This window comes from Nonomuraea sp. NPDC052116 (genome assembly GCF_040680035.1).
GTDB lineage: Bacteria > Actinomycetota > Actinomycetes > Streptosporangiales > Streptosporangiaceae > Nonomuraea > Nonomuraea angiospora_A.
In genome coordinates, this window is sequence record NZ_JBFAWA010000001.1 from 1 (window position 1) to 56,529 (window position 56,529).

Annotated in this window: 49 protein-coding genes, 6 tRNA genes, 1 pseudogene and 1 riboswitch (1 of these 57 only partly in view); of the genes and pseudogenes, 27 read left to right on the plus strand and 29 right to left on the minus strand. The window is 70.0% G+C overall.

Features of this window, described 5'->3' with window-relative positions; translation table 11 throughout:
* The coding region (locus AB0L65_RS00005; protein ID WP_364239000.1) for a DUF4097 family beta strand repeat-containing protein at positions 1 to 524 on the minus strand (524 nt) is incomplete at its 3' end.
* Positions 525 to 690: 166 nt separating this feature from the next.
* Here AB0L65_RS00005 and AB0L65_RS00010 point away from each other — a divergent pair.
* Together AB0L65_RS00010 and AB0L65_RS00015 are read left to right on the plus strand one after the other, a co-directional pair.
* Positions 691 to 906: a hypothetical protein gene (locus tag AB0L65_RS00010; protein ID WP_364239001.1), complete on the plus strand. Its 216-nt coding sequence runs from the start codon at positions 691 to 693 to the stop codon at positions 904 to 906.
* A gap of 68 nt (positions 907 to 974) precedes the next feature.
* Positions 975 to 1,211: pseudogene (locus tag AB0L65_RS00015) on the plus strand (cytochrome P450); the annotation flags it as partial.
* 58 nt (positions 1,212 to 1,269) lie between these two features.
* Here the strand turns inward: AB0L65_RS00015 and AB0L65_RS00020 are convergent.
* Complete coding sequence (locus AB0L65_RS00020) at positions 1,270 to 2,265, minus strand: PaaX family transcriptional regulator C-terminal domain-containing protein (protein WP_364239002.1); 996 nt, start codon at positions 2,263 to 2,265, stop codon at positions 1,270 to 1,272.
* A 332-nt stretch (positions 2,266 to 2,597) separates the two neighbouring features.
* Between AB0L65_RS00020 and AB0L65_RS00025 the strand changes: the two genes are divergently transcribed.
* Entirely contained in the window at positions 2,598 to 3,581 is a 984-nt protein-coding gene (locus tag AB0L65_RS00025; protein ID WP_364239003.1) for a cellulose-binding domain-containing protein, read from the plus strand.
* A gap of 57 nt (positions 3,582 to 3,638) precedes the next feature.
* On the opposite strand, the gene AB0L65_RS00030 is transcribed toward AB0L65_RS00025, so the two are convergent.
* Entirely contained in the window at positions 3,639 to 4,313 is a 675-nt protein-coding gene (locus AB0L65_RS00030; protein WP_364239004.1) for a DedA family protein, read from the minus strand.
* 123 nt (positions 4,314 to 4,436) lie between these two features.
* The gene (locus AB0L65_RS00035) at positions 4,437 to 5,066 is read right to left on the minus strand and encodes a helix-turn-helix domain-containing protein (RefSeq protein WP_364239005.1); all 630 of its coding nucleotides are present in this window, start codon (positions 5,064 to 5,066) and stop codon (positions 4,437 to 4,439) included.
* A gap of 100 nt (positions 5,067 to 5,166) precedes the next feature.
* On the opposite strand from AB0L65_RS00035, the gene AB0L65_RS00040 reads away from it, so the two are divergent.
* The 5 genes from AB0L65_RS00040 to AB0L65_RS00060 all read left to right on the plus strand — a co-directional run bounded on the left by AB0L65_RS00040 (position 5,167) and on the right by AB0L65_RS00060 (position 10,396).
* A complete protein-coding gene (locus tag AB0L65_RS00040; protein ID WP_350722003.1) occupies positions 5,167 to 5,364 on the plus strand; it encodes a ferredoxin in 198 nt (65 codons plus the stop codon).
* A complete protein-coding gene (locus AB0L65_RS00045) occupies positions 5,361 to 6,557 on the plus strand; it encodes an FAD-dependent oxidoreductase (RefSeq protein ID WP_364239006.1) in 1,197 nt (398 codons plus the stop codon). The genes AB0L65_RS00040 and AB0L65_RS00045 overlap by 4 nt, the downstream gene beginning before the upstream one ends.
* A gap of 17 nt (positions 6,558 to 6,574) precedes the next feature.
* A complete protein-coding gene (locus AB0L65_RS00050; protein WP_364239007.1) occupies positions 6,575 to 7,792 on the plus strand; it encodes a cytochrome P450 in 1,218 nt (405 codons plus the stop codon).
* Positions 7,793 to 7,806: 14 nt separating this feature from the next.
* Positions 7,807 to 8,763: an SDR family NAD(P)-dependent oxidoreductase gene (locus AB0L65_RS00055; RefSeq protein WP_364239008.1), complete on the plus strand. Its 957-nt coding sequence runs from the start codon at positions 7,807 to 7,809 to the stop codon at positions 8,761 to 8,763.
* A gap of 175 nt (positions 8,764 to 8,938) precedes the next feature.
* Positions 8,939 to 10,396, plus strand: coding sequence for an MFS transporter (locus AB0L65_RS00060; protein WP_364239009.1), 1,458 nt, complete (start codon positions 8,939 to 8,941; stop codon positions 10,394 to 10,396).
* A 110-nt stretch (positions 10,397 to 10,506) separates the two neighbouring features.
* Here the strand turns inward: AB0L65_RS00060 and AB0L65_RS00065 are convergent, their stop codons facing one another.
* Entirely contained in the window at positions 10,507 to 11,514 is a 1,008-nt protein-coding gene (locus AB0L65_RS00065) for a helix-turn-helix domain-containing protein (RefSeq protein ID WP_364239010.1), read from the minus strand.
* A 113-nt stretch (positions 11,515 to 11,627) separates the two neighbouring features.
* Here AB0L65_RS00065 and AB0L65_RS00070 point away from each other — a divergent pair, with 113 nt between their 5' ends.
* Positions 11,628 to 14,615: a BTAD domain-containing putative transcriptional regulator gene (locus AB0L65_RS00070; protein ID WP_364239011.1), complete on the plus strand. Its 2,988-nt coding sequence runs from the start codon at positions 11,628 to 11,630 to the stop codon at positions 14,613 to 14,615.
* A 59-nt stretch (positions 14,616 to 14,674) separates the two neighbouring features.
* Here AB0L65_RS00070 and AB0L65_RS00075 read toward each other — a convergent pair whose 3' ends face one another.
* Complete coding sequence (locus AB0L65_RS00075; protein ID WP_364239012.1) at positions 14,675 to 15,895, minus strand: MFS transporter; 1,221 nt, start codon at positions 15,893 to 15,895, stop codon at positions 14,675 to 14,677.
* 153 nt (positions 15,896 to 16,048) lie between these two features.
* Between AB0L65_RS00075 and AB0L65_RS00080 the strand changes: the two genes are divergently transcribed.
* Positions 16,049 to 16,237, plus strand: coding sequence for a hypothetical protein (locus AB0L65_RS00080; RefSeq protein WP_364239013.1), 189 nt, complete (start codon positions 16,049 to 16,051; stop codon positions 16,235 to 16,237).
* Between the two features lie 683 nt (positions 16,238 to 16,920).
* On the opposite strand, the gene AB0L65_RS00085 is transcribed toward AB0L65_RS00080, so the two are convergent.
* Positions 16,921 to 17,574 carry a TetR/AcrR family transcriptional regulator C-terminal domain-containing protein gene (locus AB0L65_RS00085; RefSeq protein ID WP_364239014.1) on the minus strand — a complete coding sequence of 218 codons (654 nt, stop codon included), beginning with the start codon at positions 17,572 to 17,574 and terminating at the stop codon, positions 16,921 to 16,923.
* Positions 17,571 to 18,464, minus strand: a complete 894-nt coding sequence (locus AB0L65_RS00090; protein ID WP_364239015.1) for an alpha/beta hydrolase — start codon at positions 18,462 to 18,464, stop codon at positions 17,571 to 17,573. The genes AB0L65_RS00085 and AB0L65_RS00090 overlap by 4 nt, the downstream gene beginning before the upstream one ends.
* A 229-nt stretch (positions 18,465 to 18,693) precedes the next feature.
* Between AB0L65_RS00090 and AB0L65_RS00095 the strand changes: the two genes are divergently transcribed.
* Positions 18,694 to 19,821: a suppressor of fused domain protein gene (locus AB0L65_RS00095; protein ID WP_364239016.1), complete on the plus strand. Its 1,128-nt coding sequence runs from the start codon at positions 18,694 to 18,696 to the stop codon at positions 19,819 to 19,821.
* Positions 19,822 to 19,911: 90 nt separating this feature from the next.
* Here the strand turns inward: AB0L65_RS00095 and AB0L65_RS00100 are convergent, their stop codons facing one another.
* The 3 genes from AB0L65_RS00100 to AB0L65_RS00110 form a co-directional block, all read right to left on the minus strand.
* Positions 19,912 to 22,536, minus strand: coding sequence for a BTAD domain-containing putative transcriptional regulator (locus tag AB0L65_RS00100; RefSeq protein ID WP_364239017.1), 2,625 nt, complete (start codon positions 22,534 to 22,536; stop codon positions 19,912 to 19,914).
* A 154-nt stretch (positions 22,537 to 22,690) separates the two neighbouring features.
* Positions 22,691 to 24,076, minus strand: a complete 1,386-nt coding sequence (locus AB0L65_RS00105; RefSeq protein ID WP_364239018.1) for a glycoside hydrolase family 6 protein — start codon at positions 24,074 to 24,076, stop codon at positions 22,691 to 22,693.
* 28 nt (positions 24,077 to 24,104) lie between these two features.
* On the minus strand, positions 24,105 to 26,294 hold the full coding sequence (locus AB0L65_RS00110) for a glycoside hydrolase family 9 protein (RefSeq protein WP_364239019.1): 2,190 nt from the start codon (positions 26,292 to 26,294) through the stop codon (positions 24,105 to 24,107).
* A gap of 294 nt (positions 26,295 to 26,588) precedes the next feature.
* Here AB0L65_RS00110 and AB0L65_RS00115 point away from each other — a divergent pair, with 294 nt between their 5' ends.
* From AB0L65_RS00115 to AB0L65_RS00145, 7 genes are all read left to right on the plus strand, one after another.
* Positions 26,589 to 27,872, plus strand: coding sequence for an extracellular solute-binding protein (locus AB0L65_RS00115; RefSeq protein ID WP_364239020.1), 1,284 nt, complete (start codon positions 26,589 to 26,591; stop codon positions 27,870 to 27,872).
* The gene (locus AB0L65_RS00120) at positions 27,859 to 28,797 is read left to right on the plus strand and encodes a sugar ABC transporter permease (protein ID WP_364239021.1); all 939 of its coding nucleotides are present in this window, start codon (positions 27,859 to 27,861) and stop codon (positions 28,795 to 28,797) included. Before AB0L65_RS00115 ends, AB0L65_RS00120 begins: the two co-directional genes overlap by 14 nt.
* Positions 28,798 to 28,799: 2 nt before the next feature.
* The gene (locus AB0L65_RS00125; RefSeq protein WP_364239022.1) at positions 28,800 to 29,621 is read left to right on the plus strand and encodes a carbohydrate ABC transporter permease; all 822 of its coding nucleotides are present in this window, start codon (positions 28,800 to 28,802) and stop codon (positions 29,619 to 29,621) included.
* A complete protein-coding gene (locus AB0L65_RS00130) occupies positions 29,618 to 30,952 on the plus strand; it encodes a GH1 family beta-glucosidase (RefSeq protein ID WP_364239023.1) in 1,335 nt (444 codons plus the stop codon). The genes AB0L65_RS00125 and AB0L65_RS00130 overlap by 4 nt, the downstream gene beginning before the upstream one ends.
* Positions 30,949 to 31,941, plus strand: coding sequence for a LacI family DNA-binding transcriptional regulator (locus AB0L65_RS00135; protein ID WP_364239024.1), 993 nt, complete (start codon positions 30,949 to 30,951; stop codon positions 31,939 to 31,941). The genes AB0L65_RS00130 and AB0L65_RS00135 overlap by 4 nt, the downstream gene beginning before the upstream one ends.
* Positions 31,938 to 32,900, plus strand: a complete 963-nt coding sequence (locus AB0L65_RS00140) for an aldo/keto reductase family protein (protein ID WP_364239025.1) — start codon at positions 31,938 to 31,940, stop codon at positions 32,898 to 32,900. The genes AB0L65_RS00135 and AB0L65_RS00140 overlap by 4 nt, the downstream gene beginning before the upstream one ends.
* A gap of 82 nt (positions 32,901 to 32,982) precedes the next feature.
* The gene (locus AB0L65_RS00145) at positions 32,983 to 33,984 is read left to right on the plus strand and encodes a LacI family DNA-binding transcriptional regulator (RefSeq protein WP_364239026.1); all 1,002 of its coding nucleotides are present in this window, start codon (positions 32,983 to 32,985) and stop codon (positions 33,982 to 33,984) included.
* 121 nt (positions 33,985 to 34,105) lie between these two features.
* Here AB0L65_RS00145 and AB0L65_RS00150 read toward each other — a convergent pair whose 3' ends face one another.
* On the minus strand, positions 34,106 to 34,303 hold the full coding sequence (locus AB0L65_RS00150; protein WP_364239027.1) for a hypothetical protein: 198 nt from the start codon (positions 34,301 to 34,303) through the stop codon (positions 34,106 to 34,108).
* Positions 34,304 to 34,679: 376 nt separating this feature from the next.
* Between AB0L65_RS00150 and AB0L65_RS00155 the strand changes: the two genes are divergently transcribed.
* The gene (locus AB0L65_RS00155) at positions 34,680 to 36,005 is read left to right on the plus strand and encodes a hypothetical protein (protein ID WP_364239028.1); all 1,326 of its coding nucleotides are present in this window, start codon (positions 34,680 to 34,682) and stop codon (positions 36,003 to 36,005) included.
* A 311-nt stretch (positions 36,006 to 36,316) separates the two neighbouring features.
* Here the strand turns inward: AB0L65_RS00155 and AB0L65_RS00160 are convergent, their stop codons facing one another.
* From AB0L65_RS00160 to AB0L65_RS00215, 12 genes are all read right to left on the minus strand, one after another.
* Complete coding sequence (locus AB0L65_RS00160; RefSeq protein WP_364239029.1) at positions 36,317 to 36,523, minus strand: hypothetical protein; 207 nt, start codon at positions 36,521 to 36,523, stop codon at positions 36,317 to 36,319.
* Between the two features lie 83 nt (positions 36,524 to 36,606).
* A tRNA-Leu gene (locus tag AB0L65_RS00165) sits at positions 36,607 to 36,680 on the minus strand.
* Between the two features lie 116 nt (positions 36,681 to 36,796).
* A tRNA-Pro gene (locus AB0L65_RS00170) sits at positions 36,797 to 36,872 on the minus strand.
* Positions 36,873 to 37,041: 169 nt separating this feature from the next.
* A complete protein-coding gene (locus tag AB0L65_RS00175) occupies positions 37,042 to 38,058 on the minus strand; it encodes a mechanosensitive ion channel domain-containing protein (protein WP_364239030.1) in 1,017 nt (338 codons plus the stop codon).
* A 56-nt stretch (positions 38,059 to 38,114) separates the two neighbouring features.
* Entirely contained in the window at positions 38,115 to 39,110 is a 996-nt protein-coding gene (locus tag AB0L65_RS00180; RefSeq protein ID WP_350722044.1) for a ribonucleotide-diphosphate reductase subunit beta, read from the minus strand.
* Positions 39,111 to 39,120: 10 nt separating this feature from the next.
* Positions 39,121 to 41,289, minus strand: coding sequence for a ribonucleoside-diphosphate reductase subunit alpha (locus AB0L65_RS00185; RefSeq protein ID WP_364239031.1), 2,169 nt, complete (start codon positions 41,287 to 41,289; stop codon positions 39,121 to 39,123).
* A 124-nt stretch (positions 41,290 to 41,413) separates the two neighbouring features.
* Positions 41,414 to 41,609: riboswitch (cobalamin riboswitch) on the minus strand.
* Positions 41,610 to 41,613: 4 nt separating this feature from the next.
* Positions 41,614 to 42,561 (minus strand): tripartite tricarboxylate transporter substrate-binding protein, encoded by a 948-nt coding sequence (locus tag AB0L65_RS00190; protein ID WP_364239032.1) that lies wholly within the window; start codon positions 42,559 to 42,561, stop codon positions 41,614 to 41,616.
* A 76-nt stretch (positions 42,562 to 42,637) separates the two neighbouring features.
* Positions 42,638 to 43,408: an SAM-dependent methyltransferase gene (locus tag AB0L65_RS00195; RefSeq protein ID WP_364239033.1), complete on the minus strand. Its 771-nt coding sequence runs from the start codon at positions 43,406 to 43,408 to the stop codon at positions 42,638 to 42,640.
* Between the two features lie 58 nt (positions 43,409 to 43,466).
* Positions 43,467 to 45,287, minus strand: a complete 1,821-nt coding sequence (gene glmS, locus AB0L65_RS00200; protein ID WP_350722052.1) for a glutamine--fructose-6-phosphate transaminase (isomerizing) — start codon at positions 45,285 to 45,287, stop codon at positions 43,467 to 43,469.
* A 13-nt stretch (positions 45,288 to 45,300) separates the two neighbouring features.
* The gene (locus AB0L65_RS00205; RefSeq protein WP_350722054.1) at positions 45,301 to 45,588 is read right to left on the minus strand and encodes a hypothetical protein; all 288 of its coding nucleotides are present in this window, start codon (positions 45,586 to 45,588) and stop codon (positions 45,301 to 45,303) included.
* Positions 45,589 to 45,656: 68 nt separating this feature from the next.
* Positions 45,657 to 46,403, minus strand: a complete 747-nt coding sequence (locus AB0L65_RS00210) for an ABC transporter permease (RefSeq protein WP_364239034.1) — start codon at positions 46,401 to 46,403, stop codon at positions 45,657 to 45,659.
* Positions 46,393 to 47,226 (minus strand): ABC transporter ATP-binding protein, encoded by an 834-nt coding sequence (locus AB0L65_RS00215; RefSeq protein WP_364239035.1) that lies wholly within the window; start codon positions 47,224 to 47,226, stop codon positions 46,393 to 46,395. Before AB0L65_RS00215 ends, AB0L65_RS00210 begins: the two co-directional genes overlap by 11 nt.
* Positions 47,227 to 47,284: 58 nt before the next feature.
* Between AB0L65_RS00215 and AB0L65_RS00220 the strand changes: the two genes are divergently transcribed.
* The 7 genes from AB0L65_RS00220 to AB0L65_RS00250 all read left to right on the plus strand — a co-directional run bounded on the left by AB0L65_RS00220 (position 47,285) and on the right by AB0L65_RS00250 (position 51,668).
* Entirely contained in the window at positions 47,285 to 47,893 is a 609-nt protein-coding gene (locus AB0L65_RS00220) for a TetR/AcrR family transcriptional regulator (protein ID WP_364239036.1), read from the plus strand.
* A 64-nt stretch (positions 47,894 to 47,957) separates the two neighbouring features.
* A complete protein-coding gene (locus AB0L65_RS00225) occupies positions 47,958 to 50,198 on the plus strand; it encodes an N-acetylmuramoyl-L-alanine amidase (protein WP_364239037.1) in 2,241 nt (746 codons plus the stop codon).
* Positions 50,199 to 50,289: 91 nt separating this feature from the next.
* Positions 50,290 to 50,361: transfer RNA gene (locus AB0L65_RS00230), tRNA-Gly, on the plus strand.
* Between the two features lie 16 nt (positions 50,362 to 50,377).
* Positions 50,378 to 50,448: transfer RNA gene (locus tag AB0L65_RS00235), tRNA-Cys, on the plus strand.
* A 49-nt stretch (positions 50,449 to 50,497) separates the two neighbouring features.
* Positions 50,498 to 50,569, plus strand: a tRNA-Gly gene (locus AB0L65_RS00240).
* 22 nt (positions 50,570 to 50,591) lie between these two features.
* A tRNA-Val gene (locus AB0L65_RS00245) sits at positions 50,592 to 50,666 on the plus strand.
* Positions 50,667 to 50,885: 219 nt separating this feature from the next.
* Positions 50,886 to 51,668 (plus strand): DUF899 domain-containing protein, encoded by a 783-nt coding sequence (locus AB0L65_RS00250; RefSeq protein WP_364239038.1) that lies wholly within the window; start codon positions 50,886 to 50,888, stop codon positions 51,666 to 51,668.
* 340 nt (positions 51,669 to 52,008) lie between these two features.
* Here the strand turns inward: AB0L65_RS00250 and AB0L65_RS00255 are convergent, their stop codons facing one another.
* Positions 52,009 to 52,809 (minus strand): class I SAM-dependent methyltransferase, encoded by an 801-nt coding sequence (locus AB0L65_RS00255; RefSeq protein ID WP_364239039.1) that lies wholly within the window; start codon positions 52,807 to 52,809, stop codon positions 52,009 to 52,011.
* A 360-nt stretch (positions 52,810 to 53,169) separates the two neighbouring features.
* Positions 53,170 to 53,544, minus strand: coding sequence for a VOC family protein (locus AB0L65_RS00260; RefSeq protein ID WP_364239040.1), 375 nt, complete (start codon positions 53,542 to 53,544; stop codon positions 53,170 to 53,172).
* A 127-nt stretch (positions 53,545 to 53,671) separates the two neighbouring features.
* Here AB0L65_RS00260 and AB0L65_RS00265 point away from each other — a divergent pair, with 127 nt between their 5' ends.
* Positions 53,672 to 54,490 carry a hypothetical protein gene (locus tag AB0L65_RS00265; protein ID WP_364239041.1) on the plus strand — a complete coding sequence of 273 codons (819 nt, stop codon included), beginning with the start codon at positions 53,672 to 53,674 and terminating at the stop codon, positions 54,488 to 54,490.
* Positions 54,491 to 54,521: 31 nt separating this feature from the next.
* On the opposite strand, the gene AB0L65_RS00270 is transcribed toward AB0L65_RS00265, so the two are convergent.
* The 3 genes in view from AB0L65_RS00270 to AB0L65_RS00280 are tightly spaced (at most 27 nt apart) and all read right to left on the minus strand, a layout consistent with a single transcriptional unit that may run on beyond the window.
* On the minus strand, positions 54,522 to 54,833 hold the full coding sequence (locus AB0L65_RS00270; protein ID WP_364239042.1) for a DUF6401 family natural product biosynthesis protein: 312 nt from the start codon (positions 54,831 to 54,833) through the stop codon (positions 54,522 to 54,524).
* A 27-nt stretch (positions 54,834 to 54,860) separates the two neighbouring features.
* Positions 54,861 to 55,982, minus strand: a complete 1,122-nt coding sequence (gene pcaC, locus AB0L65_RS00275; RefSeq protein ID WP_364239043.1) for a 4-carboxymuconolactone decarboxylase — start codon at positions 55,980 to 55,982, stop codon at positions 54,861 to 54,863.
* Positions 55,979 to 56,529, minus strand: partial view of a lyase family protein gene (locus AB0L65_RS00280; protein ID WP_364239044.1) — the final stretch only. The gene runs 715 nt beyond the window's last position; the window shows 551 of its 1,266 coding nt (coding positions 716-1,266); the start codon falls outside the window, past its right edge; it ends in the stop codon at positions 55,979 to 55,981. The genes pcaC and AB0L65_RS00280 overlap by 4 nt, the downstream gene beginning before the upstream one ends.

Sequence of the window (56,529 nt, forward strand, 5' to 3'; positions counted from 1 at the left end):
GCGATCGCGATGTCGCCGGACTGGGTGCGGAGCACGACCTTGCCGCCGCCGGCCTCGGCGATGCGGATGTCACCCCGTGCGGTGCTGATCTCCGCGGGACCGCCCAGCCGGCCGACCTCGACGTCGCCGTCGGTCGCGGTCAGGCGCAGGCTCGCGGTCTCCTCGAGCGTGATCTGGCGGTACGCGCCGTCGAAGGCGACGTCACCGAGGCGGCCGACGGTCCGGAGTTCGGCGGCGGACGTCTTCGCCTCGATGTGGGAGCCGGCGGGCAGCTTGACGGTCACGTCGATGGATCCGGACGGGCCGAGGTACTGGTTCTTCACCGCGGCGGTCTCGATCCGCAGGACACCGTCGGCGTAGGCGACCGTGGTCTCCTCGGCCGCCTTCACATCGCGGCTCTTGGCGGGGTTCGTGGGCTGGACCTCGACCGTGGTGTCGGCCTGGTCGGCGGCGATGAACTGGACGCGTCCCGCGGGGATGTTCAGGACGGCGGCGATCGGGGCGGGGGTGTCGAACTTCTGCATCGTGTGCTCCTTGTGCGGTGTTCTTTCGATGCCCCTACGATCGCCGACCGCTCTGATACGGGGCTGTCGCCGTCCTGACGCTGCCGCTGACATCCGGCGGGCCTCTCGCGTTCGTTCAGGGCGAGGCCGGAGGAACTTCGAGAGGGTCAAAATCGTCATCTCTAACATGGGCGACAAGGAACATGACAATCGGTTCCGGCACCTGCCGGAGCGGCCGGACCCGGCGACGTGGCAGTCAGGCCGGGACGAAGGGCCGTTGCCGCAGGCGATCGCCGAGCCGGCGGACGTGAAGGACACCGGCCTGCGCTGGGTGGCGCCCGAGCTCGAAGCGGCACGGCAGATCAGCGACGCGATCGTACGCCGCCGCGGTTCCCGCGACTGAGCGGAACACTCGCCAGGTCAACCGAGCACACCGAACACGGCCGCACCCGGCAGCGGCCTTTCGTGACCCGCTTCCCCGCCCCCGACCGCTTCGACGTCACCCGCCAGGCCACCCAGCAACTGGGCTTCAGTCACGGCATCCACCAGTGCCTGGGCCAGCAGCTGGCCCGGCTGGAGATGCGGCTGGCCTATCCGGCGCTGCTGCGGCGCTTCCCCGGGCTGCGACTGGCCGTACCCGCGAAGGAGGTGCCGCTACGGCCTCGGGCCGCCATGTACGGCGTGGCCGCCCTGCCGGTCACCTGGTAGTGGCGTCCGCCGACAGCCTCCTCCGGCGCCGCGACTGACCCGCGGCGCCGGACGAGGTTCATCCCGGCCGTCCGCTGATGCGTTCCCACTCACGCATCCCGTCCGGCTCCCACCTCCCGTGTTGCCGCCGGAAGAGCTTCGCGGCGCGAGCGCCGCTCCACTGGGGAGGCAGCAGCTTGGCGGGCAGCGCGGGATCGACCAGCGCAAGCCGGCGCCAGGCGTGCACCAGTTGTGTCAGCCTGACCAGCGGATCGTTGGACAGCGGCCGCGTGAATTCAGCAAGGAACGCCTCATACTGCCGCGCGACCTCGTCAAGGTCCCACGCCTGGCGGACAAGCGTCGACACCTCACCGCCGGCGAGGTACTCCGACAGGAAGACCTGCGCCTCCTCGCGAACCCCCGCCTCGTCAAGGACGAACTCGGCCTCGCCGACCCGGTCGGTGTGCGTGCTGACCCACACCCCCGGCGCCGGGTTGCCGAACCCCGCCCATCGCAGTCGCGTGCGCAGCAGGTGGCGTCCGGCCCGGTTCGTCTCCGCGGCTCGGGCCAACACCACCAGCCACCGGCCGTCCCACTCCGGCTGAGTCGCGGTGAAGCCGAAGATCCGCTCGGCGCCCAGGTTGAGGAACTGCGTGAACGCCGGGCTGAGGTGCCACCACGTGTATCGCCCTTCACGTTCGGGCGTGAGCCAGCCGTCCGCGGAGGCACGCGCGAGAGCCTGCCGGCAGGCTTCCTCCTTCACGCCGAAGCGGCCCAGCGCATCGACGAACGCCGAAGTGGGCGCCGGCAGCCCCGTCGGCCTCACATGATTGCCGAGAACCGTGATCAACAGTCCCCGCACTCCGCCCGTGCCTGCGGCGTACCGGCGGGACAGGACGAACCTCTCCTCGGCGGCGTCCTCGAACGGGCCGGCCGGCGTCGTTTCGTCCTGAGGCTCAGACATGCCGGTGCCGTGGATCAGCCGTGCGGCTGCGGGCGACGTCAGAGCGCATGGGCGGATTGTAGTGCGGTCGGCCACTCGATCATCGATTGGCCGCACCTGGTAGGGGACCATCCTGAAGATCGCGCCGGCACCACCGTGGAACTTTCATCGCCACAGCTTCGCGACCAGGCCGCCACCAGCCGAATTGCCCTGGATGTTTGACGGAGACATTGACCACCGTCGCGTAAGTGTCTTACGTTCGTCCGCGAACGGCAGGCGTCGACGGAGGCAGGGATGACTTCGATCGCGGGCAGGCTAGCCGCTGCCGCAGGTGCCACGCCGATCTCGAGCCACCCGTGGCGCGTGCGGAGTCCGCCGATGACAGATCGCTCCCGCGCCGTAATTGTTGACGCCCACCTGTGATCGCAAGCCCACCACGGAAGTACGCAGTTGAGGGAGAAGCGATGCACCTATCTCGGTTACGTCTCTTCGTCGCCGTCATCGTCTCGGTCGCGGCGATCGCCGCTGTCAGCGGGGTTGTGACCAGCGCGCATGCCGCGACCGGTTGCCGCGTCACCTACTCGGTGGCCTCTCAGTGGACGGGAGGTTTCACCGCCAACGTGAGCCTGACCAACCTGGGTGATCCCATCACCGGCTGGACGCTGACCTGGTCGTTCGGCGCCGGCCAGCAGGTGACCCAGGCATGGAGCGCCACGGTCGCCCAGAGCGGTGCGCAGGTGACCGCTCGCAACGCCGGATGGAACGGCAACCTCGCCACCGACGGCAATGCGAGCTTCGGTTTCAACGGCTCGTGGAACAACAGCAGCAACCCCGTACCGTCCGTCTTCGCCCTCAACGGCGTGACCTGCACCGGCGGCACGGGCGAACCGACGCCGACGGTCACCCCGACCGGCCCTCAGCAAGCCAACTCGATGGGCTTCATCGGCTGCTCCATGGCGGAGAACGTCGCCCAGGGATACGTCGCGGTCGGCGGCAAGCGCATGTGGGGCCCGTACGGGACGGGCGGTCTGGTCGTGCAGTCGTGGACCGACCCCAACTCCAGCGCCTGGCAGAAGTTCGACCAGCAGGTGAGCAGGTTCGGCAGGCCGACGGCCGTGTGGGTGCAGATCTGCGTGTTCAACGCCAACGCGACCTATGACGAGGTGAAGCGGCTCATCGCCAACGCGCGCCAGCACGCCGCCTCCGGCGCCAAGATCTACATCACCGGTCAGCCGCTCTACGATCCCGGCCAGACATGTTTCCTGGCAGGCGCCAACGGTCCGCAGCTGACGGACGATCTCGCCAGGCAGGCGGCCGCCGACCCGACGCAGAACGTGACCTACTCCGGGACGTTCCGGCTCAAGACCAATGAGGTCGCCGACGGCTGCCACGCCAACACGGCAGGCCAGCAGTCGCTCGGCAGGCAGGCCCAGGCGTTCTGGGGATAGCCGACGAGCCAGGTCACCCACTCGTATATGCAGGCGCGAGGGCGGATTCGGCGACCTTCAGCGCCTCGCCTCAAGGTCGGGCCCTGGGTCCTCCGGGCCGCTGGACGCCGTGGTCATCGCGGACGTCTTCGCGCGGGCGTCCTTGCGGAGCTTGCGGATCACGATGACCACGGCGACCACCAGGAGCACTCCGCCCAGGATGATGAGCATCAGGTTGTCGGCGTTCTTCAGGCCTGCGGCGACCGCGATGCCGACCAGCAAGGGCATGGCCGTCGAGCAGGCGGCGCCTGCGGCCACCGGTGGCAGGAATGTGCGGTAGGGCATGTGCGCCGCTCCGGCGACGGCGGGTACGAAGCTGCGGACGAGCGGTATCAGCCGGCCGGTGAACACGGCCTGGCGACCGTGTCTTCGGAGCAGGGCCGAGGCTCTGTCCCAGCCGTCCCCGCCGTACCTGCGGATGAGCTTGGTATTACGCAACGAAGGGCCGACGCGGCGGCCGAGCTCGAACCCGATCACGTTGCCGACCAGGGCGCCGACCGTGACCACCGCCCACATGAGCAGAAACTCCGGCACCGAGTTGATGGTGGCCGCCGCGATCAGCAGCGCCGCCTCCCCCGGAAGCAGGAACCCGACGCCGATGATGGCTTCTCCCAGCGCGATCGCTCCTGCTCCCGCCAGCATCGCGGGCTCGGGCAACGACTGCAACCACTCAAGCACATTGAAGAACGCCATGACCGGCACCTCTCAGATGGATCTCTCCGGAATCAACTGGCAGCATGCTGACAATTATTTAAGCGCACATCAGGGTTCACCCTGATATCAACCCCGACATTGACTACCGACAGAGAGGGAGAGTCAGCCGAACAGGCTGCCCGCGCGTGGCTTCTTCACCACGGGCGCGGCCGGGGGCTGGACGGTCGCCGTGGCAGGCGAGAGGCCGTCGAGGACGAAGCCCAGGTAGCGGCGCCAGCCCTCGGTCTCGGGGTCCATCGTCCAGAGCACGCTGGTGAGCATGGCCATGATCCGGCCCAGGTCCTCCGGGACGAGGTCGGCCCGGAGCAGGCGGGCCTGCTGGGCCCGGCGCATGAGCACGATCATGGCCTCGAAGAACGCGGTGGAAAGGTCGGGCGTGAGGGAGTCGGCGCTCTTGGCGGCGGCGAGCGTGCTCATCTCGCGGGTCACCATGGCGAGCGCGGCCTCGATCAACGCGGTCAGACCGTCCCGTGGATCCTCGTCGTCGAGCGCTCGCTCGATCGCCGGCATGAGTTCCTCGGCCACCCGCTGATCGAGAACGGCCTTGATCAGGTCGCCCCGGCGCGGGAAGTGGCGGTAGAGCGTCCGGATGCCCACCCCGGCGCGGCGGGCGATCTCCTCGAGCGACACCTCAGGGCCGTCGTCGGCGAAGGCCGCGTGAGCAGCCCGCACGATGCGTTCGACGTTGCGCGCGGCGTCGGCCCGCAGGTGCCGCTCAGTCTCTGTGGCCATCAGCAGAGCATACCAACTGGCAGGTTGCTGCCAGTTGTGCTAGCTTCTGCCCCACGAGGGGAACTGGCATCACACTGCCAATTGTTCGGGGAGGAGTCCGATGAAGGTGAACGTGGCCGCCGACAAGTGCGTCGCCGCAGGTCAGTGCGTGCTGCTCGCGCCGGACGTGTTCGACCAGCGGGACGAGGACGGCGTCGTCGTGCTGCTGGACGAGACGCCCGGCCCGGAGTCGCACGACGCGGTCCGGGAGTCGGCCATGGTGTGCCCCGCCGCGGCCATCCACCTGGCGGAGTCATGAACCGGGTGGTGATCGTCGGGGCCTCGGCCGGCGGGCTGGCGGCGGCGGAGTCGTTGCGTCGGATGGGATTCGCGGGCGTGATCACGCTCGTCGGTGACGAGCCCCGGCCGCCCTACGACCGGCCGCCGCTGTCCAAGCAACTGCTGACCGGGCAGTGGGCGCCGGCCAAGCTCGCGCTGCGTCCGGCTGCCGACCTCGACGCGCTGGGGCTGGAGCTGCGGCTGGGCCTGCCGGCGACCGGGCTGGACCCGGGCCGGAAACAGGTGACGCTGGCCGACGAGACCCGCGTCCCTTACGACGCTGTGATCATCGCGACCGGCGTCCGTGCTCGCCGCCTCCCCGGCACCGACGGTCTGGCCGGAGTGCACACGCTGCGCACCCTGCCGGACGCGCTGGCGCTGAAGGAAAGACTCCGGCCGGGACGGCACCTGGTGATCGCCGGCGCCGGGTTCGTCGGCGCCGAGGTGGCCGCCACCGCCCGCGCTCTCGGGGTCCGGGTGACGTTGCTGGAAGCGGGGCCGGTGCCGCTGGGCCAGGCCGTCGGCGAGGAGGCCGGACGGTTCCTGACCCGGCTGCACCACGACCACGGCGTTGCCGTGCACACAGAGGCCGTGGTCACCGAGATCCTCAGCGCCGAGGGCACGGTGACCGGCGTGCGTCTGTCCGATGCGACCGTCCTGCCGGCCGACGACGTGCTGGTGGCCATCGGCTCGGTGCCCAATACCGAATGGCTGGCAGGCAGCGGCCTGACCGTCGACGACGGACTGGCATGCGACCAGTTCTGCTCAGCCGCGGAGAACGTGTACGGAGCCGGTGACGTGGCCCGCTGGCACAACCCGCTGTTCGGCACCGCGATGCGGATCGAGCACCGCACCAACGCCGCCGAGCAGGGTATGGCCGTCGCCCGCAACATCCTCGGCGAACCCCGCCCGTTCGCCCCCGTCCCGTACTTCTGGTCCGACCAGTACGACGTCAAGATCCAGGCCTACGGCCACCTGCGCGACCATGACGAGGCACTCGTCATGGACAGTGACCTCTCCCGGCGGCAGTTCCTCGTCGCCTATCGCAGAGGCGAGCGCGTCGCCGGCGTGCTCGCCGTCGGCAAATCGCCCAAGATCCTGCGCGCCTGGCGCTCCCTCATCGCGGCCGGCGGCCCGTGGACCGCCGCTCTCACCAGCCCGACCGCCGCATGACCCAACAGGAGGTTTCCATGAGCACCGCGACCGATACCGACGCCGCGGACCTTCCGATCTTCCCTGGCGATCGCGAAGCCCGCTGCCCGTTCAACCCACCCGCCGAGTACACGCGCTGGCGCGAGGAGGAGGGCCTGCGCCGGGTGAACTGGAACGGTCACACCGTATGGGCGGTGAGCCGGTACGAGGACATCAAAACCGCCATGGCCCACCCGGCGATCAGCGCGGAGGTCCTCGGTGTGCTGCAGGGCCACGGGAAGCACGAGGGCCCCAACGCGCCGGAGACCTTCCCGAGAATGGACGACCCGGAGCACGCGCGGCTGCGCCGCATGCTCACCAAGGACTTCACGGTCAAACGGGTCAACGCGATGCGCCCGGACATCGAGGCGATGGCGAACGAGTTCATCGACGCGATGGTGGAGAAAGGACAGCCGGGTGATCTCGTCCAGGACTACGCGCTGCCCATCCCGTCGCTGGTGATCTCGCTGCTGCTCGGGGTGCCGTACACCGACCACGACTTCTTCCAGGGCGTCACCGGCAAGCTGATGAACATGAACACCCCGCCCGAGGAGAAGCTGAAGGCCTCCCGGGAGTTCTTCGGCTACATGATGGAGCTGGTGGCCCGCAAGGAACGCGAGCCGGGCGATGACCTGATGAGCCGGGTGATCCGCGAGCACGTACAGACCGGGGAGCTGCGCCGGGAGACCGCGGCGATGAACGGGGTCATCCTGCTCAACGCCGGCCACGAGACCACCGCCAACATGATCGCGCTGGGCACGGTCGCGTTGCTGCAGAATCCGGACAAGGCAGCCGTGCTCCGCGACACAGACGACCAGAACGTGATCGCGAACGCCGTCGAGGAACTGTTGCGCTACCTCACGATCGTGCACAGCCTCATCGCCCGGATCGCCAAGGAGGACGTCGAGATCGGTGGCACGCTCGTCCGGGCCGGCGAAGGACTGATCATGAACCTGCCGGCGGGCAACTGGGATCCCGCGTTCACCGACCGGCCGGAGATCCTCGACCTCGACCGCCCGGCACGTGGCCACATCGCCTTCGGCTACGGCGTGCACCAGTGCATCGGTCAGACCCTTGCCCGCGCCGAACTCCAGATCGCGCTGCCCACCCTGCTGCGCCGGCTTCCCGGCCTTCGCCTCGCCGTCCCGATCGAGGAGATCCGCTTCCGCAACGACATGAGCATCTACGGCGTCCACGCGCTGCCCGTCGAGTGGTGAGGAGGAGGCGCGACATGACCGAACTCACCTTCGACGGCAGGACCGCCGTCGTCACCGGTGCCGGCGGCGGGCTCGGCCGGGAGTACGCGTTGCTGCTGGCCGCCCGTGGCGCGAAAGTCGTGGTCAACGACATCGGCGGCTCGGTGACCGGCGACGGCCGCGACGTCGGTCCGGCCGAGACCGTCGCCGCCGAGATCCGCGCCCGCGGCGGCGACGCGATCGCGGACACCGGCGACGTGGCGACGCCGGACGGCGGCGCGGCACTCGTCCGCACCGCGCTCGACACGTACGGCAGGGTCGACATCCTCGTCAACAACGCGGGCATCCTGCGGGACGCGCTGCTGGAGGACACGACTCCCGACGTGCTGGACCCGGTCCTCGACGTGCACGTCAAGGCTCTGTTCCAGGTGACCCGGCCGACGTGGAAGGTCATGCGAGAGCAAGGTTACGGCCGGGTCGTCAACACCACCTCGGCGGCCGGACTGCTCGGCAGCCCGCACAAGAGCAACTACGGCACCGCCAAGGCGGGAGTGGCCGGCTTCACCCGCGTCCTCGCCGTCGAGGGCGCCGAGCACGGCATCAAGGTCAACGCCATCGCCCCCATCGCCGCCACCCGCATGCTCGTCAATCATCTCGGCGAAGGCTCCCGGCTCGACCCCGCGAACATGGCCATGGTCAACGCCGTCCTCGGCAGGCTCGATCCCGCGCTGGTGGCGCCGGTGGTGGCGTTCCTCGCGCACGAGGACTGCCCGGTCACCGGCGAGATCTACACCGCGGGCGCCGGGCAGGTCGCTCGCTTCTTCATCGGCAGGACGCCCGGCTACCACCACCCGGAACTGTCCGTCGAGGACGTCCGGGACCACCTCGCCGAGATCCGCGACGAGACCGGCTACACCGTCCCGGCCGGTCCCGGCGAGGAGATCGCGCAGTTGCTACGGGTCGTCACCCAACAGGGCCTCGTGCCCGAGTAGCGACACCCTTCCGATCCTCGGCGCGTTCGCGTCACCTGACCTTCCGCCCGCGCCGACGGCCCCGACCACGCGAGGGTGCGGCGCATGCTCACCGGCGACAGCATGATCCTGCTGGTCGCCGGGCACGAGATGTCCGCCTACGGCGTCCACGGACTCCCCGTCACCTGGTGAGGCGATGCGTACCGACGTAACCCTTGGGGAGGAGCCGACTCCCGTGCTCCCCCGGCGCACGAGACCCACGCTCGTGCTCACGTTCCTGGCACTGGCCGGAGTGGTGTTCGCGATGCTGCAGTCGCTCGTCGCTCCGGCCCTGCCCGTCATCGCGGGCGAGTTGTCCGTGTCAACGGCGGACATCAGCTGGCTCGTGACCGCCTACCTCCTGGCCGCCGCGATCGCGACCCCGGTCGCGGGCCGGCTCGGCGACATGTTCGGCCGCCGCCGGGTGCTGCTCATCGTCCTCGGCGTGCTCGCCGCCGGCACTCTGGTCGCCGCGCTGGCCGAGACTCTCGCTGTCCTGGTGGCCGGCCGGGTACTGCAAGGGGCCGGGGGCGCGATCCTGCCGCTGGCGTTCGGCATCGTCCGGGACACGCTGCCGCCCAAACGGGTCGGCATCGCCGTCGGTCTGCTGTCAGCGCTGCTCGGCACGGGCGGTGGCCTCGGCACGGTGCTGGCGGGACCGATCGTCGCCACCCTGAACTGGCACTGGCTGTTCTGGTTGCCGCTGATGCTGATCGGTCTCACCATGGCGGGGGTCGCGTTCGGTGTCCCGGCATTCCCCGTCCGCGCTCCGGGCCGCATCGACGTGCCGGGCGTGCTGCTGCTGTCCGCCGGTCTGGTCTGCCTGCTGCTGGCGCTCAGCAAGGGCGGCGGCTGGGGCTGGGCGAGCGGCCTGACGCTGGGCCTGTTCGGCGGGGCCGCCGTGACCCTGGCCGCCTGGGTCGCGGTCGAGCTGCGAGTCCGCGTCCCGTTGGTGGACATGCGCATGTTCGCCGGCCGGGGCGTGTGGACGACCAACCTCGCGGGCACCGCCTTCGGCGTCGTGACGTTCGGCTCGTTCCTCCTCGTGCCGCTGCTGCTCCAACTGCCCACCTCGACCGGCTACGGCCTCGGCAAGTCCGTCAGCGAAGCCGGCCTGTTCCTCCTGCCCGCGACCGTGGCGATGGTGGTGTTCGCGCCGCTGTCCGGTGCCCTGAACCGCCGCTTCGGCGCCAAGCTCCCACTGGTGACGGGCATCCTCATGGCGACGTCCTCGTTCGCGCTGCTCGCCGTCGCTCACGACGCGGCGTGGCACATTCTCACCGCGGTCACCCTCATGGGCATCGGTATCGGTCTGGCGTCCGCCGCCATGACCAACGCGATCCTCGCCACCGTCCCGCCGTCCCAGACCAGCGTCGCCACCAGCATCAACACCCTCGCCCGCACCATCGGCGGCAGCCTCGGCACCGCCGTCCTCGCCGCGGTCCTCTCCGCGAACACCTCCCAGGGCATCCCCACCGAGGCCGGGTTCACCGTCAGCTTCTGGATCTGCTCGGGCGTGCTCGTCCTCGCGGTCCTCGCCGCCCTCGCGCTTCCCACTCGCCGGCATCGCGACAGCCCTGGACCTCGATCAGAGACATCCGTCGAATCGATGTGACAACAAGGACGCGAACGGCGCGGTGGAGATGTTCGCATGGAGATGGCTGACCCGGACTGGCCGATCACGTCCGCAGTGGTACGGCGGCGATGCCGCCGCCGGAGCCGATCTCACGCGGGCCTGCCGGCCGTGGCGCCCGCCAGCAGGGCCGCGCCCAAGGGGGTGATGGTGTGGAGGACCTGGGCGCCCGTCCTCCGGCTGACGATCAGGCCCGCCTCACGCAACACCTTGGTGTGCTGGCTCACGCCGGAGGCGTGGATCCGCTGGCGCCGAGCGAGCTCGCCGGTCGTCGCTCCGTCGACGGTGGCACGGAGGATGGCGGCGCGGGTGGGACCCAGCAGCCGGGCGACAGGAGCACCGGACGTCGGCAACTCCTTCGTCGCCGCCGACGGCTGAACCCGCTGGATCGGATAGACCAGCACCTGCGGCAGTTCGGGATCCGCCAACGGCACGGGCGCCCCCCAGCAGAAGTACGAGGGGATCAGCACCACCCCTCGTCCCCCGAGATGCACGTCCCGGTCCACCGGATGATCCATCGACAGCACGGGCGGCTCCCAGCGCATGATCGGCCGGAAACCGGCCAGCATGCCGCCGGCCCCGCCGTCCAGGAACGCGCGTCCGCGTACCGCCCGGTCGGCATCCACCATGCTGTGGATGTCGGGCCAGTACGGGGCGATGGCCGTGTCGAAGTAGGTGTGCAGTCCGTGCCGCAGGTCGTGGAAGGCATCCCGACGGCCGTCGGCCAGTCCCCAGGCCCATGACGGCGTACCCGTCCTGCCCGCCAGCTTGTCCAGCTCCCGGCGGAGCAGTCGCCGTGGTGTGCTCAGTACGGCGTCCACTCCCGCGTCCAGCCCGAGAACGCCGTCAGGCGGGGTGAGGAAGTCGGGGAAGTAGGAGGAGGTGCTGGGGAAGAGCGGCGCGAGGACCCGTCGCACCGCGGCCGTGCCGCCCGTCCTGGCCAGATCGTGCCGGGTACGGCTCCGCCAGACGGCGAACGCGCTTCCGCCCCTGCGCCCCATCAGGCGGTACATGCTCAGCGCGATCTCCCACAGGGGATCCGCCGTCGTGGCGATCCGCGTCCGCGCAAGGTCCTCACTCGTGAAATGGATCCGCAACATTCGACTTCGCTGTTCACGCAGGGCTTTTCAGTCATGACTGCAGAGCGTGGACACGTGTCACACCCACGAACATGATTATTGACAAACGGGGTGAAAATCGTAAAGGGCCATCCATGACCGTGCGGTTCCATGTTCTCGGGCAGATCGAGGTGACCGTGCACGGGGACGTGGTGGATCTGGGCTTACGCCAGCGCGATTCGCTCGCGCTGCTGCTGCTTCGTGCCAACCGCACGGTCACCGTGGACCAGCTGGTCGAGGTGTCCTTCGCCGATCCGGTGCCCGAGTCGGCCTGGCGGCAGGTCCGGAACACCGTGGGACGGCTGCGCAGGACCTTGGCCGCGGCCGGCTGCCCCAGCGTGATCAGGACCAGGCCGGGCGGCTATCTGCTCGAGACCGGACCGGAAACCCTTGACCTGCTCGAATACGCCGGCCACGTCGAGGCGGGCCGCCGCGCCGCCGCCGAGGGCCGGCATGCGCAGGCTGTCACGTCCCTGCGGGCGGGGCTGGCGCTGTGGCGGGGTCCCCTCCTTTCCGGCATCGACGCCACCGTCCTGGAGGCGGAGAAGACCGGCATGGAGGAGGCCCGCCTGGCCGTTCTGGAGGAGTGCCTGGAGCTGGAGTTGCGCCTCGGCCGGCACCGCGAGCTGCTGTCTGAGCTGGCCACGCTGACCGGCGAGCACCCCATGCGCGAGCGGATGTGGGAGCTGCGCATGCTGGCCCTCTACCGGTGCGGCGCCAAGGCCGACGCGCTGGCGCTCTACCAGGCCGCCCGCCGAACCTTCGTGGAGGAGCTCGGACTCGAGCCCGAGCCACGCCTGGCGCGGTTGGAGCAGGCCATTCTCACCGGTGATCCCTCGCTCGACCTCGACCGGGAGCCCGATCGCCCCCGCCCTGGTCAGTTGCCGCCCGACGTACCGGACTTCACCGGGCGGGATCGGGCTGCGGCCGAGTTGGAGGCGGCGCTGCGGCCGGAGGCCGGGCCCGCGGTGGCCGTCCTGATCGTCACGGGCAAGGCCGGGGTGGGCAAGACCACACTGGCCTTGCACATCGCGCACCGCGTGCGGGCGCGGTTTCCGGACGGCCAGCTGTTCGCCCGGCTGCGTGCCGTACAGGATCGGCGGGTGGTGCCCGGGGAGGTTCTCGCGCAGTTCCTGCGCGCGCTGGGTGAGCCGGTGCAGGACCTTCCCGCCGACGTGCACGAGCGTGCGGCCAGGTTCAGGGAACTCCTGTCGGAGCGGCGCGTCCTGGTCGTGCTGGACGACGCCGTCGACGAGGCGCAGGTGCGGCTCCTGCTCCCGGGCGGCGCGGGCTGCGCCGTGCTGGTGACCAGCAGATCGAGGCTGTGCGCCCTGCCCAGCACCGGCCGCGTGGAGCTCGGAGAGCTCGAAGCCGCCCAGTCCGTACGGTTCCTCGCCAAGGTCACGGGCGCTCACCGTCTGCGGACCGAACCGCAGGCCACGGACGAACTCGTGCGGCTGTGCGGGAACCTGCCCCTGGCGCTCAGGATCGCCGGTGCCCGGCTCGCCGGCCGGCCGCACTGGCGGATCGGTCACATGGTGGAGCGGCTCAGCGACGAGCGGCGGCGGCTCGACGAACTCGCGCACGGCGACCTGGAGGTGCGCAGCAGCATCGCGCTGTCGGCTGAAGGGCTCGACCCGGCCGCGCTCCGACTACTCTCGGGACTCGCGCTGACCGACACCCCGGACCTGCCCGGCTGGACCGCGCTCGCCGCGAACGGGTCGCCCGACCTCGTCGACAGCCTGGTCGACAGCCTGGTCGACGCCCAGCTCCTGCAGGTCGCCGGGCCCATGCGGTACCGCTTCCACGACCTGGTCCGCCTGTACGCCCGTGAGCTCGGCGAGCCCGAGGCCGTCCCCCGCGTGCTCGCCGGCTGGCTGGCGCTGGTCGAACGGGCACATCGCGCGGTCTACGGCGGCGACTACGCGGTCCTGCACGGCACCGCCGCCCGATGGCAACCACCGGGCCAGGACATCGTGGACACCGAACCCCTGGCCTGGTACGAAACCGAACGCCCGAACATCGTCGCCGCCGTCCGCCAAGCCGCCGCACTCGGGCACGACGAACTGTGCTGGGACCTGGCGGTCAGCGCGGCGTCGCTGTTCCAGACCCGCGGACACTACGACGAATGGGAGGAAACACACCGCGTCGCGCTCGCCGCCACCCGCGCGGCCGCCAACACCCGCGGCTCCGCCGCCCTGCTCACCGGGATCGGCCTGCTGGAGGCGTACCGGCACCGCTACGGATCGGCCGCCGCCGCCGTCGAGGAGGCCCTGGAGCTCTTCGAAAGCTGCGGCGACCGGCATGGCTGGGGCCTGGCGAACGGGGTGGCCGCGTTCACCGCAGGCATGCGAGGCCTGTACGCCGAGGCCGTCGAGCAGTGCGAGCGCGCCCTCCACGCGGTACGCCAGGTCGGCGACGCCGGGGCGGAGATCCTCGTGCTGCGCCTGCTGGGCCAGCTCCTGCTGGACGTCGGCCACCTCGACTCCGCCCGCCCGTACCTGGACAAGGCCCTTGCCGCGAGCCGGGCCGTCGACCCGCACATCCATCCAGAAGTCGCCTACCGGATCGGCGAGCTGCTCCTCGCCTCAGGACGGCTGGAGGAGGCGGAGCAGGCGTTCACCGACCTGCTCGCCACCGTCATCGGCCTCGGCGACCAGCGGGGCGAGGCTTTCGCCCGCTACGGCCTGGGCTGTCTGCACATCGAGCGGGATCGTCTCGCCGCTGGTGAGGAATACCTCCATCAGGCGATCGAGCTGGCCGGTGCCGTCGACGAGCCTTTGGCGGAGGCCAAGGCGTGGCTGGCGCTCGGCGCGGCGAGCAGGTTGCGCCGTGACCACGAAGGGGCGCTGCACAGGTTCGGCCAGGCCGAGCGGCTCGCACGGGCCATCGACTCGCCGATCTGGCAGGCCCGCGCCCTGCACCAGGTGGCCGAGGTGCACGACGAGCGTGGCTGTGAGCCGTCGGCCGCCGCGGCCCGTTCCCGGCTACGCGATCTCATCGCCGCCGTCGGGGGCGTCGCCCCCGACATCGAAGCGGGGGTCCCCGCCCGGCGGGTCCATCGGACCCGCCGGGCGGACTGAGCGGACTCACTACCCCTCGACCGGCGCGTGCCAGTCCGTTGCGGGTCTGAACTCCATGATCACTCCTCCTTTCCTGCGTACTCGTAGGTGTACCGGGTCGCCCGCCGCCAGGCGACGCCGGCAGGAACGGCGGCCAGCACTCCGATCGCCGCGAACGTCGCGATGCTCGCCGCAGGTCCAACCGCCTCGGCGAGCAGGCCGGAGCCCAGGATCCCGAGGCCTTGCGCGGCGAACAGCCCCGACGCCGCGATTCCGACCGCTTGACCGCGGTACTCGACCGCGACCGCCAGGACGAACGTCGCGTTGGCGACCACCTGGTAGGCGGCGAAGACCCCGGACAGCACGAGCAGCACCAGCGACAGCCAGACCGGCGGCGCGAACACCATCGCCAGCAGAGGCACACCGGTGAGCACCGTCAACGGGCCCAGCAACCGGGACCGGAGCTCGGCCGGGACCAGGCGGGTGAGCAGCAGGCCGCCTGCTGCCGAGCCGACCGACTCGGCGGCCAGGAACAGGCCGGCGGCCACCGTTCCCGCGCCGATCTGACCCGCGTACGGGACCGCGAGGCCGAGCGGCGCGACGTAGAAGCCGTAGGTCCAGGCCAGCGACACCAGCGCGCGTAGCTTGCGGTCGCGCCGGACGAGCCGCATCCCTGCCCGGGCCGAGCCCAGCATCGTCGCGTCCCGCCTGCTCGCGGGGCGCGGCCGGAGGCCGAATCGGAACAGCAGCGCGGAGACGGCGAACGTACCCGCGTCCACCAGCAGCGCCATGTGCGGCCCAGCCGCGCTCACCAGCACACCGCCGAGGGCGAATCCGCCGAAGTAGGAGATCTGCGCGGCCGTGGACATCACCGCGAGCCCCATCGTGTAGCGATCGCCGGTGAGCATGACCGACATGTTCGCCGACCGCGCGGCGCGCGCCGGCGCGTTCGCCGCCTGCACCAGGAACACGAGCAGCCACAGCACGGGCAACGGCACACCGGGGATCGCGGCGGCGGCGATGAGCGCGGCCCGGACGAGGTCGCACGCCACCATCACCTCCCGTCGCGGGTACCGGTCCGCGAGCCCGCTCAGCAGCGGGCCGCCGAGCAACTCGGGCACGTACGTGAGCGCGACGCTGATCGCGGTGAACACCGGCGAGCCGGTGTCGGCGTAGACGAGGATGGCGAGAGCCAGCCGCGCGACCTGATCGCCCGCGGTCGAGAGGCTCTGGGCCGCCAGCAGCGCGCGGAACTCCCGCACCGCGAACACTTCACGAAAACCCGGCGGACGCTGTCCCATGTTCGCCTGCCCCCAAACGCCGATGCGCTCCGAGCGGCAGCATCGCCCGCCGCTGTCATATCGGCGTCATAACCCTGCGGCTATGACGCGGCTATGACGCCTCCCGACGACTCTGGGCGGCAATCCAGATCCGCTACAGACAGGGGGATAAAAATGCGAATCGTCACCGGAATTGTCGCCGCCGCCGTGGGTGTCGCGCTGCTGATCGGCCCGACGGCTCAGGCCACGTCCGCGGCCTCGGACAGGGGCGGGCTCGGCGGCAGCAGCGGGCTCGGTCCGAGCAGCGGAATCGGCGGGGGCAAGGGGTACAGCCGGAGCAACGCGGGCAGGTTCGGCGGCTAGTCAGTGCTCCATCGTGCGGCCCGTTGTGAGTGGCCGGGGACGGGCAGCCATCCCGCTCCCACGACGCAGGGATCCCAGCGGGCCGCACAAGTAGCCCGGTAACCGGCGGTGCCGGGGAGCCCGCCTGGTCACGCCTCGGAAGCTGAGCCCGCCCTCGGGCGGGCGTCCTGGACGGGCGGTGGCCACCTGCCCGTTCCGGCCGCGCGCAGCGCCCGGGATCCGAGTCTCGGCCTGCCTGCGCGGAGCGGACCGTGTCGACCATGACGTCCGCCCCTGGCTCCGACGCATGGGCTCCAGCCACTGCCGATTTGGTAGCCGTTGCCGTAAGGGGCGGTGGGGGAGGCTTTGAAGTTGTTGCCGTAATAGCGGTCCCGTCTGATTTGATCGCGAGAATGTCGGCGAAGCCGTCGCCGCTCACGTCCGGGATCCTGGTCTTGTCGTCGGGGATGACAGGCGACACGTAGCCCATGAGCCGCGAGTTCTCCCGCAGGCCGATCCGGTCGGGGATGTTGCCCTCGACGGTGGTGACGACTCCGCCGGCGATGGTCCCCGTGCGCCATGACCCACGTCCTCTGACCGACCTGGGTCGGCATCGGTGGTGCCTTACAAGGACCCGGCTCGGTGACCACGGTCAGCACGCGCGCTGCCGAGCGGCCCCACCGGTGATCTTGCTGGTTTCCTGGTCAGTCGGCGGAGTGCTGGAAGCCGCGCAGTATCGCGGTGACCCCCATCTCGAAGTGGTCGTCGAGGGTGGTGGCGTCGGCGGCTTCGGCGAGCACGTTGTAGTCGGGACTGCCGGGCCGCGGTTTGCGGCTGCGCCGCTCCGCGCCGAGCCGGGTCACGGCGATGGCCAGGGCGTGGCCGATGGTGAACTCGCGCAGGCAGCGGGCTATGCGCAGGGCCTGCGCCGGGGCGATGCCGTCGGCATGGAGTTTGGTGAGCATCTTGACGCCGGTGTCGATGGAGACGGGCGAGCGCACCGGCCGGGTCGCGAACACCTGCACGGCGTGGGGGTGGCGCAGGAGGGTGTCGCGCAGTCGCAGGCAGTATTCGCGCGCCAGGTCCTGCCAGGGGCCGTCCCAGGGCAGGGTGTCGACATCGATCTCGGTGAACAGCGCCTCGGCGACGCCGTCGAAGAGCGCCTCCTGGTCGTCGTAGTAGCGATAGACGGCCATCGGGTCGAAACCGACCGCGGTGCCGAGCTTGCGCATGGAGAACTTGCGCAGGCCGTGGGCGTCGATGAGGGCGAGTGCGGCGACGGCGAGGTATTCGCGGGTGAGAGTGGGCCGGGTGGGCGGCTCCGGCAGCGTGCCCGGCGATCTGGGGTCGGCCGTCATGCTGCGAAGCCCTCCAGGATCGTGGTGAGTGTCTTGGTGAATTCCTCCGGGTGCTGCATGTACGGGACGTGGCCGCCGGGGAACTCCTGGCAGGGTATGCCAAGGCGCTCGGACAGCACGTGCGCGGGAGTGTAGTAGGGCTTGCCGACGCTGTCGCGCCCGGTGGCCAGGCACCACGGCGCCGTGGTGGCGGCCAGCGCGGACAGGTCGGGCTGGTAGTCGAAGCAGAAGGCGGGTAGCTCGCGGCGCAGCATGAGCTCCGCGTTGTGGAGTTGGCGGGTCATCGCATCCGGTTCGCGCCGGGTGAGCCTCCGCGCCAGGTCGCCGGCGGTGAGCATGAGCTGGGTGCCGGCGGCGATGACGGTCTGGCCGGTGGGCGACAGGAAGATGCGCGGGGGGTCGGGCAGCGTCATCGCGCCGAAGGCCGCGAAGGCCCGCATCAGGTGCCCGTCCTGGCCGAGGCGGCCGATGTGGTCGATTTCCCGCCGTTCGGCGGAGTCGGCCGGCAGGAGCTGGACCAGCGGCGCCTCGTGCACGACGGAGCCCAGCAGGCGGCCGGGATGCCTGATCACCGTCTCCAGGGCGATGATCGCGCCCCCGCTGTTGCCGAAGACGTAGGCGCGTTCGAGGCCGTAGTGGTCGAGGACGGCGACCGCGTCGTCCGCCTGCGTGGCAGGCGTGATCGAGGCGTCGGGGTGGGTGAACGGGCTGCGTGAATTGCCGCGCCGATCGTAGGTGATCACGGTGTACGTCCGCGCCAGCAGCGGGACCACGTCCGCATACATCCCGGCATCGCCTCCGCCGCCGGAGATCAGCAGCAGCGGGGGCCCGTCACCGGCAAGTTCGACGTGTAGCCGAGCCCCGGGCACCCCAACCGTGTCGCTCGTCATGGCTCTCCTTCCTGATGACGTCAAGCACGCGTCTACACTGTAGCTCCTGTCTACATCGTAGACACATGAGAAGGACGGGAGCTTCGCCCTTGCCGGGCCACTGCTGACCCGCCCGATCTCGCGGCGAACGACAGGAGGACTGCCGTCGTGTTCCAGGGATTCAAGGCGAGTGGGACACCGCAGCACTACGATCTTGATGGTCTCCCACCCCCTGTGAAAGAGGCCACCAGTGGTCACGCACTCCGAACTCGTCCGGGTCTTCGGCACGGACGGCATCGTCACGCTCGACCGCGACCAGGTCGAGGAGCGCGGCTTCCGGCCGGAGGACGTCGAGCTGCTGTGCGAGGTCGGCCTGCCGGTCACCGCCGACATTCTCTTCACGATGCACGTGAACGGTCCGTTCGATGCCTTCACGGTCTTCGATGCCGAGACGCCGAACCGACCCGCACGTTTCATGATCCTCGGTAAGGGCCGTACCGACGACCGGATCCGCTACGCCGTGGAGCTGGAGAGCAGCAACGTCTACCTGCTCGCGCTGGAGGACGGCGTGCCCACCCCCGAGCCCGAGACCATCAACACCTCGCTCGGCGCGTTCGTGGAGTTCCTGTACCGGATCGAGCTGTGCGCGCGGGAAATGGGCGGGGCGGACCTCGAAGAGTCGCGCCCGTACCTCGAGAAGCTCATCGCCGACCTGAGGACATATGACGAGCGCGCTCTCGCGCCGGACACGTTCTGGGGCGGGCTGCTGGACGCCTACCTTCACGGCGGCGTCCCCCGGTGGCGCAAGGGCAGCCGAGAGGCGATCGTCACCGCGCTGGAGGCGCACCTCCCCGATGACGAGCCGCTGCGCTGGGCGACCAATATCCCGGTGGGTGAGGGTGTCCAAGAGCTGAGCGCGCACCGCGCGGACGGCTACTGGCTGCTTGTCACGTGGGGTTTCAGCGACCTGGACGGTCTGCTCGACGTCGACCCCGAACCAGGTGCCAGCGGCCTCGGTTTCGAGCTGACGATGCGCGTCCCGCGCGACGAAGGCGACGAACTGCCGCCCGGCTGGGCACTGGCGACGCTGCAGAATCTCGGCACGTACGTGTTCGGCGAGGGCTACCCGTTCGCCGATGGGCACCGGATGGGTGTCGGCGGGCAGCTCGGCCCCGAGACCAGCAGACTCAACGCGCTGGTCTTCGTCACCGACCCGCACCTGAGCGTGATCGATGCCCCTGACGGCCAGGTCGCGTTCATCACCGCCGTGGGCGTCACCCGAGAGGAACTCGCCGAGGCGAAGGCCACCAGCAACGACGCGTTGCTCGCCCGCCTCACCGGGGCGAACGGTGTCCCGCTCACCGACGTCACCCGGTGAGCGTCAACCTCAGGCCACCGAAGGCCCAGGACGACACCGGAGGGGCGTCCCCCTTGAGCAGCGACCACGCCCAGGGCTGGCGGCCGTTCGTCAAAGGGAACCCCCAGAGTCCCCAAGCGGCCCTCCGAGAAGTGGATCCGGCCGGCCCCAGCGCAAGACGGTGATCTCGGTGCCCGGGTCGCCGGCCCGCGACAGGCCCTCGGCCGCCTGTCCGCGGACGTCGCCCGTCACCCGCGCGCAGCGTAACGCGATCTCGTGCGTGGTGTGCCATTCGTCGTAGAGGCCGCAGGCCTCGAACAGGTGCATGGCGGTGGAGGCCAACTCCCAGCACAGCGGGCCGACGCCCAGGGCGGCGCTCTGTCGTACGGCGGCGACGATGCCGGCGCGCTCGGCGTCCACCCAGTCGAGCGGGTCGCGGCGGACATGGCGGTCGGCGGCCTTCGCCTCCGGTGGCCCGAGCGGGCCACGGCCGTGCGGCAGGCGGTGGTCGCCGCCGCACAGCCGGATGTGCGCTTGCCGGGTCAGGGCGAGCCAGGCGCTCAGCGCGCGGCGCAGGGCGGCGTCGCGCTCGTGTTCGCGCTCGTCGGCTTCGGCGCACTCGCGGGCGTAGACGCGAGTCAGGTCGTGGAAGCGGAACCGGGTCCGGCCGGAGGGGTCGCGCCGGGCGTCGAGCAGGCGTACGTCCACGAGCTCCTCGAGGAGGTCCTCGGCCTCGGCGTCGGGCAGGTCGAGCAGGGCGGCGGCCACCCAGGCCGCGAAGTCCGGCGCCTCCAGCGTGCCGAGCAGGCGGAACAGCCGCCGCGCCGGGGCGGTCAGCCTGTGATAGCCGACCGCCAGGCTGGCGCGTACCGTCTGGGAGCCGTGCGAGAGCTGGCTCAGCCGGTCGCGGCTGTCGCTCAGCCGCGTGACGAGCTGGGCCAGGGCCCAGTGCGGGCGGGCGGCGAGCCGGATGCCGGCGATGCGCACCGCCAGGGGAAGCCCGCCACACCATTGGACGAGCAGGTCGGCGTCCGCGGGCGCCCCGGCAGCGCGCTCGGCGCCGATCAGGCCGCGCAGCAGTTCGAGCGAGTCGCCGGGCGGCATCACCGGCAGGTCGATCAGCCGTGCCGCGGGCAGGGCGGTCAGCCGGCGCCGGGCGGTGACCAGCACCGCGCATTCGGGCGTGCCCGGCAGCAGCGGCTGGATCTGGCTCTCTTCGGCGGCGTCGTCGAGCACGACCAGGTAGCGGCCTTTGGCGAGGATGCTGCGGTACAGCTCGGCCCGCTGGTCCAGGCCCGCGGGGACGGCGGTGCCGTCCACTCCGAGCGCGCGCAGGAACCGGCCCAGCGCCTCCTCCGGATCGACGGGACGGGCGTCGCCGCCACGCAGGTTGACGTAGAGCTGCCCGTCGGGGAACTCCGGGCGGACCTGATGCGCGGCATGCACGGCGAGGGTGGACTTGCCGATGCCGCCCTGACCCGAAACCACGCACAGCGGCAGGGGCGTTTGATCGCCGCCGGGGCACAGTGCCTCGACCGCCGCCGCCAGTTCGTCCTGCCGGCCGACGAAATCGGCGATGTCCGCCGGCAATTGGCAGACACCTCCTTCGAGCGGCGCGCGGTCAGGCTCGCCGCCCACGACCGCGACCCGCGGCCGCCGCGGATCCCGGCCCGGCTCCTCCGCCGGCACGCCCCGCGCCCGCTGCTCTTCCTGCGCCAAGGCGAGCATCAGCAGGTCCCCGGCCCGCTCCTCCCACAACTGGTCGCCGATGACCTCTCGGGCGTGGCCGGGACCAAGCTTCGTCTCGGCGCGGTCGAGCCGGTCCTGTGTGCCGCGGCCCGGCGCCCCCTCCAAGGGCGCGGCGGACTCCGGCCCGCCCTTCTCGGCCGCGAACCGGGCGAGCCGCGCTTCCTGGTCGATCGTGAGCGGACCGGCTCCTTCGGCGTCGCCCGAAGAGTTGAGCTCCGAGGGAGCTCGGCCCATCGGCGATGCGCGCCTGGCCGTAGGTTCGGTGCCTGCCAGGACCGCGACGTGGAGCTGCTGGAGGTCTTCACCCGGCTCCACACCGAGCTCGTCGACGAGCACCGATCGGGCGCGCCGAAAGGATTCAAGGGCTTTGTCGCGTTGCCCCGCTCGTGCGTACCCCAGCATGAGCAGCCACCAGGCGTGCTCGTTCATCGGCTGCTCGGCGACAAATGGACGCAGGTCCTCGATCACTTCTTTGGGGCGGCCGAGGGCGAGTTTCGTCTCGGCCCAGTCGAGTCTCGCGATGGCAAGTCGCTCCTCCAATCCGGTGATCTGAGCGGCCAGGAAACCGGCGAGCCAGGTATCTTCCGCGGCCCGCCCGCGCCACAATGCGAGAGCTCTGTGAAACTGCCGGTCCGCGGCGTGCAACTCTTCCTGCGCGGCATGGCTGCGGGCCGCACCTATCGCCTCCTCGAACTGCAGGAAATCCACTTCCGCGACGTCCGCCTCGAGAAGGTATCCATGCTCCTTGGTGAGCAGTCTCGAGCCGAATGGCGCCACTCTTCGTAACTGGGCGATGTAGGTATGCAAGTTATGGACGGCCGAGGCGGGAGGGGTGTCCCACAACGCCTTCACCAGCCGTTCCTTGGACACCCGGGTGTTGGCGTTGATGACCAGAGCGGCAAGCACCGCCCGCTGCTTGCCGTTGAGATGGACCGGCCGCCCGTCGGCCCCGCACACCTGTACCGGCCCCAGAACCTTGATCGTCATGTCCACCTAGGTGATTCCTCTCCAGCGGAGTTTTACGCGAAGAGCGGGTGGATGAATAAGCGTGGTTTGCGCAGGAAACTCGGCGCTCCCGCACGACCCGTCGGCGGGTGGGCCGGGAAACCCCGGCCCACCCCCGATGGGAATGGCGGATTGGTCAGATTCCGTCGATCAGCCGGATGGCGATGTCCGGGCTGAATGTTCCGGCGGGCACGTTCGGCGCGATGCCGCAGTTGCCGTCCGAGTCGCCGGGGACCTTGACCCAGAGCAGCATCTCGGCGCCGCCGCCGACCTGTGCGGTGGTGCCGAGTTTGCGGCCCGACGGGTTGCACCATTCGCCGTTGGAGCCGTTGCCGTTGCGGCTGGTGTCGATCACGAATTTGGCGGTGCCGCCGAGCGCGGAGTTGATCGCGTTGGCGTAGGTGGTCGACTGGCTGGTGGTGTAGTAGTTGGAGACGTTGACCGAGAAGCCGCGGACGTTGGCGACGCCCACGCTCTGCAGCCGGGAGGCCATGGTCGCCGGTGCCGTCCAGCCGGCGTTGCCGGCGTCGAGGTAGGCCCAGGTGTTGGCGGCCTTGTCGCGGAACTGCTCGGTGGCGTAGGTCAGCATGCGGATGCGTTCCTGCCGGGCCGTCTCGCTCATGCAGTCGAAGTCGCCCAGCGAGTCGGGCTCGATGACGACGACCGCGGGGCGGCTGCCGATGCCGGAGGCGAACGCGGAGATCCACGTCTTGTACGCGGCTTCGGTGCCGGCGCCGCCGCCGGAGTGGCCGCCGCACGCGTCGCGGCCGGGGATGTTGTACGCGACCAGGACCGGCAGTTTGTCGGCGCTGTCGGCCGCGCCCACGAAGCCGGAGACGGCGGCGGCGATGTCACCGCTCCAGTTGCCGAACCACCGCGCCATCGGCTTCGAGCCGATCGAGGACTGGATCCGGGCTGCCCGGGAATCGCCGGAGTTGTTCCTCACCCAGACCGCGGGGTTGGAGTTGGGGTCGACGTAGAAGCCGCTCGTCATGCTGATCGGACCGGACCCCGACGCCGTCTCGGTGAGGGAGACGTTGTCGAGGTAGACGGTGTGGGCGGCGTTCTTGCCGAGCTGGAACGACACCTGTCCGGCCGCGGTGCTCAGGCTGGAGGTGAAGGGGAAGCTGAAGCGCTTGCTCGTCGTGGTGAGCGCGATCGGCTGCGTCAGGGTGTTGGTGTACGGGCTGTCGGCCAGTTGCACGGTGGTGACCGCGCCGACCGAGGCGGAGGCGGTGGCGTCGAAGGACAGCGTGTAGGTCTTGCCGCTGGTCAGGGCGATGTTGTTCTGGGCCACCATGGCGTCCCACGGGTTGGCCGTGCCACCGGTCACGTTGACGCGCAGCCGCCCCGTGTCCACCGCCATGGAGGTGTTGGCGGAGTTCCACCACGGCGTGGTGCCGGAGCTGAAGGTGCCGTTGACCACCAGCTCGGTCGCGGCTGTGGCGGGCGTCGCGACGGCCACCGACAGGGCGGTCACCGTTGCGGCCGTGATGGCCGCCAACCGGGTTGATACTCGCATGTACTGCTTTCCTTTCTGGGATCCCCTGTCACAGGGAGTCGGCGAAGGCGGCGATCCAGGCGAGGGATGAGTTCCAGTTGATCGCCACCTCGTTGGTGGACCAGGAGCCGATGTCGTCGATGTAGCACTTGGCCGGTGCGCAGCCGGCGAGGTTGCGCTGGGCGACCGGGTCCTGGAGACCGGAATTGGGGCCTCCGGCCAGGGAGCCGGGGGCGGGGTTGGGCAGGCTCGGGTCGATCTGGTGGGCCCAGAATCGGTGGTGCTGGTTGTGGCTGGCCCGCTCGCCGTACCCGGTGACGTAGGACTGGTTGAGCGCGTTGCGCCCGAGCAGGTAGTCCATCGACTCCAGGACCGCTTGGCGGTAGCGGCGGTCGTGGGTGAGGTCGTAGGCCGTCGCCATGATCACTGCGCTGTTGGTCGTGGCGCTGGTCGAGCCCCAGACGTACTTATCGTCGGCCGGAAGATAGGGGTTGGCGTACCCCTGGGCGTTCATGTCGCGCACGTAGCCGTCGGCCACGGACAGCACCCGCTTGCGCGCGGCGGCGAACGTGGCGGAGGGGAAGCGGCCGGGCAGCCGGGTGACGGTCAGGTCGGCCAGCGCGCCGGTCGACTGCCAGGAGAACCCGTCCGCGGTCAGTTTCGTGGTGACGAAGGGCAGGTAGGAGCGCTTGCCGGTGGTCGCGTACAGCTCGGCGGCGGCCCAGGAGAACTCGTCGGAGACGTCGGTGTCGTCGTAGGCGCCCCCGCCCTCGCCTCCCGGTGGCGCGAAGAGGTCGGGATGCGCGCGGGCCGCACGCCAGGCGGTCTCGGCGGCCTCAAGGCAACGCCGGGCGAACGCGCGGTCCCATGCCTTCCAGATCCGGGCGCACTGGGCGCCGGCGGCGGCGAGGTTGAGCGTCGCGGCGGTGGAGGGCGGATAGAGGTAGCGCGGCTGTGCGTCCAGATGCGGGATCGTCGGGTGCCCGGTCCACGCGGCGTCGTGCACCTTGTGGTGGACCAGGCCGCTGCCGGGCACCTGCATGCGGAGCAGGAACTCCATCTCCCAGCGGGCCTCGTCGAGCACGTCCGGGACGCCGTTGCCGGCCTCGGGGATGCGCAGCAGGCCGTCGCGCATCCCCTCCCGGTCGCCCTGCCCGCGCGAGCGCTCGTAGAGATCCATGAGCTGCCAGGCGGCCAGAGCGCCGTTCACGACGTATTTGCCGTGGTCGCCCGCGTCGTACCAGCCTCCGCGCACGTCCAGCGTGTGGTCGCAGGCGCCGGGCAGGCACGGGACGCGGATGTCCCCCTGGTTCGGTGCGACGCCGAGGTGCCCGGCGGGCCTGGCGTAGGCGTCGCCGACGTATGCGGCCTCGATCGGGATGCCGCTGCGGTTGTGGTAGAAGTACGCCAGCGCGTCCCTGCGCAGCCCGTCGTACACGTCGTCGCCGATCTCGAACGGCAGGCTGACCTGGTCGCCGACCGCGAGCGTGTAGCCGGTGCCCGCCTTGCGGACCGACGAGAAGTCGGCCACGTGCACCTGGTCGCCGGACATCGCGTCGGCGCCGTGCACCCGGGTGCGGCCCCGGGCCACGGCGGCGCCGCTCGGGTCGAGCAGGCGCCAGTCCAGCGGCTCCGTCCCGGGGTTGACGATCGTGGCGCGCTTGGGGCCCGAGATCGCGTAGCCGTGCTGGTTGACCCGCACCGGCGAGCCCAGGTCGCGGACGCCGCCGGGTGGGAGCACCCCGCCGACCAGGGAGATCTCGTCCAGGCAGAGCGTGTACGGCTCCGTCGCGCCGCCCATCTGGAAGGTCACCTGTCCGTGCGCGTCCGAGACGTTCGACGTCGCGGTGTACTCGAACGTCCGCGGCGTGGCCGTCAGCTCGGGCCGCCGGTCCAGAGGCGTGGTGTACGGCGGGCCGGCGAGCTGGACGGTGGTGCGGATGGTGACGTCCCGGCTGGCGGAGGCGGTGAAGCGGAGCGTGTACGGCTGGCCGTCCTCCAACGGGACGTCGTTCTGGCCGATCATGGAGTCCCACGGGTTCGTCGTGCCGGCGGGGACGTCGGCGCACAGCCGGCCCGACTCGATGCGTGACGGGGTGTTCTGGCCGCTCCACCAAGGGTCTTTGCCGGCGTCGAAGCCGCCGTTGAGTAACCGTTCGTAGGAGTCGGCGTGCGCGGGGGTCGCGAGGCCGGCGAGGAGGAGGACACAGGCTGCGGACAGCCTGAGTATGGCGGACATACCGGGACCTTTCAGGTCGCTGGACAGATCGTCCCCGGCACACCGCGGCGTCAGTGCCGGATCTTCCGCCACGGCGTCACAAGCTGTCAACCGTTTCGCGGAGATTGATCCTTGTTCTCTCCGCCCTCTTCTCAGCCGTGCGACAATCCCCTAACATCGGCTGGGAGCGCTCCCAATAATGCACGGATTTCGCACAGGAACACCGGCACAATCCGCGGCGTCAACGCAGGTAGTCGAGTGTATCAAGCGGATCAGTCCCCACTGGAACCGCTCCCGGAAGCAGGGAGATATGACATGACGACAAGGCTGGCGCGGCCGCTGCTCGCCGCCACCCTCACCGGCCTGCTCGCGGCGTGCGGCACCGGCGCACAGACGCCGGACACCGCGACCCCGGGAAAGATCACCCTGGTGGTCAAGACCTTCAGCGAGTTCGGCTACGAGGAGCTCTACAAGCAGTACGAGGCCGCTCATCCCGGAATAACGATCAAGCAGGAGAACATCGCCCAGCTGGGCGACTACCTGCCCAAGCTGCAGCAGTGGATGGCCTCGGGCAGCGGAGCCGGAGACGTGGTCGCGCTGGAGGAGGGCATTCTCATCCAGTTCATGGCCAAGCCCGAGCAGTTCGTGAACCTTCTCGACCACGGAGCCGGGTCGCTGAAGGCCGACTTCCTGGAATGGAAGTGGAAGCAGGCGCTCACGAACGACGGCTCCAAACTCGTCGGGCTCGGCACCGACGTCGGCGCGCAGGGGATGTGCTACCGGACGGACCTGTTCGCCAAGGCCGGGCTGCCCACCGACCGCGAGAAGGTCGGCGAGCTCTGGCCGACCTGGGACGCCTACCTGGCCACCGGTCAGAAATTCGCTCAGGCCAAGACGGGCGCGCACTTCTTCGACTCGGCCGGCGGCATCTATCAGAACATCCTGATGCAGCAGGGCGACCACACCTACTACGACACCTCCAACAACCTGGTGATCGACACCAATCCCGGGGTGAAGGCGGCCTGGGACCAGACGGTCAAGATGATCCAGGGCGGGCTGTCGGCGAATCTCGCGCAGTGGAGCCCGCAGTGGAACGGCGGGTTCAAGAAGGGCACCTTCGCCACCATCCCGTGCCCGTCCTGGATGCTCGGCGTCATCAAGGAGCAGGCCGGGCCGGAGAACACCGGCAAGTGGGACGTGGCGCGCGTGCCCGGCGACGGAGCCGTTCGCGGCGGCTCGTTCCTGGCGGTGCCGACGCAGAGCAAGCACCAGAAGGAAGCTGCCGAGCTGGTGAAATTCCTCACCAGCCCGAAGGGCCAGATCGCGGCGTTCAAGGCCAAGAGCAATTTCCCCTCGTCACCGCAGGCCATCGACGACCCGGCGGTGCAGGGCTTCGTCAACGACTACTTCAACAACGCCCCCGTCGGGAAGATCTTCGGAGCGAGCGCGAAGGCGCTCAAGCCGGTCTACCTGGGGCCGAACAACAACCCGGTCGGTGACCGCGTCGGCAACGCGCTGATGGCCATCGAGCAGGGCAAGCTGCAGCCGGACGAGGCGTGGACCAAGGCCGTCGAGGACGCCAAGCGTGCTGCGAAGTAGCAAGGTGCCATCCGCCGCGCACGCGAGGTCGCGGGCGGGGCTGCTGTCCCGCCTCGACCTGGTGGGCTCTCCCTACCTCTTCGTGGCGCCGTTCTTCGTGATCTTCGGGGTCTTCGGGCTCTTCCCGCTGCTGTACACCGCGTGGGTCTCGCTGCACGACTGGGACCTGGCGGGGAACGCGGGGTTCGTCGGGCTGGCGAACTACGCGGATCTGTTCGCCGACCCCGACTTCTGGAACGCGGTCGTCAACACCCTCGGCATGTTCGTGCTGGCCACGGTCCCGCAGCTGCTCCTGGCACTGGTCGTGGCGAGCCTGCTCAACCAGCGGCTGCGCGCGCTGACGTTCTTCCGGATGGGGGTGCTCGCGCCGATCGTCACCTCGGTGGCGGCGGTGGGCATCGTCTTCAGCCAGATCTTCGACCGCGACGCCGGCATGGCCAACGGCCTGCTCGCCATGCTGGGCGTGGACCCGGTGGACTGGCGGGCGGACAAGTGGTCGTCCTGGCTGGCGATCTCGGTCATGGTCGACTGGCGATGGACCGGCTACAACGCGCTGATCTTCCTGGCCGCGATGCAGTCGGTGCCGCGCGACGTGTACGAGGCGGCGGCCATCGACGGCGCCTCCAAGATCAGGCAGTTCTGGGGCATCACGGTGCCGCTGATCCGGCCGGCGATCCTCTTCACTGTGATCATCTCCACGATCGGCGGCATGCAGCTGTTCACCGAGCCGCTCATCTTCGGCCAGGGCGGCTACGCCATCTCCGGGGGCAGCCTGCGGCAGTTCCAGACCGTGGCCATGTACATGTTCGAGAAGGCCTTCAAGGACTTCGACTACGGCTACGGCTCGGCGGTCGCCTGGATGATCTTCCTGCTCATCGTGGTCTTCGCTCTGGTCAACTTCCTGGTCACGCGGAGAGCGAGATAGCCGTGCGAAACTCCGGACCCCTGGTCTACCTGACCCTGCTGGCGGCGATCGCGCTGTCGGTCTTCCCGCTCTACTGGCTGTTCGTCGTGGCCACCAGAGCCAACGACGTCGTCGGCGACTGGCCGCCGCCGCTCACCCCGGGCGGCAACCTGGGCGAGAACATCACGCGGCTCTTCGCGGCCGAGGACGCCAACTTCCTGCTGGGGATGGTCAACTCCGCGATCGCCTCCTGCACCGTGACCGTGTCGGTGGTGTTCTTCTGCTCGCTGGCCGGCTTCGCGTTCGCCAAGCTGCGCTTCCGCGGCAGGAACGCGCTGCTGCTCGTCATCCTGGCCACGATGATGATCCCGGTCCAGATGGGCATCATCCCGCTCTACATGATCATGGTGGAGCTCGGCTGGCAGAACCGGCTGCAGGCGGTCACCGTGCCGTTCCTGGTCTCGGCGTTCGGGGTCTTCCTGATGCGTCAGTACGCCGAGCGGGCCGTCCCCGACGAGCTGGTCGAGGCGGCGCGGGTGGACGGCTGCTCGACCTTCGGCATCTTCTGGAAGGTCGTGCTGCCGGCCCTGCGGCCGGGCGCCTCCGTGCTGGGGTTGTTCACCTTCATGGGCACCTGGAACGACTTCCTGTGGCCGCTGGCCGTCCTGGAGGCCGACAACCCGACCGTACAGTTCTCGCTCAGCCAGCTGTCCAGCACTTATTACACGGACTACACCCTCATGTTCTCCGGAACGCTGATCGCCACGCTGCCGCTGCTGGCCGTGTTCATCGTATTCGGCCGCCAGATCATCGGCGGCATCATGGAAGGAGCCGTCAAGGCGTGAACACGTTCGATCCTGGCTTTCTCTGGGGGGCCGCCACCTCGAGCTACCAGATCGAGGGGGCGGTCGCCGAGGACGGACGCGAGCCCTCGATCTGGGATGTCTTCTCCGCGCAGCCCGGCAACGTGCGCGAAGGCCACACCGGCGACATCGCCTGCGACCACTACCACCGCTACGCCGACGACGTCGCCCTCATGGCCGAGCTCGGCCTGCGCGCCTACCGCTTCTCCGTGGCCTGGCCACGGGTGCAGCCGCGCGGATCGGGGGCCGTCGACCAGCGCGGGCTGGACTTCTACCGGCGCCTCGTGGACGAGTTGCTGAGCCGCGGGATCGAGCCGTGGCCGACGCTGTACCACTGGGACCTGCCCCAGCCGCTGGAGGACGCCGGTGGCTGGCCCGCGCGGGACACGGCCCTGCGCTTCGCCGACTACGCCGCCGCCGTACACGACGCGCTGGCCGACAGGGTGACGCACTGGACCACGCTCAACGAGCCCTGGTGCTCGGCCTTCCTCGGGTACGCCACCGGAGAGCACGCGCCCGGCCGGCGCGAGCCTGCCGCCGCCATCCGTGCCGCGCACCACCTGCTGCTCGGTCACGGCCTGGCCGCGAGCGCCATGAGCGGTTCGCAGGTCGGCATCACGCTGAACCCCACCCACGCCGGCCCCGCGACCGGTTCGGCCGAAGACCTGGAGGCCGCGCGCCGCATCGACGGCGTGGCCAACCGGATCTTCCTGGACCCGCTGTACCGGGCCGCGTACCCGGCGGACGTCATCGCCGACCTCGCCGCCGTGACCGGCTTCGAGCACGTCCATGACGGCGACCTCAAGACGATCGCCGCGCCGCTGGACTTCCTCGGCGTCAACTACTACACCCCCGCCATCGTCTCCGGCGACGGTCCCGCCGACCCGCCGGGCAGGCCGACCCCGTACGTCGGATCGGAGACGGTGCGGTTCGTGGACGGCGAGCGGCCGCGGACCGCCATGGGATGGGAGATCGACGAGAGCGGGCTGTCCGACCTGCTCCTGCGGCTCGCCCGCGACTACCCCGTGACCGCCCTCTACGTCACCGAGAACGGGGCGGCCTACGACGAGGAGGCGCACGACGCCGACCGGATCGCCTACCTCGACGGCCACCTGCGCGCCTGCCATCACGCCATTGCGCAGGGAGTGCCGTTGCGCGGCTATTTCGCCTGGTCCCTGCTGGACAACTTCGAGTGGGCACACGGGTACTGCCAGCGCTTCGGCCTGGTCCACGTCGACTTCGCCACGCAGCGCCGTACCCCCAAGGACAGCGCGCGCTGGTACGCCGAGGTGATCAGGCGCGGTGGGCTGTGAGACCCACGATCGAGCAGGTGGCCGCCCACGCGGGGGTCGGCCGGAGCACGGTCTCCCGCGTGGTCAACGGCTCCTCCAAGGTGGGCCCGAAGACCAGGCTCGCCGTGCAGAAAGCCATCGAGGAGTTGCGCTACACCCCCAACCGGGCCGCGCGTTCGCTGGTCACCCGGCGCACCGACACGGTCGCGCTGGTCATCTCCGAGTCTCCCGAGCGGGTGTTCAGCGACCCGTTCTTCGCGGGAGCGGTACGCGGCATCGCGGCGCAGCTCACGGCCTCCGGCAAGCAGTTGCTGATCACCATGGCCCGGTCGGGCAGCGAGCGGCCGGCCTTGGAGGCCTATCTCGGGGGCGGCCACGTGGACGGGGTCCTGCTGCTCTCGCTGCATCACGAGGATCCGCTCCCGGCCCGCCTGGGGGAGCTCGGCGTCCCGGCGGTGGTGGGCGGCAGGCCGCTCGATCCCGCTCTCGCCGCCCATGTCGTGGACGTGGACAACCAGGCCGGAGCGTACCTGGCGGTACGGCACCTGATCGAGCGGGGCCGGCACCGGATCGCGACCATCACGGGGCCCATGGACATGCTCGTCAGCGTCCACCGGCTGGGCGGCTACCGCGACGGCCTGATCGCCTCCGGGCTCGAGGAGAGTTCGGATCTCGTGGCGGGCGGGGACTTCAGCGAGCAGAGCGGCGCCGAGGCCACGCGGGAGCTGCTGGCCCGCAGGCCCGACCTCGACGCGGTGTTCGCCGCCTCCGACCTGATGGCCCTGGGCTCGCTGCGGGTGCTGCGCGAGGCAGGCCGCGCCGATGTGGCCGTCGTGGGCTTCGACGACTCGCCGTTCGCCGAGCAGGCCGGGCTGACCTCGGTCCATCAGCCGGTCGAGGACATGGGGCGGGAGATGGTCCGCCTGCTGCTCATGCTGATCGACGGCGGGATGCCGAGCCGATCCGTCCTCGTCCTCACCCCACACCTCGCGATAAGGGAGACTTCATGAAATTTCGCCATCTGGGGCGCAGCGGACTCATGGTCAGCGAGATCGCCTTCGGCAACTGGCTGACCGAGGACACCGTCGAACCCTGCGTGCACGCCGCCCTCGACGCCGGGATCACCACGTTCGACACCGCCGACGCCTATGCCGAGACCCGCGCCGAGGAGGCGCTCGGCCAGGCGCTGCGGGGCGTCCGCCGTGATTCGGTGGAGATCCTCACCAAGATCTACTGGCCCACCGGCGCCGGCCCCAACGACCGCGGACTGTCCCGCAAGCACATCATGCGCTCGATCGACGGCTCCCTGCGCCGCCTCGGCACCGACTACGTGGATCTCTACCAGGCGCACCGCTACGACTACGCCACCCCTCTGGAGGAGACCCTGCGGGCCTTCGACGACCTGGTGCGAAGCGGCAAGGTCCTGTACGTCGGCGTCTCCGACTGGACGGCGGAGCAGATCGCCGACGCGCTGCGGATCGCCGACGACCTGGGCCTGGACCGGATCGTGTCCAACCAGCCGCAGTACAACCTGCTCCGCAGGGTCATCGAACCGGAGATCCTCCCGCTGTGCGCCAAGGAGGGTGTCGGCCAGCTCGTCTACCAGCCGATGGCCCAGGGTGTGCTGGCCGGGCGCTACTCCCCCGGCCAGGCGCCGCCCGCCGAGGCGCGCAGGGAGTTCGTGGGCCGCCTGCTCACCGACGACGTCCTGACGCGGGTGGAGCGGCTCCGCCCGATCGCGGCGGACCTCGGGCTGACCATGGCGCAACTGGCGATCGCCTGGGTGCTGCGCGGCCCCGGGGTCTCGGCCGCGATCGTCGGCGGCTCACGGCCCGAGCAGGTGCGCGACAGCGCGGCGGCATCCGGGGTGCCCCTCGCGGACGATGTGCTCGATACGATCGACCAGATCCTGGACAACGTGGTGGAACGGGTGGCCGACGGGCCGTTCAGCCCGCTCACCAGGCCCTGATCGAAATTGGGAGCGCTCACAGACTGGAAGCCTGGTACGCTCCGCATGACCAGCAGGTACACACTTGGGAGCGCTCCTAAAAATGACGGATCGGCAGCCGACGCTGGACGAGGTGGCCAGGCGGGCGGGAGTGTCCAGGGGCACGGTGTCCCGGGTGATCAACAACGCCCCGCATGTCAGCCGGGCCGCTCGGCAGGCCGTGGAACGAGCCATCAAGGATCTGGGCTACGTGCCCAACGTCGCCGCCCGCTCGCTGGCCACCCAGCGCAGCGGCGCGGTCGTGCTGGCGGTCTCCAGCGACGACCAGGCCCTGTTCACCAACCCCTTCTTCGCCGAGGTCATCGTCGGGGTGAACGCCGTCATGGAGGAAACCGACCTTGAGCTGCTGCTGATCCTGGCCGCCTCCGAGCGCGGCCGCAACCGGCTGGCCCGTGTCCTGCAGTCACGCAGGGCCGACGGCGTCATGCTGCTGGCCCTGCGGGAGAACGACCCCCTGGCGAAGGTGGCCGCCGAGGGCGGCGTCCCCGTGGTCTACGGCGGACGCTCCCTCGGCGGGTCCAACGACTGGTACGTGGACGCCGACAACCGCGACGGCGCTCGCCAGGCGGCCGAATACCTGATCTCCACCGGCCGCACCCGGATCGCGACCATCACCGGGTCGCTCGACATGCACGTCGGCGTCTCCCGCTACCTGGGCTTCCGCGACGCGCTGGCGCTGGCCGGACTCGGAGACGAGCGGGTCGCGCACGGCGACTTCACCGAGGCGAGCGGAGCCGCCGCGATGGCTCAGCTCCTGACAGAGCATCCGGACCTCGACGCCGTGCTGATCGCCTCCGACGAGATGGCCGCGGGCGCGCTCGGCGTGCTGAAGGAGCACGGCCGGGCCGTGCCCGATGAGATCGCGGTCGTGGGGTTCGACGACGTGGTGACCGCCCGGCACACCCATCCCGCCCTGACGACGGTGCGCCAGCCCATCAAGGCCCTCGGCCGCGAGATGACCCGCATGCTGCTCGCCCTGATCCGCGGCGAGGAGCCCACCCCGCTCATCCTCCCCACCGAACTGGTCATCCGCGAATCCGCCTGAGCTGCCTGCTCACCGTGAATGCGCCGGGCGACTCCCCAAGGGGCGGGCAGATCGCGTCGAGCGGCCACCTGGTCACCGGGCTCCGGTCCGCCTCCAGCAGATCCCGCGCCGTGAACGTCAGTCACGTGGCGAGGGTGCGCGTGGTGCTCACGGCGTGCGGCTCGGCGCTGACCTCGCCGTACGACCGGCTGCCCGTCGCCATCAGGACGTTGTTTCCGATCACTTGGGCGAAGGCGCGGGCTTGTGAGCCCATCAGGACCGCCCGGCCCTGGTGAGCGGCTCCGTCCTGTAATCGGTGGTGCCGTTGAGCGATCTTCATGACGGCAGGATCGCGCGGGTACCGGAATTCGCCGGCCGATGGCTGCTCGTACATGTTCGAGCCGCCGGGAAACTCGCGCCCCATCACGGAAGGCATGGTTGCTCGCGTGCACGCCATTTGGATTCGCGAGCGAGGTTCACCAGAAACTGTGCGGCAGCGCCCTTCGACGCACAGTAGGTGCTCGAACAGATACGAGATGTATTAGGCGTTGCATCAGATATCACATCTATTGACTTATCCCTCAAACATCCATGATCGTTCTCTCATGAATCCCCCTCCAGAAGGGGCGTCTCGCGCGAGTCGGACGTCCCGAATGTTTCATGCTCTCCGGCGCCGCGGCCTGATCTTCGTGGCACCTACTGCCCTGATAGGGGGATTGCTGGTCGCTGCTCCTGCGGCGGCGCAGCCCGAGCCCGAGTCCGATGTGATCGTCCTCGCCGCCGATCGGCAGACGCAGATCGCGCGTCCCACGCTGGACGCGATCAAGGCCGACGCGACGCAGCGCGGTGTGCCCCTGGAGGCTGCCTTAGACGCATATCTCTCCAGTGCCCGCATGAGCCTTACCAGTGAACTGGAACCCGACGGGCCCGCGGATACCCCGGAGGTGAATGTCGACGACCTGACGGCCGGTGAGCTGGAAGACCTGCGGCTCATCGCCACGCAGGACGGGATCAGCTTCGAGGAGGCCGTCGCGGCACACGGCTGGCAGGGCGCGTTCAACGACGTCGCGGACGAGATCGAGGCGAGCTACGGGACCGAGTTCTCCGGTGCGGCCCGCAGCCAGGATGGCAAGAGCGCATGGTTCGCGTTCAAAGGCGATGTCCCCGAGGGGGCCGTCGCGCTGGCCAGAAAACTGCCGGTGGAAGTGAAACTGCAGGGCGGACGCGGATTCACGGAGGCCGACCTGGAACAGGCGAGCCTGACGGCGCGCGATCAGGTGGCGGCCAAGCCCGAGGTCGCCGGCGTGGCCACCTGGTACGACATCGAAACCGCGACCATCGGCGTCGGGGTGCAGCTGCAGCCCTCGATCGCGAGAGACGCTTCCGCCATCGAGCAGGTCACGCCTCCGCAGCCACAGATCCCGGGTGTCGGCCTGGCGGTATCGCTCGTGGATGAGGTGGCCGCCGCTGAGGACAAATACATTCGCGGTGGCGGGTTGTATTCGGGGTGCACCGCCGGTTTCAACCTGAAGTACAAATCCAGTAACACCAAGCGCCAAGGAACCGCCGGCCACTGCGCACGCGGGAGCGGTGGCGCGACCCAGGCGTACAGCAATCACAGCCAGGCAGGTGGCAGCACCACCATCAAACGAGTTTGGAAACACGAAGGCCGATACGGAGACCTGGCCTACTACACGACCGGTAGCAAGACCCCGACGCGCACGTTCTACCACAACTGGAACAAGACCCGGTATGCAACCGAACGAGGTGGCCGTCCACGACGGGGCACACGGATCTGTCACTTCGGAAAGACGAGCGGCGGGAGCTGCGCCAGCGTCGCCAACAGCGTCGTCAACGTCGGCGACATAGAGGGAATGGTGCAGATGGACCGGAACGTCAGCGAGCCAGGCGACTCCGGAGGCCCGTGGTTCTATGGCGGCACCGCCTACGGCGTGCACTACGGCAAGGTCGGCGGCAAGTCAACGTTCACTCCGACGCTGCGCTTCGACTCGGCTCGCGACTACCAGGTGTGGATCAAATAGCCGATCCTCCGCCGCCGCGCGCATCTCGGTGATCAGTTCGGTCGATTGATCATCGACCGTCCTGCGGGAACGCAGCCTTGGGCCGGCGGAGAGAATTTGTTTTCCTAAGAGTCATCTGCGCAGGGGAACGGTGGTGGCGCGCGGCGCCTGAAGCGCGCCACCACCGCTTACACGCAGAAAGTGCGGCTGGCCGGCCCGGCTTCCTTTACAACGTAGATTTCCTTGGAACAGTGGGCTGTTTGTCGAGGCGTCCGCGTACCTGGCGGGGCTGCGCGAGGCGGGCCGGGCAGTCACCGGAACGGCGAACGTGATCATGGGGAGCGGTCGGGGGACTCCTGTCTCGGGCTCGCCTGGAGGGTCGGGTGCAGGCCGTCGAGTGTGCGGATGAGGGCGGTGCGGCCCTCGCGCAGGGCACCGGCCAGGTCGGCTCCCGCCGGACCCTGCCAGAGCAGGCGCACAACGGTGGCCCCGCGCCGGACGATCAGCGCGACGTGCGCCACCGAGTCCTGGCACGCCATGGTTCGGCGCCTTCGACGCAACCGTGGGCGCTGACGGAATCACGTTCCAGCGCCCCTCGGCAGACGACACGAAAGATCACCTGTGCCGCTCCAGGGATTCGAACCCTGAACCTCCGCCTCCTGAAGACGGCGCCTCTGCCAGTTGGGCCAGAGCGGCTGGGCCCCGGGCTTGGCTGGCGTGGGCCGGCCCGGGGCGGGGGCCGGGTCCGGCCGGGGGGCGCCAATCCCGCCGGTCAGGCCGTGGCCCGCGGCCCTCTTCTTTCAGGGCCGCTGTCCGAGTGGCAGGATTCGAACCTGCGGTGCTCCTGCTCCCAAGGCAGGCGGGCTGACCAAACTGCCCCACACTCGGTCGTCAACAAATAAGCCGCCCCGGTGCACTCCGAGACGGCTTTCCGATAATCGGCTTGGTTATCCGGAAAGCCCTCGCCACAGTCGGGGGTAGCTCACTTCGCTGCCTTTCTTTCGTGCGGCTGGACAATGTCCACGGTAAAGGAATGATCGGCGGCGGTGCCACACATTTATTTCTGCGCGCGCGATTCCGGGGTCTCCACGCGGAAGTGGGGCAGGGACTCGGGGTAGTTGTCCCTGACATGGTTGACCAGGAACTCGCGTACGTCGCACTTGAGGTCCCACGAGGACGGCGAGTCCGCGGCGCTCATCAGGGCGCGCAGTTCCACCAGGCCGTTCGGCAGCACGTCGGTGACCTGGAGCGTCCAGTCCTTCTGGTCCCACAGCGGGTTGCCCTGCAGGAACTCGTACAGCGCCTCCCGGAGTTTGGGCACCGGCACCGACCAGTCCACGCGCAGGAACACGACGGCCAGGACGCGGCTGCCGTGCCGGGTCCAGTTCTCGAACGGGTTCTGGGTGAAGTACGACACCGGCAGGACCAGGCGGCGCTCGTCCCACAGGCGCACGACGACGTAGGTGAGCGTCAGCTCCTCGATCCGGCCCCATTCCTTCTCCACGACGACCACGTCGTCGAGCCGGAGCGCGTCGCTGAAGGCCAGCTGGAGGCCGGCGAGGGCGTTGCCGATGGTGGGCTGGGCGGCGATGCCGACGATGGCGCCGGCGATGCCCGCCGAGGCCAGGATGCCCGCGCCGAGCGCGCGGACCTGCGGGAACGAGAAGAGCATCGCGCCGATCGCGATCACGATGATGACCGCGGCGGCGATGCGGCGGACCAGCCCGATCTGCGTCATGATCCGCCGAGCCCGGCGGTTGCGCTCCCCTTCGACCAGTACCAGCCGGTCGAGTACGACGTCCGTCAGCGCGTACGTGGCCTGCACGATCAGCCAGGTGACGGCGGCGATGGTGGCCAGGCCGAGCACCCGGTTGACGGTCGCCGCGACGGCCTTCGCGTCCGCGCTCGCGCCGAACATCCCCGGCGCGAACGCCAGGTTGAAGGCCGCCACAACCGCCACGGTGAAGGCGGACCACGTGCAGTGCTCCACCAGGTGCCGGGGGAACGCCCATTTGCGTCCGGCCCTGTTCAGCACCCTCCGAACCAGCTCAACCAGGAGGATCGAGCCGATCACCGAGATTACGAGAATCGGCCAGCCTGCTGGAGACTGCACGCCTATGCCCCCAATGTCTAGAAAGACTCGTCAAAGGTCACATTGCCCTCAACTGCCACTTGATACGCAGAGACACGCCGTTCGAAGAAGTTGGCCAGCTCCTGCACGTCCTGCAGCTCCATGAACGCGAAGGGGTTGGCCGAGCCGTACCTCGTGGGCAGGCCCAGCCTGGCCAGCCGCTGGTCGGCGACATATTCCAGGTATTGGCGCATCTGTGCGACCCCCATGCCGGGCATGCCGTCCCCGCAGAGGTCCTCGGCGAAGGCCAGCTCGGCGGCCACGGCCTCCTCCACCATGAGGGTAACCTGTTTCCCCAGGTCGTCGTCGAAAAGGTCGGGTTCCTCGGCCCGCACGGTCTCCACCACGCTGAAGGCGAACTCCATGTGCATGGACTCGTCGCGGAAGACCCAGTTCGTCCCGGTGGCCAGGCCGCCGAGCAGGCCCCGGGAGCGGAACCAGTAGACGTACGCGAAGGCCCCGTAGAAGAACAGGCCCTCGATGCAGGCGGCGAAGCAGATGAGGTTGAGCAGGAAACGCCGGCGGTCGTCCCGCGTCTCCAGGCGCTGCAGCTCGTTGATCGAGTCGATCCACTTGAAGCAGAATTCCGCCTTGTCGCGGATCGAGGGGATGTGGTCGATCGCGGCGAAGGCCTTCACCCTTTCGGCGGGATCCGGCAGGTACGTGTCCAGCAGCGTCAGATAGAACTGGACGTGCACGGCCTCCTCGAACAGCTGCCTGCTGAGATAGAGGCGCGCTTCAGGGGCGTTGACGTGCTGGTAGAGATTGAGCACGAGGTTGTTGGCCACGATGGAGTCGCCGGTGGCGAAGAACGCGACCAGCCGGTTGATCAGGTGCCGCTCCTGCGGCGTCATCCTGGCCAGGTCGGCGAGGTCGGTGTGGAGATCCACCTCCTCGACGGTCCACGTGTTGCGGATGGCCGCACGGTAGCGTTCGTAGAAGTCCGGGTAGCGCATGGGCCGCAGCGTGAGGTCCATGCCTGGGTCGAGCAGCACAACAGTCTCCTTACTGGCAGGCTTCGCAGGTCTCGGGGTTCTCCAGGGAGCAGGCGATCGCCTCCGCGGCGGCCTCTGCGGGGGCCGCCTGGACGGTGGTCTGGGCGATGCGGGTGGCGGGCCGGGAGCGCAGGTAGTACGTGGTCTTCAGGCCCCGCTTCCAGGCGTAGGCGTACATCGACGAGAGCTTGCCGATGGTCGGGCTGGCCATGAAGAGGTTCAGGGACTGGGACTGGTCGATGTACGGCTGGCGCGCGGCGGCCAGGTCGATCAGCGCCTTCTGCGGCAGCTCCCAGGCGGTGCGGTAGAGCACCTTGAGGTCGTCGGGGATGCCGGGGACCGTCTGGACCGAGCCGTCGGCCCGCTTGATGTCGTCCCGCAGCTGCTGCGTCCACAGCCCGCGCGCCTGCAGATCGGCCACCAGATACCGGTTGACCTGCAAGAACTCGCCCGACAGCGTCTCGCGCTTGAACACGTTGGACACCTGCGGCTCGATGCACTCGTAGCAGCCGGCGATGGAGGCGATCGTGGCGGTGGGCGCGATGGCGATCATGAGCGAGTTGCGCAGGCCGGTGCGGGCGACCTTCTCCCGCACGGCGTCCCAGCGCGGCGTGCTCGTGACGTAGTGGTCCGGGTGCAGCACTCCCCCGGCCGCCCGCGTCTCCGCGTACGACGGGTGCCGGCCGCGCTCGGCCGCCAGGTCGGCCGAGGTGTCGTACGCGGCCAGCGCGATCTCCTCGGCGATCCTGGTGGACAGCTCCAGCGCCTCGGGCGAGTCGAACGGCAGCCGCAGCGTGAAGAACACGTCGGCCAGGCCCATGACGCCGAGCCCGATGGGCCGCCAGCGCCTGTTCGCCGCCTCGGCCTCGGGCGTCGGGTAGAAGCCCAGGTCGATGGTCCGGTCCAGGAAGCGCACGGCCGTGCGCACGGTGCCGCGCAGCCGGTCCCAGTCCAGGTCGCCGTCGAGCAGGCAGGCGGCCAGGTTGATCGAGCCGAGGTTGCAGACCGCGGTCTCGGCGTCGCTGGTGACCTCCAGGATCTCGGTGCACAGGTTCGACAGGTGGATGACGTTCCCGGGGCGGCCGGTCTGGTTGGAGGTGCGGTTGGCGGCGTCCTTGAAGGTCATCCAGCCGTTCCCGGTCTGGGCGAGCGTGCGCATCATCCGGCCGTACAGGGTCCTGGCCGGGATCTGCCGGACATGTCGCCCGGCGGCCTCGTACGCGCGGTACGCCCGCGTGAACGCGTCACCGTACAGGTCGGTGAGGTCGGGCACCTCCTTCGGGTCGAACAGCGACCAGACCTCGTCCGCCTCCACCCGGCGCATGAACTCGTCGGGCACCCAGTTCGCCAGGTTCAGGTTGTGGGTGCGGCGGGCGTCCTCGCCGGTGTTGTCGCGCAGCTCCAGGAACTCCTCGATGTCGGCGTGCCAGGTCTCCAGGTAGACGCAGGCCGCACCCTTGCGCCGCCCGCCCTGGTTGACGGCCGCGACGGACGAGTCGAGCGTGCGCAGCCACGGGACGATGCCGTTGGAGTGGCCGTTGGTGCCCCGGATCAGGGAGCCGCGCGAGCGCACCCGCGTCCAGGCGATGCCGATGCCTCCGGCGTACTTCGACAGCCGCGCCACCTGCCCGTACCGGTCGTAGATCGCCTCCAGCTCGTCGCGCGGCGAGTCGAGCAGGAAACACGACGACAGCTGCGGGCGGCGCGCGCCCGAGTTGAACAGGGTGGGCGAGCTGGGCAGGTACGACAGCGTGGACATGAGCGCGTAGAGCTCGGCGGCCTCCGCCACCGACTCCGACAGCCCGCAGGCCACGCGGAGGAAGAAGTGCTGCGGGCGCTCCAGCACCGCCCGCGTCTCGGGGTGGCGCAGCAGGTAGCGGTCGTAGACGGTGCGCAACCCGAAATACTCGAACCGGTCGTCCGCCTCCACGGAGACCAGCGCGTCCAGCTCGGCGGCGTGCGCGGCGACGAACTCCGCCAGCCCGTCCTGGATCAGCCCGGCCGCGTGGGTGGCGGCGATGGACTCGGAGAACGTCCGCACCCCGTGCGCGGCGGCCTCGTCGGCGATCTCCTCGGCCAGGAGCCGGGCGGCGACCCGGGAGTTGGCCGGGTCGGTGATGACCCGGGCGGCGGCCTCCTCGATGGCCAGACGGCGATCGACCTCGATGATCTGCGTCACGTGCTCTCTCCTCGCGAGCTCGTCCCCCGTGAGGGCGCGCGAGAGCACGGCGGCGCGGATCATCCCCCGGCCGTTTCGCTCCCCGGCCCTCCCGCGAGGCCATGGTCACTTCGTGCCGGGCGGGCGGCCCGGGCACACCGCTGGCAGGTCTTCGGGCTCGCGGGCGCGCGCATCGCTCCTACTGGCCGTCGCTTCCCAGATCGCTCCAGTGCACCTGACGGCGGTCGTTCCCGCTCACCGCTGCGGGGCAGCCCCGGAATCACACCGGGTTCCCTTTTGCTCCGCCTCCGGAGAGGCGAACCAGCGACGAGCAGGATCCTACATCTAGTGGCCGTTCCCGCAACTACCCCAGCATGTTGTGGCTTTGGTGGCACCGAGCAGACCGAGATCCCGCAGGACGGCGCGGGTGCGCTCGACCTCGGAGCCCAGCCACTGCTTGAAGTCGGCGCCGCTGAGCGGGATCGAGATCCAGCCCGCGGACCGGCAGGCCGCCTCCCAGTCGGCCGACCCGGTCACGTCCTCGCACATGCGGATGGCCGATTCGCGGCTCTCGTCCGGCATGCGCTCGGGCCCGAAGGCCGCCGCCCAATCCGTGAAGTCGACCCGTACGCCGGACTCCAGCAGCGTCGGCGCGTCGAGGCCGGGCACCTGCCTGGCCGAGGACACCGCGAGCGCCTTGACCTGGCCGGCCTTGATGCTCGCGCGCCAGTCGGCCAGCGGGCCCGCGGCCGCCGCGGCCTTGCCGGACAGCAGCGCGGTGACGGCCTCCTGGCTGCTGGGATAGCCGGTGTAGTCGAGCTGGCGGGTGTCGGCGCCGAGCCCCCTGGCGATCAGGCCGAACAGCAGGTGGTCGGGCTCGCCCTGGGGCCCGCCCGCCAGCTGCGTCTGGCCCGGACTGGCGAGCAGGTGGGCGCCGAACGCCTCGAAGTCCCCGAACGGCGAGTGGACGGGCACGACCACGACCTCGACCTCGCCGGCGAGCCTGGACAGGGGGGTCGCGGTGTCCAGGAGGGTCTGGGCGTTGTTCAGCTCGGCGGCGGCCAGCGCGGGCAGCCCGCTCACCATGATCCTCACGCCCGCGCCGCTCTCGTATCCGGCCGCCCGGGCCGCATCGGCGAACGCCTGCCCGACGCGCTCCCAGCGGCGCCCCTGAGGGCTGATCGAGTATCGGGCGCGCAGGCCGGCCGCGCTCCCGGCGAAGCGCTCCGTCCCGCAGCCGGCCGCGCACGCGGCCAGGCCCAGCCCCCATGCGAAGAACCGCCGACGGCGCATGTGCCTCTCCCCCGAGCATCGCGAGTCATCGCTCACTCTAAGTTATCGACACAATACGCAGAGATACACATATCTCTTATAGTGGCTTTTTGCCGACCCCGGCCATCAGGGACGACGGCAGCGACCAGTCCCCCACCAGCTTGGGCCGGTCGGGACGCCAGTCGACGGCCTGCACCAGGCCCGGCGGCTCCAGCGGGAAGTCGCCGAAGAAGGCGCGGATCTCGGCGGGCGTGCGGTCGGTGCCGCCGCTCGGATCGTCCGAGGAGGCGCCCCGGTAGCGCCGCCCGTCCTCCAGGCGGCCCATCGAGGTGGCGTGGGTGATCACCAGGTAGCTGCCCGGCGCCAGCCGCTCGCGCAGGGTCGCCAGAGCCTGCCGCGGCCGCGCCGAATCCGGCAGGAAGTGCAGGATCGACACGAGCAGCACCCCGACCGGCCGGCGCAGGTCCAGGAACCCGCCCGCCCCCGCCAGCACCGCGTCGGGATCCAGGAGGTCCGCCTCCACGAGCGCGGCCCTGCCCGAGTGTCCGAGCAGGGCCGTGGCGTGTGCGGCGACGACCGGATCGCGATCGACGTAGACGACCCGGGCCTCGGGCGCCACCTCGTGCGCGCTGCCCTGGGTCGGCAGCCCGCTGCCGAGGTCGAGGAACTGCCGTACCCCGGCGGCGGCCACGTAGCGCACGGCACGCTGGAGGAAGGCCCGGTTTGCGCGGGCCAGCGGGACCGCCTCCGGGATCAGCTCGGCGAGCTGCTCGATGGCCTGGCGGTCGACCGCGAAGTTGTCCTTCCCGCCGAGCATGTAATCGTACATGCGTGCGAGATTGGGCCTCTCAGCGTCGAACTGCCGCACGTATCGAATTTATGTCGTCCGCAGCAAGATAACGAGGTTTGAGGCCAAATTAGCCTGTTTATTCAACCGTGACGCTCTTGGCGAGATTGCGAGGCTTGTCCACATCCCGGCCGAGCGCCACCGCGGCATAGTACGCGAGCAGCTGAAGCGGGATCGTGAGCAGGATCGGGTCCAGCTCGATCTCGTTCTTGGGGATCACGATCACGTCGTCGGCCAGCTTGACGTCGGGCTCGCGGTGACCGACCATGAGCACCTGCCCGCCGCGGGCGCGGATCTCGCCCAGCGTGGTGAGGTTCTTGTCGAGCAGCTCATCGTCGGGGACGATGGCGACCGTCGGCATGTCGGGGCCGATCAGCGCGAGCGGCCCGTGCTTGAGCTCGCTGGCCGGGTACGCCTCGGCGTGCACGTACGAGATCTCCTTGAGCTTCTGCGCGCCCTCCCTGGCCACCGGGTAGCCGCGCACGCGGCCCACGAACATCATGCTCGGGTGCTTGGCGTACTTCTGCGCCAGCTCGGCGATCTTGTCGCTCTGGGTGAGGATCTCCTCGATCTGCCCCGGCAGCCTGCGCAGGCCGTCGACGATGCGCCGCCCGTCGGCGGGCGACAGGTCGCGCACCCGGCCCAGGTGCAGCGCGAGCAGCGCGAACGCCAGCGACGTCGAGGTGAACGCCTTGGTCGAGGCCACCGAGACCTCGGGACCCGCGTGCAGGTAGATGCCGCCGTCCACCTCGCGGGCGATGGCGCTGCCGACCGCGTTGACGATGCCGATGACGCGGCCGCCCTTGCGCTTGAGCTCTTGCACGGCGGCGAGCGTGTCGTACGTCTCGCCCGACTGGCTGATGGCGACGTAGAGCGTGTCGGGGTCGACGACCGGATTGCGGTAGCGGAACTCGCTGGCGGGCTCGGCGTCGGACGGGATGCGGGCCAGCTCCTCGATGAGCTGTGCCCCGATCTGTCCCGAGTAGTACGCGGACCCGCAGCCGATGATCTTCACCCGGCGGAAGCCCCGCGTCTCGCGGGCGTCCATGTTGAGCCCGCCCAGGTGGGCCACGTGGAAGCGCTCGTCGAGCCGGCCGCTCATCGTACGGGTGATCGTCTCGGGCTGCTCGGAGATCTCCTTGAGCAGGTAGTGCTCGTAGCCGCCGGTGTCGTAGTGGCCGGCGTCCCAGTCGACGGTCAGCGGCTCCTTGGCGGTCTCGCGGGCGTCGCTGGCGAAGGTGTGGAAGCCGTCGGCCTTGAGCACGGCCAGCTCGCCGTCCTCCAGGTGCACGACCTGGCGCGTGTAGCGGACGAGCGCGGCCACGTCGGAGGCGGCGAACATCTCCTTCTCGCCGATGCCCAGCACGATCGGGCTGCCGTTGCGCGCCACGACCACCTCGCCGGGGCGTTCGCGGTCGATGACCGCGATGCCGTACGTGCCGACGATGCTCTTGAGCGTCTTCCTGACCGCCTCCTCCAGGGAGTCGTTCTCGTCGGCGGCGCGCGCGATCAGGTGCGCGAGCACCTCGGTGTCCGTCTCGGAGGCGAACACCACGCCGTCGGCCTCCAGCTTCGCGCGCAGCTCGCCGGCGTTCTCGATGATGCCGTTGTGCACGACCGCGATGCGCTCGTCGGAGGACAGGTGGGGATGGGCGTTCTCGTCACTCGGCACGCCGTGCGTGGCCCAGCGGGTGTGCCCGATGCCCAGGGTGCCCTTGAACCTGGCCGGCACGACCTTGGCCAGGTCCGCCACGCGGCCCTTGACCTTGCGTAGCTTGAGCCCCCGGTTGGACACCACGACCCCGGCCGAGTCGTACCCCCGGTACTCCAGACGCTGCAGGCCCTCCAGCAGGATGGGCGCCGCGTCCCGTGGGCCGACATAGGCCACGATTCCGCACATCGAGGTCTCCTCTTCATCCGTAGACGATCCTGCGCAGCTGCCGCAGGGACAGCTCCGGTGCCGCGACCCGCCGACCGCGTAATTCGGCGGCGATCCTGGGGAAGATCTCGTCGTTGGTGTGGCCGACCGTTTTCAGCTCGGCGTGCCGGCGGCGGACGTACTCCTCGACGGACTCGGAGAAGTACGACAGCACGTCGGCGATCACCTTCGCCGCCTCACCCGGGCCCAGCGGGCTCGTCTCGGTGAGGTGGACGATGAGGTCTTCGTAGGGATGTCGTGCCGGGGACACAGACGAGGACATTACGCATCTGGAACGAGACACTTCAACTTCCTGCCCGAAATCGGGCAGGAATTAACTCGAACGCCTGTCTAGAGCAGGCTGCCGCGGCCCCAGCCCCTGCCGAAGCGCCACCAGGCGAAGGCTCCGGCGGCGAGACCGAGGCCGACGAGGACGGTCGCGGGGCGGGCCGTGCCCGCGACGTCGCCCCTGACGGCGGCCTGGAGCATGGTGGTCGCCCAGTATCCGGGCGAGATCGGCGCGATCGCCTGCGCCCAGGCGGGCATCATCGCGTACGGCACCAGCGCGCCGCCCAGCGCGCTGACCGACAGCGCCGCGATGTTGCAGAGCGTGCTCAGCTCCCCCTGGCTGCGCACCACCCCGGCCAGGGCCGTGCCGACGCCGAGCAGCGCGAAGCACCACGCCGCCACGGCCAGGGCCAGGGCCGGCGGCCACGCCGTCCCGACCGGCCGCAGCCCCACCACGATCATCCCGTACGCGAGCAGCACGACCTGCTGGAGGACCAGCACGGCGAACACCGGCAGGGCCTTGCCGATCATGATCTCCGGGACGCGGGCCCTGGTGGTCCTGAGGCGGTCCCAGGTGTGCCAGGTGCGTTCGGCGAGGCCGGCCGTGGCCACATCGGCCATCGACAGCACCGAGAACATGACCAGCAGGCCCGTCACGACCTGGGCGGGCTCGCGCAGCATCGACTTGAAGACGAGCATGAGGACCATGGGCATGACCAGGTAGCTGACCAGGTGGGCCGGGTCGCGCCGGCGCAGGAGCACGTTGTGCGCGGCCAGCACGGCGATGCGGTGCATCGTCTCACGCGGCATCCGCGGGCTCCTTTCGGAGATCTTCGTAGAGGTCGTCGAGCGACGGCTGGCGGATGTCGATGCCGCGCACCGGGCGGTCGAGGTCGCGCAGCAGGGCGGCCAGGGTGGCGGTGGGGTCGGTGGTCGCGACCGTGATCTCGTCGTCGTCCAGGGTGACGCGGACCTCGCCAGGCAGCCCCTTGAGCAGCTCGGCGCCCGTGCCCCTGGCGATCACCCGCCCGCTCCGCGCGACGGCGATCGTGGCCTTCAGCTCGGTGAGCTCGGGGAGGTAGTGCGTGCAGTAGACGACCGCCGCGCCGCCGTCCGCCCTGCGGCGCACCGCCGCCAGGAGGGCGGTGCGGGTCTCGGGGTCGGCGCCCGCCGTGGGCTCGTCGAGCAGGAGCACGTCCGGGTCGGGCAGGAGGGCGGTGGCCGCCTGCGCGCGGCGCTGCTGGCCGCCGGAGAGCACGCTCACCCGCCGGTCGAGCACCCCGGTCAGCGCCAGTTCCTCCGCCACGGCTTCGACGGCCCCGGCCAGCGCGCGCCGCCGCAGCCCGGCCAGCCCGCCGAACAGCCGCAACGTCTCCCGTACGGTGACGCTGGGGTAGAGGGCGAGCTGCTGGGGCGCCATCCCCACCTCGCCCCGCACCGCGACACGCCCGGCGTCCGGGCGTGCCAATCCCGCGGCGATCTCGAAGAACGTCGTCTTGCCCGCGCCGTTGTGGCCGACCAGCCCGACGATCTCGCCCGGCTCCACCCGCAGGTCGAAGCCGTCCAGCGCGGCGACGTCGCCGTACCGCTTGACCAGCCCGGCCGCCTCCACCAGCCCGCTCGTGCGCGCCATCAGCCCATGCCCCTTCCCAGTCTACGATGTAGACTGCTCTACACTGTAGACTGACGCGGTGCGGAAGCTCAAGACCTCCCGGCAGCCGGAAATCCTCGACGCGGCCCTCGCCATCGCCGACGAGCGCGGCCTCGAAGCCCTGTCCATGCGGGCCGTCGCCGAGCGGGTCGGAGTAACACCCATGGCCCTGTACGGATATTTCCGGAACAAGGATGAGCTGCTCGACGGCCTCGTCGGCCGCCTGCTCGACCGGCTCGCGCCCGGCGATCCCGGCCAGACCTGGCAGGAGCGCCTGGGTGCGATCGCCTGGGCCACCCGGCGGCTGGCCCGCGAGCACCCGTCGGTCTTCCCGCTCCTGCTGCTGCGCACCTCGGCGACGCCCGACGGGGTCCAGGTGGTCGACCAGCTCTACCAGGCGCTGCTCGACGCGGGCGTGCCGGAGACCGACGTCCCCCGGATCGAGCGGCTGGTGAGCACGTTCGTGATGGGGTTCGCGCTCTCCGAGGTGAGTGGACGCTTCTCCGACGCCTCCCGGGACATCAGGCTCAGCCGCGGCGCCGACGCGCCCGCCCACCGCCGTTTGGCCGGGCATCTGACGCCCGATGACTGGGATGCCGAGTTCGCAGCCGATCTGGCGGATCTCATGCGTATCATCCGACCCGTCTGACCCATCCCTTTCTGGGAAAGGTTACGGTGAGTAGTCGTATCGTGACCTTCCTGGGGGAGATGTCATGCGCCTCTGGCTCGCCGCCGCCCTGACCGCCGGCACGTTCACCGCGCCCGCGGACATGCCCGCATCCGGCTCTGCCCCAGCGCGACCGCCCGGCCTCGCCCTCGCGAGCTCCGGCCACCGGACCGCTCCTGCCCTCACGGGCCCACCCGGCCTCTTCCCTTGGGGTGTGCCCGGACCCGCGAACCCTTCCGGGCGGCAGGCCGAGTTCGCCGCGGCCGCCCGGGAGTTCGGGGTGCCGGAGAGCGTGCTGCTCGGCGTCTCGTACCTGGAGTCCCGCTGGGACGCGAACGGCGGGTCGCCGAGCACGGCGGGCGGCTACGGGCCGATGCACCTGGTGGACGCGTTCCCCGCCGACACGCTCAGCCCCTTGAGCGCCGCCGCCCAGGACACGCATGCCTTCTCGACCGGGGGCGGGCACGCGTGGCCGATCGGTGACGCGCTCGGCGACGCCAGGGGGGACGACGCCCGCCCGCTGGCCCGTACGTTCGCCGAAGCCCCTCCCGCGTCGGCGCTGAGCGCGGCGCCGCCGCCCACCACGCTGCCCGAGGCCGGGCGCCTCATCGGCGCGGACCCCGCCCGGCTGCGCACCGACCCGGCCGCCAACATCAGGGGCGGCGCCGCCCTCCTTGCCTCGTACCAGGACCGCCCGAGCGGCAACCCGGCCGACTGGTACGCGGCCGTCGCCCGCTACTCGGGCGCGGAGGACGCGGCCGCGGCACGTGAGTTCGCCGACGAGGTGTTCTCGGTGATGCGGGAGGGCGCGCGGCGGCGTACCGACGACGGCCACCTGGTACGCCTCGTACCCGTGCCCAACCTCCCCCACCCCGTCGCCGCCACCGCCAAGGACCCCGCAACCGCCAAGGACCCCGCAACCGCCAAGGACTCCGCCGCCGCGCCGCCCGTGGTCAACGAGCAGACCGACAACGACCCACCGCCCCCGTACGACGACCAGTACGACACCTTCTTCGGGGAGGAGACCGGGACGGACGATCAGACCGACTCTGACGAGAACTGGACAGAGCCCGGCAACGTGGAGAAGACCGGAAACGGCGGGCAGGTGGAGTGCCCCAGTTCGCTCTCCTGCGAATGGATCCCCGCCGCCCACGAGCGCTTCGGCAGGAAGAAGAACCGGGACTACGGCAACCACGACCGCCTGAGCCGGTCCCGTTCCGTCGACTACATCGTCATTCACGACACGGAGGGCTCCTACCAGGGCATCCCGTCCTTGATCCGCAACCCGAGGTACGTGAGCTGGCACTACACGATCCGCTCCCGAGACGGACATGTCGCCCAGCACGTGGCGACCAACGACATCGCCTGGCACGCGGGCAACTGGGACGTCAACACCCGTTCGATCGGGATCGAGCACGAGGGCTACCTGGCCAAGGGCACCTGGTACACGGAGGCGATGTACCGTTCGTCGGCCAAGCTGGTCAGGTACCTGGCCGGCAAATACCGCATCCCGCTCAACCGGGCGCACATCCTCGGCCACGACAACGTCCCCGGCACCACCCCGAAGATGGTCGCGGGCATGCACGAGGACCCCGGACCGTACTGGGACTGGTCCCACTACTTCGACCTGCTGGGCAAGCCGCTCAAGGGGGTGCAGAGCGGTAACTCCATCATGATCCGCCCCTCGTACGACACCAACCGGCCCCGCTTCACCGGCTGCGTCGCCGTCAAGCCGGACAAGGCGTGCCCGGCGCACGGCGCCGCCACGGTCTGGCTGCACCAGGAGCCGCGCGAGTCGTCCCCTCTGGTCAACGACCAGGGCAAACATCCGGGCAAGCCCAGCACGTACAGCGTGTACGACCACAGCGCCCGCGCCTCCACCGGCCAGCGCTTCGCGGTGGCGGACCGGCAGGACGACTGGACGGCCATCTGGTACCTCGGCCAGAAGGCCTGGTTCCACAACCCGCCCTCCGACCCCACCGCCGTCCCCGCCAGGGGCCCGCTGGTGACTCCTCTCAGGCCGAGGACCAGGGTGTACGGCCGCGCGTTCCCCGAGCAGTCCGCCTACAAGCTGGCGTCGTACCAGCCGCTGGCCCCGCTCCAGTACAAGATCGGCCCAGACCAGACGTACACGGTGGGTGACACGATCACCGGCTCCTACTACTCCGCGGGCGCCTTCAGCCCGGCCAAACACGTCACCACAACCGGACAAACCCGCTACTACCAGATCCAGCTCGGTCACCGGATGATGTTCGTCATGGCCAAGGACGTGCGCCTGATCCGCTGAATTTCGCCCCGCAGGCTACTCAGTGCGCACGGGCACTCCAGGAAGACGATATGGTTTTCCCGTACCCCGGCGCACGTCGCCCGGGGTTAACGCGGAAGTGGCTCAGTGGTAGAGCATCACCTTGCCAAGGTGAGGGTCGCGGGTTCGAATCCCGTCTTCCGCTCGGAGCAAGACTCCAGGGTGGAGTGGCCGAGAGGCGAGGCAGCGGCCTGCAAAGCCGTCTACACGGGTTCAAATCCCGTCTCCACCTCGGCGACCGGCGGACCCCTCGGGATCCGCTAAAGTAAAGGCAGCGCCACGCGGAAGTGGCTCAGTGGTAGAGCATCACCTTGCCAAGGTGAGGGTCGCGGGTTCGAATCCCGTCTTCCGCTCTGAGTTTCTCTAACTCAATATGGACGATTAGCTCAGCGGGAGAGCGCTTCCCTGACACGGAAGAGGTCACTGGTTCAATCCCAGTATCGTCCACCACCATAAGAAGGCCCCGGGTGCGACCAGCATCCGGGGTTTCTTACTGTTCCGGTGAGCATGGGTGCGCGCTGACTTCTGAGTGAGTGTTCGATTCTGTGAGCCGGATTCGGCCCCGGACGCCCCTGCCGCGATGAGTTCCGGCCTGGTCGCGGGTCTGTTCTGGTGACCGTCGTAGGGCGTCTTACGACGCGCCCGGCACGAGATACCACGGAGAACCCCATGACGACCACGCCGAGTGACCCGACCACCGCGCTGCCCGGCCGCCCGCCCATCGTCGACCTGGCCACCTGGCAGGCCGCCCGTGACGAGCTTCTGGTCCGCGAGAAGGCCCACACCCGCGAGGGCGACGCCATCGCCGCGGCCCGCCGCCGGCTGCCGATGGTGGAGCTCGACGGGACGGTCGAGGTCGTCGGACCTGACGGCCCGATCCCGTTCCTGGACCTGTTCCAGGGCCGCGACGAGCTCGTGGTCTACAAGCACATGTGGTACGACGGCGCGCCGCACCAGGGGCAGTGCGAGGGCTGCACCACCACGGCCTGGCACCTGAAGGACGCCGTCTACCTCAACGCCCGCGGCGTCTCGTTCGCCATCCTGACCACGGGCCGGTGGGACGAGGTGGCCTCATACGTCGAGTTCATGGGCTACACCCAGCCCTGGTACTCGGTGCGCGGCGTGGAGGAGCCGGTCGGCGGCAGCATGGGTTACCTCACCTGCTTCCTGCGCGACGGCGACCGCGCGTTCCTCACCTACTCCACGACGGGCCGTGGCAACGAGCGGGTCAGTGGGTCCTTGGGCCTGCTCGACATGACGCCCTACGGCCGCGGCGAGGCGTGGGAGGACAACCCCGAGGGCCGCCCCGAGGGGCGCAGCCCGTCCTGGAGCTGGCGCTCGGACGCGGACGGGAACGCCGTCTGGGGCCCGACCAGCCGCCCCGTGCCGCAGTGGACCCGACCCGGCGCGACCCCCGTGCAGACCCTCGGCCGGCAGGGCCACCACCACTGACGAGCCTTCGTCGATGGGACGATGCGAGGGCCGCCCGCGCGCTCGGTCAGTGGGGTGGTGTGGGCCGACAAGCTGGGTACGCAGGCCGGTTCGTCCGTGACGCGCGCAAAATCTGGGACCTGACCGTGGGACCGCCGCCACCTGGCAGCTGAGGCAACCGCCTCACCCGCTGACCCAGTTCACGGCCCCTCTCTGGGACCGGCGCAGGACCTCTTCGGTTGGAGGGCGCCGGGAGGATGAGCAGCGCGAGCGGGCGGCGGGCCTCGGGCACGGTCGGCGCGATGTGCTCGCAGTCGCAGGCGGGTCGGCCGCGGTCACCCGTGCCCCCGGACGTCGTCACCTACGAGGACGCCGCGCAGTACTGCCAGACGAATTCCAGCCACGGCGGGGCCACCCCTGTGAAGTGCGCCCAACTGCCCTGTTCGGCACCGGGGTAGTCACCGCTGACCTCAGAAAGGAACGTCAGCGTGAAGCCTTCCCGGATCAGGCTGTTGACTATCCGGCTCAGCGTCTGCCTGTACTCCCTGGGTTCGTGGATTCGACGGCTGGCCTGCTCGCGGTCGTAGACCCAGGCCTGGTCGGGATAGCTGGTCGCGGCCTCGTCCGTGTAGGAGTGCTTCAGCGTGTAGCCCTCCCCGTTCCACGAGTGGTGCGTGAGCCCGGAGAAGAACGGGTTGGCACACATCAGGTAGTAAAAGCCGCCTTCGTCGACGACTCTCGCGACCTCGCGGAAGACGATCCGGGAGTCCGGGACGAAGGTCAGCGAGTACGGATGCCAGACCAGATCGAACGAGGAGTCGTCGAGGGCCGACAGGTCCCGCATGTCCCCTTGGATCGTGCGGATGCCGACGCCGTAGTGCTCGGCGGCCAAGCGGTCCCGCTCCAACTGCCCGGACGAGATGTCGAGAACCGTCACGTCGGCTCCGAGCAGAGCGAAGGCCGCCGACTGCTGCCCGCCTCCTCCCGCCAGGCAGAGCACCTTCCGGCCCGCCAGGTCGCCGTCGACACCCAGCCTCTCCAGACCCAGATAGGCCTGGGCCTTCTCCGCGTCCAGGTCGAGCATGGGACGGGTGAACAACGCGTCCGCCTCCACAAGGGCTTCCCAGCGGTCCTCGTTGTAGTGGTAGACCTCGTCCTGCACGGCAGAAACCCTATCTGTCGCCCAACGGCCGGGACGAACCATATTCGGCCGGGCCTTGCTTACGGACCCGACCGGAAGGCCGAACCGGGCACCAAAAATGATCTCCTTTCGGACGGGATGAGCGCCGGATGGAGTTTCTCCTCGGAGACCGAGATGGGCACGTCCAGGCGTGTCCTTGAGCCACACCTTCGCAAAGAGACCAGAGACGATCCCAACCGAGGCTCCCGCCACGGGCGCCAGCGTGACCGCTTCGCCGATCCCAGCCGGCCTCGCATCGCATCGCATCGCCTCGCCTCGCCGAGAAATTCCGGCTTCCTGTCGGGCAATCAGGGGGCCCGCCGCACCTACCCTGACCGGGGGTCAGGGCCAGGTCCTCGCCTCCGCCTCGAACCGGTCGCTCTCCGCGGGCAGCACGCAGAGCAGGTGCCCGCCGGGGGCCCGCAGGATGCGGCACTCCTGCCACCGCGACACCTCCGTCGCGCCGAGCGCCAGCAGCCGCCGGGTCTCGGCCTCGACGTCGTCGGTCTCGATGTCGAGATGGAATCTCGGCGCGTCGTCCACCGCCTGGACCGCCACGTCGAGGCCGGGAACGGCACCGTGCAACGAGGTGAACTGCTCGTACCCGGGAAGCGGGCGCGCGCTGACCCCCAGCGCCGCAGCCCAGAACGCCGACGCCTGCTCGGCCTCGGAGGCGGGGGTGTCGATCAGAAGGGCATAGACCCGGCTGCGATGCATGTCGATCATCTTAGCCTGGGAGAATATGTCCGAAATGTCGCCTTATGCGAAGTTTCGACTGCTCTGTGTGCATACACAGTTTTTGTACGGGTAGCGCCGTTGCAGTGGCTCCTCACAGGAGGAAACCGTGGACATCAACATAGGCCAGGGCATCACGGATGCCTGGCGGCAGATAGCGACGTTCGTTCCGAAGCTTGTCGCGTTCCTGGTCATCCTCATCATCGGATGGATCGTGGCCAAGGCGCTGCAGAAGATCGTCGACAAGGTGCTCGAGCGCGTCGGCTTCGACCGGGCGGTGGAGCGCAGCGGCGTGCGGCGCTGGCTGGAACAGAGCAAGTACACCGCCCGGAGCCTGCTCGCCAAGATCGTCTACTATGCGATCCTGCTGGTCACCCTTCAGCTGGCCTTCAGCGTGTTCGGGCCGAACCCGATCTCGTCGATGCTGAACAGCGTGGTGGGCTGGCTGCCCTCGGCCCTGGTCGCCATCGTGATCATCGTGGTGGCGGGCGCGATCGCCATGGGAGTCAGGGACATCATCGCCGGCGCGCTCGGCGGGCTCACCTACGGTCGCTGGGTGGCGACCGCCGCGGCGGTCTTCATCTGGGCGCTGGGCATCATCGCCGCGCTCAACCAGATCGGGGTGGCCACCACGGTCACGACTCCGGTGCTGGTCACGGTCCTCGCCACCGTCGGCGCGATCGTGGCGATCGGCATCGGCGGCGGGCTCGTCCGCCCGATGCAGCAGCGCTGGGAGCGCTGGCTGAGCCGGATCGAGCGGGAGGCCCCGCAGGCCAGGGCGCACGCGGAGGCGTACCAGCGAGGGCGTGAGGACGCCCGCACGATGACAGGGGAGCCTGTAAGCACCACCCCGGCGACCCCGGGAGCTCCGGGTGCTCCGACCACTCCGCCGAGCACCCCGCCGCGCTCCGAGATGCCTCCGGACTGAGCCGTCCGCCCGCCTGACCCGGGCCGGGCGGTCAGGCGGGGAGGCCGTCTTCCAGGAAACCCGCTTCGCGGGCCAGCCAGCAGACCGCCGTCAGCCGGAGCGCCGCCGCATCCGGCTCGCCGGTGAAGACCCAGGCGCGCTCCCGCAGCTCGTCGAGGAAGCCCAGCAGGTAGTCGCCCAGGGTCTCCCGGTCCAGCGGGATGGCGTCGCGCAGCACCGCCGCATGCTGGTCGACCGCGGCGACCAGGCCGGGGTCGCCGTCCATCCGGGCGAGCTGGGCGTCGCCCAGCGTGTTCATCAGCCAGCGCAGGGGCGAAACCGCCCAACCCTCCTCAAAGACCACCAAACAACCTTAAAGCATCTCCCAAGGTCAGCGGGCCTCCGCGTCGATGTCGGCGAGCGTGCGGCGGGCCACCGCGAAGGCGGCGTTGGCGGCCGGAACCCCGCAGTAGACGGCCGTCTGGAGCAGCACCTCCTTGATCTCCTCGCGCGTGAGCCCGTTTCGCAAAGCCGCGCGGACGTGCATGGCGAGCTCCTCCATCTGCCCCCTGGCCACGAGCGCGGTGAGCGTGACGCAGCTGCGGGCGCGCCGGTCCAGGCCGGGCCGGTTCCAGATGTCGTTCCAGGCGTAGCGGGTGATCAGCTCCTGGAAATCGCGGGTGAAGTCGGTGGTGGCGGCGACCGCCCGATCGACGTGCGCGTCCCCGAGCACCTCCCGCCTGGTCCGCATGCCCGCCGCGAAGGCGTCCTCGGCGGACTCGTCGCTGCGCAGGTGGCCCAGGACGGCGGCGGTCACCGCGTCGGGGCGCTCCACGTTGGCCAGGTGCGAGGCCCTGGGCACCACCGTCAGGGACGCGCCCGGGATGTCGCCGGCCAGCGTGAGCGCGTGGTCGAGCGGCGTGGCCGGATCCTCGGAGCCGGCGATCACCAGCGTGGGCGCGGCGATCTCCCCCAGGCGGCCGGTCAGGTCGAAGGCGGCGATGGCCTCGCAGCAGGCCGCGTACGACTCGGCGTCCACCTCCACGAACCGGTCGAACACCCCCTGGCCGTCGAAGCCGGGGGTGAACCAGCGGGCCTTCAGCGTCGGCACGAGCGCCGCGAGGCCCTCGCCGCGCACCAGCGCCGCCCGCTCCAGCCACGGCCCCGGCTCGCCGAACCTGGCCGACGTGCAGCACAGCACCAGGCTGCGCACCCGGTTGCCCGCTTTGACGGCGACGGTGGTGGCGATCGCGCCGCCGAGCGAGACGCCGCCGACCGCGAACCGCTCGTCCCCGACGAGCTCCAGCACGGCCCGCGCCAGGTCGTCGACGGTGAACCCGGCCGCGGCCGGGGCCGAGCCGCCGTGGCCCGGCAGGTCGTACCTGAGGACCCGCCAGGACTCGGTGAGCGCGGGGAGCTGGGGCTGCCAGATCTCCATCGTGGTGCCGAGCGAGGGCCCGAGCACCAGCAGCGGCGCGCCGGCCGGGCCGTCGATGCGGTGGTGGAGTTTCACGGTTGCTCCCGGTAGGTGGCGAGGATGCGATCAACGAGCTCGGGGGCCGCCCCCAGGTAAGCCGCAGGATCGAGCAGTTCGGCGTGGTCCTCCAGCGGACCCTCGGCGGACAGCGCCTCGTCGAGCGCCTTGCGGTCGAGGTGGGCGGCCAGGCGCTCGGCGAGCAGCCGGCCGCCGGTCAGCTCGGCGTTGGCCCGCATCCGGTCGGGGAAGACCCGCAGCCCGGCCACCAGCTCGGCGGCGGTCTCGGCCGCGCCGCCCGTCAGGCGCAGCGCCTCGCGCAGGGGCAGCCACTCCGCCTGCCAGGCACCCGCGGCCCGCTCGTGCTCGCCGATCTGCCCGAGGATCTGCGCGTACGCGGGCACCTGGAACGCGGCCGACCGGACCAGGACGGACAGGGCGGGATTGCGTTTCTGCGGCATGGCCGACGAGGAGCCGGCCGACGACTCGGCCACCTCCCCCACCTCGGTCTGGGCCATGAGGACGATGTCGGTGGCCGGTTTGCCGAGCGCGCGGGCCGTGGCGGTGAGCGCCGCGCCGAGCTCGG

Excerpts from the sequence above, each read along its gene's own strand:
- AB0L65_RS00105 (WP_364239018.1), bottom strand. The coding sequence starts at position 24,076 with ATGCGAGTATCAACCCGGTTGGCGGCCATCACGGCCGCAACGGTGACC.
- AB0L65_RS00065 (WP_364239010.1), bottom strand. The coding sequence starts at position 11,514 with ATGTTGCGGATCCATTTCACGAGTGAGGACCTTGCGCGGACGCGGATC.
- AB0L65_RS00110 (WP_364239019.1), bottom strand. The coding sequence starts at position 26,294 with ATGTCCGCCATACTCAGGCTGTCCGCAGCCTGTGTCCTCCTCCTCGCC.
- glmS (WP_350722052.1), bottom strand. The coding sequence starts at position 45,287 with ATGTGCGGAATCGTGGCCTATGTCGGCCCACGGGACGCGGCGCCCATC.
- AB0L65_RS00215 (WP_364239035.1), bottom strand. The coding sequence starts at position 47,226 with ATGGCGCGCACGAGCGGGCTGGTGGAGGCGGCCGGGCTGGTCAAGCGG.
- AB0L65_RS00010 (WP_364239001.1), top strand. The coding sequence starts at position 691 with ATGGGCGACAAGGAACATGACAATCGGTTCCGGCACCTGCCGGAGCGG.
- AB0L65_RS00020 (WP_364239002.1), bottom strand. The coding sequence starts at position 2,265 with ATGGTCCCCTACCAGGTGCGGCCAATCGATGATCGAGTGGCCGACCGC.
- AB0L65_RS00085 (WP_364239014.1), bottom strand. The coding sequence starts at position 17,574 with ATGACGGCCGACCCCAGATCGCCGGGCACGCTGCCGGAGCCGCCCACC.
- AB0L65_RS00040 (WP_350722003.1), top strand. The coding sequence starts at position 5,167 with ATGAAGGTGAACGTGGCCGCCGACAAGTGCGTCGCCGCAGGTCAGTGC.
- AB0L65_RS00160 (WP_364239029.1), bottom strand. The coding sequence starts at position 36,523 with ATGGCGTGCCAGGACTCGGTGGCGCACGTCGCGCTGATCGTCCGGCGC.
- AB0L65_RS00060 (WP_364239009.1), top strand. The coding sequence starts at position 8,939 with ATGCGTACCGACGTAACCCTTGGGGAGGAGCCGACTCCCGTGCTCCCC.
- AB0L65_RS00100 (WP_364239017.1), bottom strand. The coding sequence starts at position 22,536 with ATGACGATCAAGGTTCTGGGGCCGGTACAGGTGTGCGGGGCCGACGGG.
- AB0L65_RS00115 (WP_364239020.1), top strand. The coding sequence starts at position 26,589 with ATGACGACAAGGCTGGCGCGGCCGCTGCTCGCCGCCACCCTCACCGGC.
- AB0L65_RS00205 (WP_350722054.1), bottom strand. The coding sequence starts at position 45,588 with ATGTCCTCGTCTGTGTCCCCGGCACGACATCCCTACGAAGACCTCATC.
- AB0L65_RS00150 (WP_364239027.1), bottom strand. The coding sequence starts at position 34,303 with ATGAAGATCGCTCAACGGCACCACCGATTACAGGACGGAGCCGCTCAC.
- AB0L65_RS00080 (WP_364239013.1), top strand. The coding sequence starts at position 16,049 with ATGCGAATCGTCACCGGAATTGTCGCCGCCGCCGTGGGTGTCGCGCTG.
- AB0L65_RS00035 (WP_364239005.1), bottom strand. The coding sequence starts at position 5,066 with ATGGCCACAGAGACTGAGCGGCACCTGCGGGCCGACGCCGCGCGCAAC.
- AB0L65_RS00090 (WP_364239015.1), bottom strand. The coding sequence starts at position 18,464 with ATGACGAGCGACACGGTTGGGGTGCCCGGGGCTCGGCTACACGTCGAA.
- AB0L65_RS00050 (WP_364239007.1), top strand. The coding sequence starts at position 6,575 with ATGAGCACCGCGACCGATACCGACGCCGCGGACCTTCCGATCTTCCCT.
- AB0L65_RS00140 (WP_364239025.1), top strand. The coding sequence starts at position 31,938 with ATGAAATTTCGCCATCTGGGGCGCAGCGGACTCATGGTCAGCGAGATC.
- AB0L65_RS00045 (WP_364239006.1), top strand. The coding sequence starts at position 5,361 with ATGAACCGGGTGGTGATCGTCGGGGCCTCGGCCGGCGGGCTGGCGGCG.
- AB0L65_RS00260 (WP_364239040.1), bottom strand. The coding sequence starts at position 53,544 with ATGCATCGCAGCCGGGTCTATGCCCTTCTGATCGACACCCCCGCCTCC.
- AB0L65_RS00210 (WP_364239034.1), bottom strand. The coding sequence starts at position 46,403 with ATGCCGCGTGAGACGATGCACCGCATCGCCGTGCTGGCCGCGCACAAC.
- AB0L65_RS00070 (WP_364239011.1), top strand. The coding sequence starts at position 11,628 with ATGACCGTGCGGTTCCATGTTCTCGGGCAGATCGAGGTGACCGTGCAC.
- AB0L65_RS00225 (WP_364239037.1), top strand. The coding sequence starts at position 47,958 with ATGCGCCTCTGGCTCGCCGCCGCCCTGACCGCCGGCACGTTCACCGCG.
- AB0L65_RS00145 (WP_364239026.1), top strand. The coding sequence starts at position 32,983 with ATGACGGATCGGCAGCCGACGCTGGACGAGGTGGCCAGGCGGGCGGGA.
- AB0L65_RS00190 (WP_364239032.1), bottom strand. The coding sequence starts at position 42,561 with ATGCGCCGTCGGCGGTTCTTCGCATGGGGGCTGGGCCTGGCCGCGTGC.
- AB0L65_RS00055 (WP_364239008.1), top strand. The coding sequence starts at position 7,807 with ATGACCGAACTCACCTTCGACGGCAGGACCGCCGTCGTCACCGGTGCC.
- AB0L65_RS00075 (WP_364239012.1), bottom strand. The coding sequence starts at position 15,895 with ATGGGACAGCGTCCGCCGGGTTTTCGTGAAGTGTTCGCGGTGCGGGAG.
- AB0L65_RS00025 (WP_364239003.1), top strand. The coding sequence starts at position 2,598 with ATGCACCTATCTCGGTTACGTCTCTTCGTCGCCGTCATCGTCTCGGTC.
- AB0L65_RS00250 (WP_364239038.1), top strand. The coding sequence starts at position 50,886 with ATGACGACCACGCCGAGTGACCCGACCACCGCGCTGCCCGGCCGCCCG.
- AB0L65_RS00030 (WP_364239004.1), bottom strand. The coding sequence starts at position 4,313 with ATGGCGTTCTTCAATGTGCTTGAGTGGTTGCAGTCGTTGCCCGAGCCC.